At 64.6% G+C, this 55,516-nt stretch carries 50 protein-coding genes (1 of these 50 cut by a window edge); 25 read left to right on the top strand and 25 right to left on the bottom strand.

What is annotated here, in order from left to right; translation table 11 throughout:
* The 3 genes in view from pabB to AC2CQI_RS13925 are tightly spaced (at most 3 nt apart) and all read left to right on the top strand, a layout consistent with a single transcriptional unit that may run on beyond the window.
* On the top strand, positions 1-343 hold the final stretch of the coding sequence (gene pabB, locus AC2CQI_RS13935; RefSeq protein WP_484580473.1) for an aminodeoxychorismate synthase component I. It extends 1,667 nt beyond the left edge of the window; the window shows 343 of its 2,010 coding nt (coding positions 1,668-2,010); its start codon lies off the left edge, out of view; the stop codon is at positions 341-343.
* 3 nt (positions 344-346) lie between these two features.
* Positions 347-1,336, top strand: coding sequence for a prephenate dehydrogenase dimerization domain-containing protein (locus AC2CQI_RS13930; protein WP_484580472.1), 990 nt, complete (start codon positions 347-349; stop codon positions 1,334-1,336).
* Entirely contained in the window at positions 1,233-2,696 is a 1,464-nt protein-coding gene (locus tag AC2CQI_RS13925) for an MFS transporter (RefSeq protein WP_484580471.1), read from the top strand. Before AC2CQI_RS13930 ends, AC2CQI_RS13925 begins: the two co-directional genes overlap by 104 nt.
* Before the next feature lie 139 nt (positions 2,697-2,835).
* On the opposite strand, the gene AC2CQI_RS13920 is transcribed toward AC2CQI_RS13925, so the two are convergent.
* The 8 genes from AC2CQI_RS13920 to AC2CQI_RS13885 form a co-directional block, all read right to left on the bottom strand.
* Positions 2,836-4,488, bottom strand: a complete 1,653-nt coding sequence (locus AC2CQI_RS13920; RefSeq protein WP_484580470.1) for an ATP-dependent DNA ligase — start codon at positions 4,486-4,488, stop codon at positions 2,836-2,838.
* On the bottom strand, positions 4,485-5,501 hold the full coding sequence (locus tag AC2CQI_RS13915; RefSeq protein ID WP_075804520.1) for a ligase-associated DNA damage response exonuclease: 1,017 nt from the start codon (positions 5,499-5,501) through the stop codon (positions 4,485-4,487). Before AC2CQI_RS13915 ends, AC2CQI_RS13920 begins: the two co-directional genes overlap by 4 nt.
* Positions 5,502-5,671: 170 nt before the next feature.
* Positions 5,672-8,101: a penicillin acylase family protein gene (locus tag AC2CQI_RS13910; protein WP_484580469.1), complete on the bottom strand. Its 2,430-nt coding sequence runs from the start codon at positions 8,099-8,101 to the stop codon at positions 5,672-5,674.
* A gap of 116 nt (positions 8,102-8,217) precedes the next feature.
* Positions 8,218-8,859, bottom strand: a complete 642-nt coding sequence (locus tag AC2CQI_RS13905) for a glutathione binding-like protein (protein WP_075804518.1) — start codon at positions 8,857-8,859, stop codon at positions 8,218-8,220.
* 118 nt (positions 8,860-8,977) lie between these two features.
* Entirely contained in the window at positions 8,978-9,181 is a 204-nt protein-coding gene (locus AC2CQI_RS13900; RefSeq protein ID WP_075804517.1) for an SEC-C metal-binding domain-containing protein, read from the bottom strand.
* A 6-nt stretch (positions 9,182-9,187) separates the two neighbouring features.
* Positions 9,188-9,661, bottom strand: coding sequence for an LEA/WHy family protein (locus AC2CQI_RS13895; RefSeq protein ID WP_484580468.1), 474 nt, complete (start codon positions 9,659-9,661; stop codon positions 9,188-9,190).
* A gap of 2 nt (positions 9,662-9,663) precedes the next feature.
* Positions 9,664-10,140 carry a YchJ family protein gene (locus AC2CQI_RS13890; protein ID WP_075804516.1) on the bottom strand — a complete coding sequence of 159 codons (477 nt, stop codon included), beginning with the start codon at positions 10,138-10,140 and terminating at the stop codon, positions 9,664-9,666.
* 4 nt (positions 10,141-10,144) lie between these two features.
* The gene (locus AC2CQI_RS13885; RefSeq protein WP_484580467.1) at positions 10,145-10,639 is read right to left on the bottom strand and encodes a DUF6231 family protein; all 495 of its coding nucleotides are present in this window, start codon (positions 10,637-10,639) and stop codon (positions 10,145-10,147) included.
* A 140-nt stretch (positions 10,640-10,779) separates the two neighbouring features.
* Between AC2CQI_RS13885 and AC2CQI_RS13880 the strand changes: the two genes are divergently transcribed.
* The 4 genes from AC2CQI_RS13880 to AC2CQI_RS13865 all read left to right on the top strand — a co-directional run bounded on the left by AC2CQI_RS13880 (position 10,780) and on the right by AC2CQI_RS13865 (position 13,386).
* Complete coding sequence (locus tag AC2CQI_RS13880; protein ID WP_075804514.1) at positions 10,780-11,478, top strand: PA1041 family peptidoglycan-binding anchor lipoprotein; 699 nt, start codon at positions 10,780-10,782, stop codon at positions 11,476-11,478.
* Between the two features lie 102 nt (positions 11,479-11,580).
* A complete protein-coding gene (locus AC2CQI_RS13875; RefSeq protein ID WP_075804513.1) occupies positions 11,581-12,300 on the top strand; it encodes a PA1041 family peptidoglycan-binding anchor lipoprotein in 720 nt (239 codons plus the stop codon).
* A 59-nt stretch (positions 12,301-12,359) separates the two neighbouring features.
* Positions 12,360-12,635 carry a DUF1145 domain-containing protein gene (locus AC2CQI_RS13870; RefSeq protein ID WP_075804512.1) on the top strand — a complete coding sequence of 92 codons (276 nt, stop codon included), beginning with the start codon at positions 12,360-12,362 and terminating at the stop codon, positions 12,633-12,635.
* A complete protein-coding gene (locus AC2CQI_RS13865; RefSeq protein ID WP_484580466.1) occupies positions 12,628-13,386 on the top strand; it encodes a collagen-like triple helix repeat-containing protein in 759 nt (252 codons plus the stop codon). Before AC2CQI_RS13870 ends, AC2CQI_RS13865 begins: the two co-directional genes overlap by 8 nt.
* A 108-nt stretch (positions 13,387-13,494) precedes the next feature.
* Here the strand turns inward: AC2CQI_RS13865 and AC2CQI_RS13860 are convergent, their stop codons facing one another.
* A complete protein-coding gene (locus tag AC2CQI_RS13860; protein ID WP_484580465.1) occupies positions 13,495-13,959 on the bottom strand; it encodes a CopD family protein in 465 nt (154 codons plus the stop codon).
* Positions 13,960-14,058: 99 nt separating this feature from the next.
* Here AC2CQI_RS13860 and dinG point away from each other — a divergent pair, with 99 nt between their 5' ends.
* The 5 genes from dinG (at position 14,059) to pdxH (ending at position 21,752) form a co-directional block, all read left to right on the top strand.
* Positions 14,059-16,203, top strand: a complete 2,145-nt coding sequence (gene dinG / locus AC2CQI_RS13855) for an ATP-dependent DNA helicase DinG (RefSeq protein WP_484580464.1) — start codon at positions 14,059-14,061, stop codon at positions 16,201-16,203.
* 181 nt (positions 16,204-16,384) lie between these two features.
* The gene (locus tag AC2CQI_RS13850) at positions 16,385-18,628 is read left to right on the top strand and encodes a beta-galactosidase (RefSeq protein ID WP_484580463.1); all 2,244 of its coding nucleotides are present in this window, start codon (positions 16,385-16,387) and stop codon (positions 18,626-18,628) included.
* Positions 18,629-18,844: 216 nt separating this feature from the next.
* Positions 18,845-19,990, top strand: coding sequence for a serine hydrolase domain-containing protein (locus AC2CQI_RS13845; protein ID WP_484580462.1), 1,146 nt, complete (start codon positions 18,845-18,847; stop codon positions 19,988-19,990).
* A gap of 87 nt (positions 19,991-20,077) precedes the next feature.
* On the top strand, positions 20,078-21,085 hold the full coding sequence (locus AC2CQI_RS13840) for an OmpA family protein (protein ID WP_484580461.1): 1,008 nt from the start codon (positions 20,078-20,080) through the stop codon (positions 21,083-21,085).
* A 19-nt stretch (positions 21,086-21,104) separates the two neighbouring features.
* Positions 21,105-21,752 (top strand): pyridoxamine 5'-phosphate oxidase, encoded by a 648-nt coding sequence (gene pdxH / locus AC2CQI_RS13835; RefSeq protein WP_075804505.1) that lies wholly within the window; start codon positions 21,105-21,107, stop codon positions 21,750-21,752.
* Here pdxH and AC2CQI_RS13830 read toward each other — a convergent pair.
* On the bottom strand, positions 21,749-21,982 hold the full coding sequence (locus tag AC2CQI_RS13830; protein ID WP_075804504.1) for a hypothetical protein: 234 nt from the start codon (positions 21,980-21,982) through the stop codon (positions 21,749-21,751). The two genes, pdxH and AC2CQI_RS13830, sit on opposite strands and share 4 nt — an antisense overlap.
* Before the next feature lie 148 nt (positions 21,983-22,130).
* Here AC2CQI_RS13830 and AC2CQI_RS13825 point away from each other — a divergent pair, with 148 nt between their 5' ends.
* Positions 22,131-22,595, top strand: coding sequence for an outer membrane lipoprotein (locus AC2CQI_RS13825; protein ID WP_075804503.1), 465 nt, complete (start codon positions 22,131-22,133; stop codon positions 22,593-22,595).
* Positions 22,596-22,661: 66 nt separating this feature from the next.
* On the opposite strand, the gene nhaA is transcribed toward AC2CQI_RS13825, so the two are convergent.
* A complete protein-coding gene (gene nhaA, locus AC2CQI_RS13820) occupies positions 22,662-23,843 on the bottom strand; it encodes a Na+/H+ antiporter NhaA (protein WP_075804502.1) in 1,182 nt (393 codons plus the stop codon).
* Between the two features lie 204 nt (positions 23,844-24,047).
* Here nhaA and AC2CQI_RS13815 point away from each other — a divergent pair, with 204 nt between their 5' ends.
* The gene (locus AC2CQI_RS13815; protein WP_075804501.1) at positions 24,048-25,142 is read left to right on the top strand and encodes a PLP-dependent cysteine synthase family protein; all 1,095 of its coding nucleotides are present in this window, start codon (positions 24,048-24,050) and stop codon (positions 25,140-25,142) included.
* Positions 25,143-25,271: 129 nt separating this feature from the next.
* On the opposite strand, the gene AC2CQI_RS13810 is transcribed toward AC2CQI_RS13815, so the two are convergent.
* The 7 genes from AC2CQI_RS13810 to AC2CQI_RS13780 form a co-directional block, all read right to left on the bottom strand.
* Positions 25,272-26,888 carry an NAD(P)/FAD-dependent oxidoreductase gene (locus AC2CQI_RS13810; RefSeq protein WP_075804500.1) on the bottom strand — a complete coding sequence of 539 codons (1,617 nt, stop codon included), beginning with the start codon at positions 26,886-26,888 and terminating at the stop codon, positions 25,272-25,274.
* Between the two features lie 105 nt (positions 26,889-26,993).
* Positions 26,994-27,671, bottom strand: coding sequence for a COG3650 family protein (locus AC2CQI_RS13805; RefSeq protein WP_484580460.1), 678 nt, complete (start codon positions 27,669-27,671; stop codon positions 26,994-26,996).
* A 178-nt stretch (positions 27,672-27,849) separates the two neighbouring features.
* On the bottom strand, positions 27,850-28,551 hold the full coding sequence (locus AC2CQI_RS13800) for an ABC transporter ATP-binding protein (RefSeq protein WP_075804498.1): 702 nt from the start codon (positions 28,549-28,551) through the stop codon (positions 27,850-27,852).
* Entirely contained in the window at positions 28,552-29,319 is a 768-nt protein-coding gene (gene livG, locus AC2CQI_RS13795; protein WP_075804497.1) for a high-affinity branched-chain amino acid ABC transporter ATP-binding protein LivG, read from the bottom strand.
* Positions 29,316-30,572: a high-affinity branched-chain amino acid ABC transporter permease LivM gene (locus AC2CQI_RS13790; protein WP_075804496.1), complete on the bottom strand. Its 1,257-nt coding sequence runs from the start codon at positions 30,570-30,572 to the stop codon at positions 29,316-29,318. Before AC2CQI_RS13790 ends, livG begins: the two co-directional genes overlap by 4 nt.
* Positions 30,569-31,492: a high-affinity branched-chain amino acid ABC transporter permease LivH gene (gene livH, locus AC2CQI_RS13785; RefSeq protein ID WP_075804495.1), complete on the bottom strand. Its 924-nt coding sequence runs from the start codon at positions 31,490-31,492 to the stop codon at positions 30,569-30,571. Before livH ends, AC2CQI_RS13790 begins: the two co-directional genes overlap by 4 nt.
* A 228-nt stretch (positions 31,493-31,720) precedes the next feature.
* Positions 31,721-32,836 (bottom strand): branched-chain amino acid ABC transporter substrate-binding protein, encoded by a 1,116-nt coding sequence (locus AC2CQI_RS13780; protein WP_075804494.1) that lies wholly within the window; start codon positions 32,834-32,836, stop codon positions 31,721-31,723.
* Between the two features lie 364 nt (positions 32,837-33,200).
* On the opposite strand from AC2CQI_RS13780, the gene AC2CQI_RS13775 reads away from it, so the two are divergent.
* Positions 33,201-33,506, top strand: coding sequence for a DUF2288 domain-containing protein (locus AC2CQI_RS13775; RefSeq protein WP_484580618.1), 306 nt, complete (start codon positions 33,201-33,203; stop codon positions 33,504-33,506).
* A gap of 253 nt (positions 33,507-33,759) precedes the next feature.
* Here the strand turns inward: AC2CQI_RS13775 and AC2CQI_RS13770 are convergent, their stop codons facing one another.
* Complete coding sequence (locus tag AC2CQI_RS13770; RefSeq protein WP_075804492.1) at positions 33,760-35,943, bottom strand: hypothetical protein; 2,184 nt, start codon at positions 35,941-35,943, stop codon at positions 33,760-33,762.
* Positions 35,944-36,139: 196 nt separating this feature from the next.
* On the opposite strand from AC2CQI_RS13770, the gene AC2CQI_RS13765 reads away from it, so the two are divergent.
* Entirely contained in the window at positions 36,140-37,030 is an 891-nt protein-coding gene (locus AC2CQI_RS13765) for an NAD(P)-dependent oxidoreductase (protein ID WP_484580459.1), read from the top strand.
* On the opposite strand, the gene AC2CQI_RS13760 is transcribed toward AC2CQI_RS13765, so the two are convergent.
* The gene (locus AC2CQI_RS13760; protein ID WP_484580458.1) at positions 36,930-39,188 is read right to left on the bottom strand and encodes a putative bifunctional diguanylate cyclase/phosphodiesterase; all 2,259 of its coding nucleotides are present in this window, start codon (positions 39,186-39,188) and stop codon (positions 36,930-36,932) included. The genes AC2CQI_RS13765 and AC2CQI_RS13760 overlap by 101 nt on opposite strands.
* 271 nt (positions 39,189-39,459) lie before the next feature.
* On the opposite strand from AC2CQI_RS13760, the gene AC2CQI_RS13755 reads away from it, so the two are divergent.
* Positions 39,460-40,815: a spinster family MFS transporter gene (locus AC2CQI_RS13755; RefSeq protein ID WP_484580457.1), complete on the top strand. Its 1,356-nt coding sequence runs from the start codon at positions 39,460-39,462 to the stop codon at positions 40,813-40,815.
* Between the two features lie 126 nt (positions 40,816-40,941).
* Here the strand turns inward: AC2CQI_RS13755 and rapA are convergent, their stop codons facing one another.
* Entirely contained in the window at positions 40,942-43,791 is a 2,850-nt protein-coding gene (gene rapA / locus AC2CQI_RS13750) for an RNA polymerase-associated protein RapA (RefSeq protein ID WP_075804489.1), read from the bottom strand.
* A gap of 198 nt (positions 43,792-43,989) precedes the next feature.
* Between rapA and AC2CQI_RS13745 the strand changes: the two genes are divergently transcribed.
* From AC2CQI_RS13745 to AC2CQI_RS13720, 6 genes are all read left to right on the top strand, one after another.
* Positions 43,990-44,334 carry an aspartate-semialdehyde dehydrogenase gene (locus tag AC2CQI_RS13745; RefSeq protein WP_075804488.1) on the top strand — a complete coding sequence of 115 codons (345 nt, stop codon included), beginning with the start codon at positions 43,990-43,992 and terminating at the stop codon, positions 44,332-44,334.
* Between the two features lie 70 nt (positions 44,335-44,404).
* Entirely contained in the window at positions 44,405-44,575 is a 171-nt protein-coding gene (locus AC2CQI_RS13740; RefSeq protein WP_086937243.1) for a hypothetical protein, read from the top strand.
* Positions 44,576-44,709: 134 nt separating this feature from the next.
* On the top strand, positions 44,710-44,826 hold the full coding sequence (gene ccoM / locus AC2CQI_RS13735; protein WP_042122864.1) for a cytochrome c oxidase subunit CcoM: 117 nt from the start codon (positions 44,710-44,712) through the stop codon (positions 44,824-44,826).
* Between the two features lie 313 nt (positions 44,827-45,139).
* Entirely contained in the window at positions 45,140-47,128 is a 1,989-nt protein-coding gene (locus AC2CQI_RS13730) for an FUSC family protein (RefSeq protein WP_484580456.1), read from the top strand.
* The gene (locus AC2CQI_RS13725; RefSeq protein WP_075804486.1) at positions 47,115-47,312 is read left to right on the top strand and encodes a DUF1656 domain-containing protein; all 198 of its coding nucleotides are present in this window, start codon (positions 47,115-47,117) and stop codon (positions 47,310-47,312) included. The genes AC2CQI_RS13730 and AC2CQI_RS13725 overlap by 14 nt, the downstream gene beginning before the upstream one ends.
* Positions 47,313-47,323: 11 nt before the next feature.
* Entirely contained in the window at positions 47,324-48,181 is an 858-nt protein-coding gene (locus tag AC2CQI_RS13720) for an efflux RND transporter periplasmic adaptor subunit (RefSeq protein ID WP_484580455.1), read from the top strand.
* A 122-nt stretch (positions 48,182-48,303) separates the two neighbouring features.
* Here the strand turns inward: AC2CQI_RS13720 and AC2CQI_RS13715 are convergent, their stop codons facing one another.
* Positions 48,304-49,062 carry an SDR family NAD(P)-dependent oxidoreductase gene (locus tag AC2CQI_RS13715; RefSeq protein ID WP_484580454.1) on the bottom strand — a complete coding sequence of 253 codons (759 nt, stop codon included), beginning with the start codon at positions 49,060-49,062 and terminating at the stop codon, positions 48,304-48,306.
* Between the two features lie 123 nt (positions 49,063-49,185).
* Between AC2CQI_RS13715 and AC2CQI_RS13710 the strand changes: the two genes are divergently transcribed.
* Positions 49,186-50,103 (top strand): LysR family transcriptional regulator, encoded by a 918-nt coding sequence (locus tag AC2CQI_RS13710; RefSeq protein ID WP_075804483.1) that lies wholly within the window; start codon positions 49,186-49,188, stop codon positions 50,101-50,103.
* Here the strand turns inward: AC2CQI_RS13710 and AC2CQI_RS13705 are convergent.
* Complete coding sequence (locus AC2CQI_RS13705) at positions 50,042-51,256, bottom strand: GAF domain-containing sensor histidine kinase (RefSeq protein ID WP_484580453.1); 1,215 nt, start codon at positions 51,254-51,256, stop codon at positions 50,042-50,044. The genes AC2CQI_RS13710 and AC2CQI_RS13705 overlap by 62 nt on opposite strands.
* Positions 51,257-51,456: 200 nt before the next feature.
* On the opposite strand from AC2CQI_RS13705, the gene AC2CQI_RS13700 reads away from it, so the two are divergent.
* Positions 51,457-51,780 (top strand): DUF2025 family protein, encoded by a 324-nt coding sequence (locus tag AC2CQI_RS13700; protein ID WP_075804481.1) that lies wholly within the window; start codon positions 51,457-51,459, stop codon positions 51,778-51,780.
* 3 nt (positions 51,781-51,783) lie between these two features.
* On the opposite strand, the gene AC2CQI_RS13695 is transcribed toward AC2CQI_RS13700, so the two are convergent.
* Positions 51,784-54,357 (bottom strand): bifunctional diguanylate cyclase/phosphodiesterase, encoded by a 2,574-nt coding sequence (locus AC2CQI_RS13695; protein WP_484580452.1) that lies wholly within the window; start codon positions 54,355-54,357, stop codon positions 51,784-51,786.
* A gap of 54 nt (positions 54,358-54,411) precedes the next feature.
* Positions 54,412-55,485, bottom strand: a complete 1,074-nt coding sequence (locus AC2CQI_RS13690; RefSeq protein ID WP_484580451.1) for a diguanylate cyclase — start codon at positions 55,483-55,485, stop codon at positions 54,412-54,414.
* Positions 55,486-55,516: the final 31 nt, after the last annotated feature.

Raw genomic sequence — 55,516 nt, 5'->3', positions numbered from 1 at the left:
GGTCTCCACCGTGGAGGGCCAGTTGCGCGCCGATGTCGCGCCCTTCGCGGCGATCCGCGCATGCTTCCCCGGCGGCTCCATGACCGGCGCGCCGAAGCGCCGCACCATGGAGATCATCGACCGTCTCGAATCCTCGGCCCGGGGTGTCTATTCTGGCGCCCTGGGCTGGGTCGGCGTGGATGGCTACACCGACCTGAGCATCGTCATCCGTACCGCCGTGCTCAAGGATGGCACCGCCAGCTTTGGCATCGGCGGCGCCATCGTCGCGGCGTCGGACCCGGCGGAGGAAATGCGCGAAACGCTGGTCAAGGCCAGCGTGCCCTTCCACAGCATCAGGAGGTGAGCCTTGGACAAGTATCTGGTTGTCGGCGGTGCCGGCATTGTCGGGCGCTTTATCGCCGGCCTGCTGGCCGATGCCGGTCATGCGCCGATCATCATCGACCGCGAGCCCGCCGGGCGCGCCTTCGACCAGCGGGTGATGGATGCCCTGGCGTTGCCGGAGCAGGCGCCGGAATTGCTGGAAGCCACCACCACCCTGGTCCTGGCCTTGCCCGAGGAGGTCGCCTTGCAGGTGCTGGAGCGTTATGCCCGGGCGATGCCTTCCCTGCGCCTGCTGGTCAACACCTGTTCGGTGCAGCAGCCGTTCCAGGAGCTGGCTGCGAAGCTCCTGCCGGGGATCCCGTCGCTGGGGATCAACCCGATGTTCTCGCCGACCCTGGATTGCCGCGGTCGCCCGGTGGTGCTGTGCGAGCGGACCCCGGGCGCCGCCGGTGCGCGTTTCGCCACCTTGCTCGCCGGGCATGGCATGCGCGTGCGGCACCTGGGGCCGGAAGCCCATGACCGCACCATGGCGGTGTGCCAGACCCTGCCCCATGCCGCGATCATGGCGTTCGCCTCTGCCTTGCAACGCAGCGAATGCGACCCCGGGCTGCTCGCCGAACTGGCGCCGCCGCCGATGCAGACCCTGCTGGCCCTGGCTGCGCGGATCCTGCACAACCCGCCGCAGACCTACTGGGATATCCAGCGGCACAACCGCCATGGCGCACGCCAGCGCGAATACCTCGCCGGCGGCCTCGATCAGTTGCACCAGTTTTGCCGCCAGGACTCGACGGAGGCCTTCGCCGCCGAGCTCGATGCGCTGCGCCACTGGTTCGGCCCCGGTGTGGCCGGACACAGCCGCACCTGCACGCGGCTTTTCAATCTGTTGAACACGTCTCAAGGAGAGATTCACGATGCACGAAGCGGCAAGCCCTCTGTTCTCGATGATCCGGGATCGCGCCAAGGGGGCGGCGTTGTTGGTGATCATGCTGCCGGTCCTGCTGGTGACCATCGATAACACCATCCTCAACTTCGCCCTGCCGCGCATTGCCGCGGCGCTGAACCCCACCGCCGCTGCGCAACTGTGGATGATCGATGCCTACTCGCTGGTGCTGGCCGGATTGCTGGTGACCATGGGCAGCAGCGGCGATCGCTTTGGCCATCGGCGGCTACTGTTCATCGGTTGCGGCGGTTTCGCGGTGATCTCGCTGTTGCTGGCGCTGTCCCAGCAGGCCTGGCACCTGATTGCCGGGCGGGCGCTGCTAGGGGTGTTCGGCGCGATGATCCTGCCGGCGACCCTGGCCCTGATCAGCAGCGCTTTCCAGGACCGTGACGAGCGGCGTATCGCCGTGGCGGTCTGGGCTACCTGCCTGACCCTGGGTTCGGCATTGGGGCCTTTGCTCGGCGGGGTGCTGTTGCAGTTCTTCGACTGGCCGTCGGTGTTCCTGGTGGCCTTGCCGTTCCTGTTGCCGGTATTGCTGCTGGCGCCTTCGATCACGGAAACCGAGCGCCACGGTGAAGGCCGCACCGACTTCGCCAGCATCCTCCTCAGCCTGGCGGCGATGACCGGGGTGATGCTCGGCCTCAAGCATGCCGCTACCACCGGCCTCGATGCCCAGGCGGTGCTATGTCTGCTGGCGGGGGGCGCCTGGGGGATGCTGTTCGTGCGCCGGCAACTGCAACTGGACCAGCCGCTGCTGGACCTGCGCCTGTTTCGGCGGCCGGCGTTCAGCGTGTCGATCCTGGTCAACCTGGTCAGCCTGGGCTTGCTGATCGGCTTCATCTTCTTTGCCACCCAGTTGCTGCAACTGGTGTTCGGCCTGTCGCCGCTGGCGGCCTGCCTGGTCCTGGTGCCGGGGCAGGCGCTGGCGATCATCGCCGGGATGGCCGTGGTGCCGGTAGCGCAGCGGGTCACACCGAACCGGCTGATCGCCTTCTGCCTGCTGGGGGCGGCGGCGGCCTTTGCGCTGATGGCGCTGGTGGAGGCCACGGTGCTGAGCCTGGGCATCGCCTTCCTGCTGCTGAATGTCAGCGTGGCGGCGATCACCAGCGTGTCCAATGACCTGGTGCTGGGCAGCGTGCCGGCGGACCGGGTCGGCAGTGCCTCGTCGGTGAGCGAAACGGCGTACGAGGTGGGGGTGGTGCTGGGGACGACCCTGATTGGCGGGGCGGTGGCGGCGGTGTATCGGTTGTCGCTGGTGGTGCCTGAGGGTGTTTCCACGACAACGCTGGCTGCGGCCTATTCAGTGGAGGGGCTGGGGCTGGCGCCGGCGGCGGGGCTGGCGTTCCGGGAAGGGGTGACGGTGACCAGCGGGGTGGTGGCGGTGGTGGTCGTGGCGTTTGCGCTGGTGGTGATGCGGGGGTTGCGGGTCAGGTAGGGACTGTTGTCGATGCTGATGGCCCTATCGCTGGCAAGCCAGCTCCCACAAGGTCCTGCACCGCTCTGGAGGGCAGCGGTGAACCTGTGGGAGCTGGCTTGCCAGCGATGAGGCCATCAGTAGCACCACAACTTTTGGATCAGCTGAGCAGCCCCTGCAACGTCGCCAGATCATCCGCTTCCTCCACGGGCTTGTCCTGTCGCCAGCGCAGCATGCGGGGAAAACGCACGGCAATCCCGCTCTTGTGCCGCTTGGACAGGGCAATCCCCTCGAACGCCAGCTCGAACACCATGCTCGGCGTCACGCTGCGCACCGGCCCGAACGTCTCCAGGGTGGTCTTGCGGATCACCCCGTCGACACTGCGCATCTCGGCATCGCTCAACCCGGAATAGGCCTTGGCGAAGGGCACCAGGCTGCGCTCCGCCGACCCGGCCGGGGCATCCCAGACCGCGAAGGTGTAGTCGCTGTACAGGCTGGCCCGCCGCCCATGCCCGCGCTGGGCATAGATCAGCACTGCATCCACGGTGAAGGGATCGATCTTCCACTTCCACCACACCCCCATGTCCTTGGTCCGCCCCACGCCATACAGCGCATCCCGGGCCTTGAGCATCAGGCCTTCGACACCCAGGCTGCGCGACGCCTCCCGTTGCCGGGCAAGGTCCGCCCAGTCGTCAGCCTCCAGCACGGGCGACAGTTGCAACACCGCAGCCGGGTAGTCGCTTACCACCTGTTCCAGTTGCTGGCGCCGCTCCCGTTGCGGCCGGCTGCGCCAGTCCTCGCCCTGCCATTCGAGCAGGTCATAGGCCAGCAAGACCACCGGAGCATCGGCCAGTAGCTTCTTGCCTAGGGTCTTGCGCCCGATGCGCTGTTGCAACACGGCGAAGGGTTGCACGGCGATGCCCTCGGTATCGGGCTTCCACACCACGATCTCGCCATCCAGTACCGTGCCGTCCGGCAGGCCGGCGGCCAAGGCATGTAGCTCGGGAAAACGCTCGGTGACCAATTCCTCACCCCGCGACCAGATCCACAACTGTCCATCACGCTTGACCAGTTGTGCGCGAATCCCGTCCCACTTCCATTCCGCCTGCCAGTCGCTGACCGGGCCCAGCAGGGCGTCGAACTGTTCCGGCGGCTGTTGCAGGGCATGGGCGAGAAAGAACGGGTAGGGCTGGCCGCCACGCTGGGCATGTTCCTCGGCGCTGGGCGGGGCGATCAGCGCCAGGTAGCCGCCGGGCGTGGGGCGGTGACGCAGATCGGTGTAGCCGACCAGACGCTGCGCCACCTGCTTGGCATCCAGGTCAGCCAGTTGCGCCAGGGCCCGGGTCACCAGGAGCTTCGACACGCCGACACGGAAGCTGCCGGTGATCAGCTTCATGCACACCAGCAGGCTGTTGCGGTCCAGTTGCGCCCACAGCGGCGGCAACTGCTCGGCCAGGACTTCAGGGGCAAGGCCGCGCAGGGGCAGCAGTTGCTCTTCGACCCAGTACGCCAGACCGGCATCGCTGCTGTGCTCGCTTTCCGGCAAGAGCAGGGAAAAGGTCTCGGCCAGATCGCCCACGGCCTGGTAACTCTCCTCGAACAGCCACTCCGGCAAGCCTGACAGGCGCACCGCCAGTTCCCGCAGCAGGCGGGTGGGCACCAGTTGCCGGGGGCGCCCGCCGGAGAGGAAATACACCGCCCAGGCAGCGTCCTCGGCGGGAGCCTGGCTGAAGTAGTCCTGCAGCGCCTGCAGCTTGGCGTTGCTGGACGTGGTGGCGTCGAGACGCAGGTAGAGCTCGGCGAAGGCTTTCATGCGTTGCCCTCGCTGCTGGGGGTGTCATCTTCCTCGCCGTATTCGGTAACGAAGCCGCGCGCGTCCAGACCCAGCTCCTTGAGATAGCGCACCAGCACCTGGACCGAGCCGTGGGTGACCATCACCCGCTCGGCGCCGGTCTGCTCGATGGCCCAGAGCAGGCCGGGCCAGTCGGCGTGGTCGGAGAGCACGAAGCCCCGGTCCACACCCCGACGCCGCCGCGTACCGCGCAAGCGCATCCAGCCGCTGGCGAAGGCATCGCTGTAGTCGCCGAAGCGGCGCATCCAGCTGCTGCCGCCAGCGGAGGGCGGGGCGATGATCAGGGCCTGGCGCAGGAGTGGGTCGTTGCGCGGGATATCGCCGGCGTAGCGGGTTTCCGGAATACGCACGCCGGCTTCGCGGTAGACCCGGTTCAGCGGTTCCACCGAGCCATGGGCGAGGATCGGGCCGAGGCTGGCATCGATACCGTGGAGGATGCGCTGGGCTTTGCCGAAGGCGTAGGAGAACAGCACGCTGGCCTTGCCATTGGCCTGGTTGTCGCGCCACCAGGCGTTGATCTGCTGGAAGATCTCGGCCTGGGGTTGCCAGCGATAGATCGGCAGGCCAAAGGTGGATTCGGTGATGAAGGTGTGGCAGCGCACCGGCTCGAACGGAGCGCAGGTGCCGTCGGGTTCGACCTTGTAGTCACCGGAGGCGACCCAGACTTCGCCCTGGTATTCGAGGCGGACCTGGGCCGAGCCGAGGACATGGCCGGCGGGGTGGAAGCTGAGGGTGACGCCGTGGTGCTGCAGTGGCTGGCCGTAGGGCAGGGTCTGCAGGTTGATGTCCGCGCCGAGGCGGCTGCGCAGGATGCCGGCACCGGGTTCGGCGCAGAGGTAATGCTGGTTGCCGGGGCGGGAATGGTCACCGTGGCCGTGGGTGATGACGGCACGGTCCACCGGGCGCCAGGGGTCGATGTAGAAGTCGCCGGGTGGGCAGTAGAGGCCTTCGGGGCGGGCGATGACAAGGTCCATGGGCGAGGGCCGGGGTGGAGGGCTTGTATCGGTAGAGCGGTGGCCGGCTTGGGAAGTTCTTTGTTTTTGAGGGCCTCATCGCTGGCAAGCCAGCTCCCACAGGTTCAGCGGCGCCGCGGACACTGTGGGAGCTGGCTTGCCAGCGATAGGGCTCTCAAGAGCACATCAGATCATTTGCCAGGCACGAGGGTCAGCCGCTTGCTGCCATACACCCGCTCATAATTCTGCCCCTGCAACGGTACGCTCTGGTATTGCCCGCGGAACCAGCCGTCCAGCCCGTTGAACTGCGGGCTCGCCGGGTTCCCCGATTGCCCGCTGCTGGTCAGCAACTGCAACGGCTCGACCTGGCCGAAGTCCACCACCATGCGCACCGACGACGGCAGCGAGGCCTTGAAGTCCTGGCCCCAGGCGTAGCCCGACGGGTTCAGGGTGCTGTGGTCGCCGCCCGTGGCCTGGGCCCGGCGCTCGATGCTGTCGCCAATGCCGAACAGGTTCGCCACCGGCCACTGGTACTGATGCAACCGCCCCCACTGCCAACTGCGGCGGTCCGCGCCCATCTGCCGTTCACCCTCGGTGATGGCGGCTGCAAGGCTGCGGGCGAGGATCGCCGGCTTGTCTTCCTTCGCCGGCGTATTGCGGTCATCCCAGAACGGGCTGTCATCACGCCCCAGCAGGTGATCGGCCTGGGCCGAATACGAGAACCGCGCATTGGCAACGAACGCCTGCCAGGCTGCATCTGATTCCGGACCCAGCTCGTCGAGGAAGGTGGCCTTGGTGCTTTCCTGCAGGAACAGCTCGTAGATCGCCGCGTCGGTGGAGGTCTGGCTGAGACGCCCGTCGAACGCCATCAGCCGGGTGTAGGCCTCGCGGGCCTTGGCCTTCTGCTCCGCTGGCAGCGCCTCGATGGCCTGCTTCAGCGGCTGGGCCATGCCCGGCGCTTCGAACATGGCCTTGAGCCTGGTGGCGAACAGGGTGGTCTGGTCGTTCTGCATGGCGATCAGGCTGCGCCCGTCATGCTTGCCGTTGCCAGCCAGTTGCGCCAGGCGTTCGGCGCGCTCGGGGTAGGACCAACTGCTGGACAGCTGCATGCCATAGCCCTTGGGCGCGCTGCGCTGGTTGGCGGTACCGAGCCAGCCCTGCATCGGGTCCTGGTCGTAGGGGTGCAGCATCGGGTCGGCGTAAGCGTCCCAGTCGTAGCGGCTTTCCCAGCCCGGCGACGGCACCAGGCCCAGGCCTTCACGGCGGTTCGGGTAACGCCCGGTGACCTGCCAGCCAATGTTGCTGGCATCGGCGAAGACCATGTTCAGCGCCGCCGCGCCGATTTCCCGGCTGGCTTCGGAAGCCCGCTCGACATTGCGCGCACGGGTCAGGTCGAACAGCGCGTCGAGGCTTTTGTCGCCCTTGAGATCCGGCAGCTTCAGGGCCAGGCCGAGACCGCCCTGGGCGCCGGTGAGCAAGGCACCGTGGCCGGTTTCGTAGACGACTTCGCGCAGCGGGCTGCGGCCCTTGATGATGTAGGTTTCGTTGCGTGCCCGCGCCGGCTGCCAGCGACCGTCCACTTCATAGCTGAGCTGGCTGCCCTGGCGACGCAGCTTTTCCAGGTACAGGTCCTGGTTGTCACCCATCACCGCGCTGCTGCTCCAGGCCAGCGCACCGTTGAAGCCGGACAGTACGAACGGCAGGCCCGGCAGGGTGAAGCCGGCCGCCTGGTACTTGCTGGTGCGGATCTGCACCGGGCTCAGCACCCAGGCGCCCTGGCTGTCGGCCGCCAGCAGGCTCTTGCCGCTGCGGCTGCGCTGCGGGGCGATGGCCCAGTTGGCCGAGTTGCCGCCGCCAAGCACATTGAAGGCCGCCAGTTGCGCGCTGACCGCCGTCACCGAGGCCAGGCCCGGCAACTGGCTGGCGAGGTTGAGGCCCTTGAGCTTGTCGGCCTCGGCTGCGGCCAGTGGCTCGTCCGGGTAGACCGGCAGCAGCCAGGCGAGTTTGTCGGCACCGGCTTTCTGCGCCAGGGTCAGGGCCGCCAGTTCTTCCTGCAGGTTCACCGACTGGCTGAAGCTGTACAGGGCAAAGACCAGCGCCGAATCCTCGGCCTTCCAGTATTCCGGGCGATAGCCGGCGATCGGCGCCGGCAGTTTCTCGCGGTAGCGGAACAGGTAGGCGTTGACGCCCCGGGCATACACCTCGAAGAAGCGCTTCACCCGCGGCGAGGCATCGGCGTAGAGCTGGTTGGCGCTCTGGCGCAGGTTGGCCGCACGCATGAAGCGGTCAGCGTCCAGGGCATCGGCGCCGGCCATTTCCGCCAGGCGTCCCTGGGCCAGCAGGCGCATGGCTAGCATCTGCCCGATGCGGTCCGAGGCGTGCACGTAGCCGAGGGTGAACAGGGCGTCATGGAAGGAGCTGCTTTCGATCAGCGGCAGGCCCTGGGCGCTGCGCCGCACCGACACGTTGTTCGCCAGGCCCTTGAGCGGCTGCACGCCGACGGTGGGCGGCACGCTGTCGCGGACATTGCCCATCTGGCAACCGCCGAGGCTCAGCAGGCCGAGCGCGGCCGCAGCGACGCCGAAGCGCAGACGTGAAAGGGGAAAGGCTGGCGAGGCCATGGCGAAGCTCCTGCAGGGGATGGCAACTGGAAAGGCGCTACGTTAGTGAGCGCGCCAGCGCCGTGCAAGGAGGGGCGCGGGCTTTATTTTCAAAGCCGCGCGCCGGCCGCGGGGGCTTATTTCTGTGGCGGGTTGATCTTCTCGACCAGGGCGTAGGCGCGCTGGGTCGCCGGACGCGCCTGAATACGCTCGAACCAGGCCTTCAGGTGCGGGAAATCGTCAAGATTCTGCTCCTGCCACTTGTGCGAAACGATCCACGGATAGATCGCCATATCGGCAATGCTGTAGGCCTCCCCGGCGACGAACGGTCGGTCGCCCAGGCGCTTGTTCAGCACGCCATAGAGGCGCGCGGTCTCGTCGACGTAGCGCTTGATCGCGTAGGGGATCTTTTCCGGGGCGAAGCGGTTGAAATGGTGGTTCTGCCCGGCCATCGGGCCAAGGCCGCCCATCTGCCAGAACAGCCATTGCAGGACTTCCTGGCGGCCGCGCAGGTCTTGCGGGATGAACTGGCCGGTCTTTTCGGCGAGGTACAGCAGGATGGCCCCGGATTCGAACAGCGACAGCGGCTGGCCGTCCGCCGTGTCGTTGTCGACGATGGCCGGAATGCGGTTGTTGGGGGCGATCTTCAGGAAGTCGGCGGCGAACTGTTCGCCCTTGCCGATATTGATGGGGTGGATCCGGTAGGGAAGGCCGGTCTCCTCAAGGAACAGGCTGATCTTGTGGCCGTTGGGGGTGGTCCAGTAATACAGATCGATCATGAGGCGCTCCGTCAGGAAACGGCGGCATTGAGCATGTCGCCGTCGGTCTGCCGCGCTCTAGCGCAGCGGTCGGCGTCATGGATACCACAAGCCAGACCGCTGTTACAGATTCAGAAACTCAGGCGCCGTGGCACTTCTTGAATTTCTTGTCGCTGCCGCACGGGCAAGGGTCGTTGCGGCCGACGTCCTTCAGGGCGTTGCGCACCGGCTCCTGGTGGCCGTGGTTGCAGTGCGGGCCGTGCACGTGGCCATGGTCGTGGTGATGGTCATGGTCGTGATCATGGTTGCAGTCAGGACCGTGAACGTGGGGTTGCTGGCTCATTGCGGGTTACTCCGGAAAAAAATCGCCGGGGATTATCTCACCACTGCGGCGCAAGTGCAGGTCGCGGGCGAAGAATAATCCGGTGCGCAAGGTGCCCTCGAGGCGATAGTGCAGGGGCGTGTGCTGGCGCAGCATCTTCGCCACCGGCTTGGCGTGCTTCCACAGGTTGGTGCGCACCTCGACCTGGACCACCCGGCTGCCGTTGGCATCGACCCGCAGCCACTGGCCGTCGTCGCCCTCGGCCAGCAGCAGGTCGTTGAGGCGCACTACATAGCTCAGGCCGCGAACCTGCAAGGTGCTGTCGTTGGGGTTGTCGATGCGCAGGTGGAGGATGAAGTGCTGTTGCAGCAGGCGCGCGCGCACGGTTTCCACCTGCACCAGGTGTACCTCGGGCTCGCGGAAATCGCTATCGAACCCGCTGGCGCAGCCACCCAGGTTCAGCAACAGGCCGAACAGGAGCAGGCGCGCCAGCGTCGCCACGGTCAGCTACCGACGTAGCTGGAGCAGCATTTCTTGAATTTCTGCCCGCTGGCGCAGGGGCAGGCGTCATTGCGCCCGGCCTTGAGGCCCACGGTCGGGTCGATGAAGTACCAGCGCCCCTGGTTCTGCACGAAGGCCGAACGCTCGCGGTGGCTGTGTTCGCCGTCGAGATCATGCCAGCGTGCGGTGAAGGTGACGAAGGCGTGTTCGGGCTGGCCGCCGAAGACTTCCGCCGCTTCCACCTCCAGGCCCAGCCAGGTGCTTTGCGCGCTCCACGCGGCGATGGCGGCGCGATCGAGTCCGGCCTGCTGCACCGGCAGGGTGGTGGTCACCAGGTAGTCGACCAGGCCCAGCACATAGGCGCTGTAGCGCGAGCGCATCAGGGCCTGGGCGTCGGGGGCCGGATGGCCGGCGTGATAATGCCCGCAGCAGGCGTCCAGCAGGTTGCCGCTGCCGCAGGGACAAACCGAAACGCTCATCGTGTCACCACCAGTACTTGCCGAAGTTTTGCGGGTTGGCCCAGAACTTGGCGTTCAGCCAGTCCGGGACCTGCTTGTAGTCGCGCACGTCGTAGGTGAACAGGTCGAGCACCTGCTCGTCACGCTGGAAGCGCTCGGTGGCCTGTAGCGCCAGGGAATAGAAATCCCGATCCCCCCAGTCGCTGGCCTTCTTGTCCGCCAGCACGGCGATGCGACTGGCGTTGAGATTGCGGATGCCACCCAGCAGTTGCAGGCCGTCACGTTTTTCCAGGTGTTCCAGGCAGTCCACCAACAGGGCCAGGTCGTAGCGCTTGGCGGCCAGGTCAGCGGGCAGCGGGCCGGGTGGGGCGACGTCGATGCTGGCCTGGGGATGTGCTGCGGCAAAGGCGTCCAGCGCAGGGAAACGCGCGCCGACCAGCAGCAGGCTGTGCGGTGCGTAATGTTCCAGCAGCGCCGCCAGGGCCTGTTGCGGTGTGCGCGAAGAAAAGCTCTCGGTCATCGAAGATCCTCGTTTGATCCGCCAAGCCTAGCGGGCAAAGGCCTTCGCGTCATGGCTTATTGCTGGCGGAGATGGTTTCGGCGGTCTTTACTCCGAGAGCAGCGGTACCCCAATGCATTTTCCCTATGGAGAAGCAATAGATGAGCATAGTTCGCACAGCTTTACCTCTGGTTCTGCTAACCAGCGTATTGACTGGTTGTGCAGGTCTGCAAAAGACCGACTGGCCGAAATGCGCGGCTGTCGGTGGTGTTGGCGGTGCCGCCCTGGGCGCTATCGAGAGCAGCAGTTGGGCCGGCTGGGGCGCCCTGGTGGGTGGCTCGATGGCGGCGGCCTACTGCTGGGCGCATGGCGACGGCGATGAAGACGGCGATGGCGTGCCGGACAGCCGCGACAAGTGCCCGGGCACGCCGCGCGGCACCCCGGTCGATGCCACGGGCTGCCCGCTGGCACCGCCTGCGCCACCTGTGGTCGAGGAAGTGGTGGTGGTGAAAGAGGAAACCATCGTGATCCGCGATGTCCACTTCGCCTTCGACTCCGACAAGCTGACCGCCGCCGACAAGTCGCGCCTCAATACCATCGCCGAGCGCCTGCGCGCGGAAAAAGAAGGCGTGCGCCTGACCGTGACCGGGCATACCGACAGCGTCGGCTCCGATGCCTACAACCAGAAACTCTCGGACAAGCGTGCGCGCTCGGTAGTCGCCTATCTGGTGGAAAGCGGCGTGCCGCAGGGGTACTTCATCAGCGTCAGCGGTGCGGGTGAAAGCCAGCCGGTCGCCGACAACAAGACAGCGGACGGCCGCGCCATGAACCGTCGTACCGAAATCAAGATCCAGCGTTGATGCCTCGCGGCCCGTGGCTTGAGCCTTCGCTTGAGAAGTGCCACGGGCCGGTCTTTACTCCTGTGTGCTGGTAATAGCCGGTAACACAGGAGGCATTTCCCCATGACCGCACTTACCAAGGCCGCGCTCCCGCTGTTGCTGGCAGCCGGCCTGCTCTCAGGATGTGCAACCCACAGCGACGGCAGTTCGCCGCTCAACCAACGCACCTGGCCGATCTGCAGCCTGCTCGGCGGGCTGGTCGGTGGCGGCCTTGGCGCCATCGAAAGCTCGGCCTGGGCCGGTGGTGGCGCGGCGGCCGGTGCCATCGCTGGCGGGTTGATCTGCTTTGCCCAGGATGGCGACCAGGACGGTGATGGGGTCTTCGACCGCCGCGACCGCTGCCCGGACACGCCGGCCAACACGCCGGTGGGCAACAACGGTTGCCCGCTGCCGCAGTATCCGCCTTCGCAGAAAGCCGCCGAGCCGGAGCCGGTCGCCGAGGTCATCACCCTCAGCGACCAAGGCAATGTGCTGTTCGCCTTCGACTCCGCCGAGCTGACCCCGGCGGCCCAGCAGCAGTTGCAAGGGTTGGTGGACAAGCTGAGCAGTCCGCAGGTGTTGACGATCCGCGTCGTCGGGCACACCGACAGCAAGGGTACCGATGCCTATAACCAGGGGCTGTCCGAGCGGCGTGCTGGCAGCGTGGCCACGTATCTGATCAACAAGGGTATTTCGCCGCAGAAGCTCAGCAGCATGGGCCGTGGCGAAAGCGAACCGGTGGCCGACAACGAAACCGACGAAGGGCGGGCGCAGAATCGCCGGGTCGAGTTGCATCTGAACTGATCCGGCAACCCTGGCGGCCTGCCCGCGGCCGGGCCGCCCCGGCTTGAGGAGACTGACGGATGAAAAAACTGCTGGGCCTGTTCAAGGTCCTGACCGTGCTGTTCTGGTGGGTGGTACTGGCCAATCTGCTGATGCCGGCGGAGAAACCTTTCCATCAACTGATCAACCTGGCGGGCGTGGCCTTGCTGGGCTTGCACCTGCTGGAAGTGCTGTTCTATAACGGTCGCCTGCGCGAGCGCAGCCACCGCTGGTTCGACCGGTTGCAGATCCTGCTGGTGGGCATCTTCCATATCCTTTCCATTCCTGCCCCACCCAAGGATGTACCGCATGCGTAAGCTGTTGCTGTTGACCGTGATGTTCAGCCCGTTGGCCCTGGCCGATTCCCTGAGCGTGGAGCCGCATACGGTGTTGCGTCTGGCAGGCAAGGCCAGCAGCGTCCACCTGGAGCGTGTCGAGGTGGCTGATTCGGCGACATTGATTCTTCCGCCCAGCCTGGTGGAACTGAAGATCAATCAACTGCAACTGGGGCGGGATGCGCGGATTTCCGTGGTACCGGCCGAGGATGGTCTGCGTATCGACGTGGCCCGGGCCGATTTGGCCGAAGGCAGCCTGATTACCGCGACCGGCATGGCCGGCACCTACGAGCGGGCCGCCAAACCGGGGCGCAACCTGGACCTGCGTTTGCAGCAGTTGCAGGCACCGCAGCTGTCCATCGACGCCCGGGGTGGCACCGGGGCGCCGGGCTATGCCGGCCTCGACGGCGGCAATGGCCAGGCCGGAGGCTGCACCTGGGGTTCGGCCAGCCGTGGGGCGAACGGTGACAACGGTGGCGATGGCCACAACGGTTCGGCCGGTGGCCGGGTGCGCCTGGCGCTGCCTGCGGATTATCCGGCGGAGCAGATCAAGGTCCGGCTTGAAGGTGGTGCGCCAGGCAAGGCGGGTGCACCGGGCAAGGCCGGGCAGGGCGGGGCGAGCAAGGGCTGCCTGGTGTATCGCACCGAAGCCGGGGCCGATGGCCGGCCGGGGCTGGAAGGGCAGCCGGGGATGGCGGGGGCGGCTGGCGAGTTGAGTGTTCAGCGCCTCTGAATCTTCTTTGTTCTTCAGGGCCTCATCGCTGGCAAGCCAGCTCCCACAGGTCTAGCGGTGCACGCGGACCCTGTGGGAGCTGGCTTGCCAGCGATGAGGCCCTCAAAGTCAGAACGAAAGCCGGGTCGCTGCCACCAGAACCACAGCAATCCCCAACAGCAGATTGATCCCCACCATCTTGCGGATCCGCCCCAATACGCCGGCCCCCGCCGCCCAGTCCCCCGCTTCCACAGCCTTGCGCATCTCCGGCAGCAACAGGCTCTGGATGCGCATGAACAGCGCGAACATGGCGATCCCGCCACCGATCATCACCTGCACATGCCGCGGCGCGGTGTCGAGGGTGCCGAAGTGCATATGCAACATCCCGACACCACTTACCACCAGGAACAGGATCGCGATCCACACCCAGTGGAAGAACCGGGAAAACACTTCCAGCCACAATTGCAGGCGGGCCGGGCCTTCGAGCACCGTGGCAGCCGCCGGGCGCAGGACCATCCAGGCGAAGAACATGCCGCCGACCCAGACCAGGGCGGCCAGGACATGCAGGCTATAAGGCAGGGCGAAGGCGGTCATCGGGCACTCCATTCAGCGCAAAGGGAAATTGGCGGGTATGATAGCCGCCTCATTCGAAACACTGAAAATATATCCAGCCTTTTGCTGGCGCCCGAGACCATGATCAGCAACGAACTCAAGTCCCAGATTCAGGGCGCCTACTCGCGTTTTCTCGAAGCCAAAAGCCTCAAGCCGCGCTATGGCCAGCGCCTGATGATCGCCGAAGTGGCCAAGGTCCTTGGCGATATCGAATGCGATGAAGAAGGCCGGCGCAGCGGCGACCCGGCCGTGGTCGCGGTGGAAGCCGGTACCGGTACTGGCAAGACCGTGGCCTACAGCCTCGCCTCGATTCCCGCGGCCAAGGCCGCCGGCAAGCGCCTGGTGATCGCCACTGCCACCGTCGCCCTGCAGGAGCAGATCGTCTTCAAGGACCTGCCCGACCTGATGCGCAACAGCGGCCTGAACTTCAGCTTCGCCCTGGCCAAGGGGCGCGGGCGCTACCTGTGCCTGTCCAAGCTCGACCTGCTGCTCCAGGAAGGCCACGCGCAGAGCGCCACGGCCCAGCTGTTCGAGGAGGAGGGCTTCAAGATCGAGGTCGATGAAGCCAGCCAGAAGCTGTTCAACAGCATGATCGAGAAGCTCGCCGGCAACCGCTGGGATGGCGACCGCGACAGTTGGCCCACCGCCCTGGAAGACCAGGACTGGGCACGGGTGACCACCGACCACAGCCAGTGCACCGGTCGCCACTGCCCGAACTTCGGCCAGTGCACCTTCTACAAGGCCCGTGAAGGCATGGGCAAGGTCGACGTGATCGTCACCAACCACGACATGGTCCTGGCCGACCTGGCCCTGGGCGGCGGTGCGGTGCTGCCGGATCCGCGCGACACCATGTATGTGTTCGACGAAGGCCATCACCTGCCGGACAAGGCCATCGGCCACTTCGCTCACTACAGCCGCCTGCGTTCCACCGCCGACTGGCTGGAGCAGACCGCGAAGAACCTGACCAAGCTGCTGGCGCAGAACCCGTTGCCGGGTGACCTGGGCAAGTACATCGAGCAGGTCCCGGAGCTGGCCCGGGAGATCAAGAACCACCAGCAATTCATGTTCGCCGCCTGTGAGCAGGTTGCCGACTTCCGCCCCGGCGAAGACGCCGAGGGCCGCGAACGCCCGCGCTATCGCTTTATCGGCGGCGTGGTCCCGGAGCATATCCGCGAGATCGGCATCGAGCTGAAGAAGGGCTTCGCCCGGCTCAACGACCTGTTCACCCGCCTGGCCGACCTGCTCAAGGAAGGCATGGACGGCGAGGTCAATATCGGCATTCCGAGCCACCAGGCCGAGGAGTGGTACCCGCTGTTCGGCACCCTGGTGACCCGCGCCGGCAGCAACTGGGAGCTGTGGACCGCGTTCACTGCCGAAGATCCGGAAGACAGCCCGCCCATGGCGCGCTGGCTGACCCTGGCGGAAAGTGGTGCGCTGTTCGACATCGAGGTCAATGCCAGCCCGATCCTTGCGGCCGAGATGCTGCGACGCAACCTGTGGAACGTGGCCCATGGCGCGCTGGTGACCTCCGCGACCCTGACCGCGCTGGGCACCTTCGACCGCTTCCGCATGCGCTCCGGCCTGCCCAAGGCGGCAGTTACCGCAGTGGTGCCGAGTCCGTTCCACCATACCGACGCTGGCGTGCTGCGGGTTCCCGACCTGCGTGCCGACCCGCGGGATGCGGCCGCCCATACCGCCGCGATCATTCGCGACCTGCCGGAACTGGTGGAAGGTTCGCGGGGTTCGCTGGTGCTGTTCTCCTCGCGCAAGCAGATGCAGGACGTGTTCGACGGCCTGGATCGTGACTGGCGCCGGCAGGTGTTCATCCAGGGCAACCTGTCCAAGCAGGAGACCTTGAACAAGCACAAGGCGCGGGTCGATGACGGCGAGTCCAGCGTGCTGTTCGGCCTGGCCAGTTTCGCCGAGGGCGTGGACTTGCCCGGGGCGTACTGCGAGCACGTGGTGATCGCCAAGATCCCCTTCGCCGTGCCGGATGATCCGGTGGAGGCGGCGCTGGCCGAGTGGATCGAGGCGCGGGGTGGCAATCCGTTCATGGAAATCTCCGTGCCGGATGCGTCCTTGAAGCTGATCCAGGCCTGCGGGCGTCTGCTGCGTACCGAGCAGGATCGCGGGACCATCACCCTGCTCGATCGTCGGGTGGTCACCCAGCGCTACGGGAAGGCTATCCTCAATGCGCTGCCGCCGTTCCGTCGGGAAATTTCGTAGTTCTTGAGGGCCTCATCGCTGGCAAGCCAGCTCCCACAGGGATCGCGTGCACCGCAAAACCTGTGGGAGCTGGCTTGCCAGCGATGAGGCCATCAGCCTTCATACAAATCTTTTGCACTTGCCGCTGTCTATCACCGGAACCAAGGCCCCTGAAAAGGCCCTCAAGGAGAACTCCAGCCCCATGTTGCGCCGTACCCTGCCCACCGCCCTCCTGCTGTTGCTCAGCCAGCCCCTGCTGGCCGCGCAACAGACGCTGTTCAACTTCGTGCGCCCGACCTCGGTGGTCACCGTGGCGACCGAGGATGCCAGCCTGCCGCAATACAACGCGGAGCAGACGGCCGAAGGCGAGGTGCTGCGGCGGGTGGTGTTCAACCCGGTACAGCGTCCCAACCTGCGCATGAGTCCGCAGACCGGCGTCTGGGACTGGTCCGCGCAGAAGACCCTGACCCTGCGCCTGCAAAGCGGCATGGACTGGGCCCTGACCCTCAACGTGACGATCCAGAGCGCCGACGGCAAGACCCTCACCAGCCGCATCGATCTGCCCGCCGGCCCGGCGCAGACCGTGGTCATCCCGTTGACCGCCAGCTCGCCACTGAGCCAGGGCATGCGCGCCGGCCCGCCGATGCCCTGGACCTTCGAAGGCCAGCGCCTGGTGGTCGCGAGCAGCAGCGGCGAGCTGGACCTGAGCCAGGTCACTGCCATCAGCCTGTCGATGAACCAGCCCAATGTCGCCCAGAGCGTGCTGATCGAGCGGATCAACGTGCAGGACGAAGAACGCCTGCAACAGGCGGCGTACAGCCAGCTGATCGACGGCTACGGCCAGTACAGCCGTGGCCGCTGGCCGGAGAAGGTCGGCAGCGATGAGCAACTCAAGGCCTCGGCCGGCAAAGAACAGCAACAGCTCAAGACCTGGCTCGCCGAGCGCCAGAAGCAGCCGCTGGACCGCTTTGGCGGCTGGACCGGCGGGCAGACCTTCGATGCCAAAGGCTTCTTCCGTACAGTGAAGCGCGATGGCCGCTGGTATCTGGTGACCCCGGAAGGCCATCCGTTCTATTCCCTTGGCGTCAACGCGGTCAATGACGAACCGGGACGTACCTACGTCGCCGGCCGCGAAGCCATGTTCAGCGACCTGCCGAAAGCCGACTCGCCACTGGCGGCCTTCTACGGTGAAGGCAACAACAACGACGGCAATGCCTCGTCGAAAGGCCGCAACTTCAACCAGGGCCGCTGGTTCGACTTCTACGCTGCCAACCTCGAGCGGGCCTACGGCAAGCCCTGCCCGGCACCGACCGAGGAAGCCAGGCCCTGCCCGCCGGCCGTTCTCGACAGCGCCCGCTGGCAGACCCACACCCTCGACCGCCTGCAAGCCTGGGGTTTCAACACCCTCGGCAACTGGAGCGAACCGAGCCTGGAGCAGGCCGAACGCGTGCCTTATACCTTGCCGCTGGCGATCGTCGGCGACTACGCCAGTATCAGCACCGGCATGGATTGGTGGGGCTCGATGCCCGACCCGTTCGACCCGCGTTTCGCCATGGCCACCGAGCGTGCCGTGGCCATCGCCGCCCGGGATCACCATGACGATCCGTTCCTGATCGGCTACTTCGCCGACAACGAACTGGCCTGGGCCGCACCTGGCGACGATCCGAAAGCCCGCTACGGCCTGGCCTACGGCACCCTGCGCCTGACCACCGACGTCCCGGCGAAGCGCGCCTTCCTCAAGCAACTGCGCGACAAATACCGTAACCAGGAAGGCCTGTCCAAGGCCTGGGGCATCCAGCTGACCGCCTGGGAGCTGATGGAAGACCCGGGCTTCGAGCCGCCGTTGCCGAGCCCTGAGCACCCGGAGATCGAGGAAGACTTCAAGCACTTCCAGCGCTCGTTTGCCGATGCCTACTTCAAGACCATCTCCGACGCGCTGAAATGGCATGCGCCGAACCACCTGCTGCTCGGTGGCCGGTTTGCCGTGACCACCCCGGAAGCGGTGGCGGCCTGTGCCCAGTACTGCGATGTGCTGAGCTTCAACTTCTACACGCCCAAGCCGCAGGATGGCTACGATTTCGCCCGTTTGCGCGAGCTGGACAAGCCGGTGCTGGTGTCCGAGTTCCACTTTGGCTCCCGCGACCGTGGGCCGTTCTGGCCGGGGCCGATGGAAGTGGCGCGGGAGGAGGACCGTGGTCCGGCCTACGCGGCGTTCCTCAAGGCGGCGCTGGACGAACCGTCGATCGTCGGCGTGCACTGGTTCCAGTTCTTCGACCAGCCGGCCAGCGGGCGTTTGCTGGATGGGGAGAATGGCCACTTCGGGTTGGTGGGTATTACCGATGTGCCGTACCAGGGCTTTATCGAGCAGGCGCGCAAGGCCAATCTGCAGGTCGAGAAGCTGATCGTGGGTGTGGCGCACAAGCCTGAGGCCGAGCCCGCCAAGTAGCACACAACCCCTGTGGGAGCTGGCTTGCCAGCGATGAGGCCGGCAATGACAAAGATGTTGTCAGGCCTGGCCCTATCGCTGGCAAGCCAGCTCCCACAGGGTTCAGCGTTGCCTACATGAATAGTGGTCATTGTCCGACCCACGTCTGTTCCAAAATCCTTCGCGGGCTGAAACAATGCACGCCACTTTTCAGACAGGCCGCAGGGGAGTCACCGGGTGCAGATCCAGGGTCATTTCGAACTCAAGTTCGAGGCAGTACGCGAGGCCTTTGCGGCACTTTTCGATGATTCCCAGGAACGCGGCGCCGCCCTGTGCATCCAGGTCGGCGGCGAGACGGTGGTCGACCTCTGGGCCGGCACGGCGGACAAGGACGGCCAGGAGATCTGGCACAGCGATACCATCGCCAACCTGTTCTCCTGCACCAAGACCTTCGCCGCCGTCACCGCCCTGCAACTGGTCGGCGAGGGCAAGCTGCAACTGGATGCCCCGGTAGCCCGCTACTGGCCCGAGTTCGCCCAGGCCGGCAAGGAGTCGGTGACCCTGCGCCAGCTCCTCAGCCACCGCGCCGGCCTGCCGGCGATCCGCGAACTGCTCCCCGCCGAAGCCCTGTACGACTGGCAAACCATGGTCGATACCCTGGCCGCCGACGCACCCTGGTGGGAGCCGGGCACGGCCCACGGCTACGCGGCGATCACCTACGGCTGGCTGGTCGGCGAACTGATCCGTCGCGCCGATGGCCGTGGCCCGGGCGAGTCCATCGTTGCCCGCACCGCCAAGCCACTGGGCCTGGATTTCCATATCGGCCTGGATGATGCCGAATTCCATCGCGTCGCCCACATCGCCCGCGGCAAGGGCAACCTCGGTGACGCTGCGGCGCAGCGCCTGCTCAAGGTCACCATGACCGAGCCTCAGGCTCTGTCGACCCGCGCCTTCACCAACCCACCAGCGATTCTCACCAGCACCAACAAGCCCGAGTGGCGGCGCATGCAGCAGCCGGCGGCCAATGGCCACGGCAATGCCCGCAGCCTGGCCGGTTTCTACGCCGGCCTGCTGGACGGCAGCCTGCTGGAATCGGAACTGCTCGACGAACTGACCCGTGAGCACAGCCTTGGCGACGATAGAACCCTGCTGACCCAGACCCGCTTCGGCCTGGGCTGCATGCTCGACCAGCCCACGGTGGCCAACGCCACCTTCGGCCTCGGCGCCCGTGCCTTCGGGCATCCGGGGGCCGGCGGCTCGGTGGGCTTTGCCGACCCGGAACATGATGTGGCCTTCGGCTTCGTCACCAACACCCTTGGCCCTTACATCCTGATGGACCCCCGTGCCCAGAAACTGGTGCGGGTGCTCGCCGACTGCCTTTGATCGGGTGCCTCTGTACGCGGAGGCTCCGTTGGCTATTCTGTGACCAGCTGTTTTCTATTTTTCCTTCATTTTCATGGTGTATCGCTGATGTCTTCACACAAAACTTTAGCTCTCGCCCTGTGCCTGGCCATCACCGGTTGCGCCCAGAACCCCCAGAAAGACACCGCGGACAGTGGCCACGGCTGGTGGCCATTCGGTTCGGACAAGGTGGCTGACCAGGAAGTGAAGGAAGCGGTACAGGAGAAGGTCGCCAAGTCCGAGGCCAAGGCCGAAGCCAAGTCCGAGGGCGGCAGTTGGTGGTGGCCGTTCGGCGGCAGCGACGACAAGGCTGCCGACAAGGTCGCCGCTGTGCCGAAGGTCGACGTCAAGGCCACCCAGGCCTGGCTGGACAGCTATGAGCCGCGGGTGCGTGACGCCATCAAGGACAGCAAGCTGGAGCTGGAGCGCCGTGAAGACGTGCTGGTGGTGACCCTGCCGGTGGACAGCGGCTACAACCCGGACCGTCCTGCCATGCTCCTGCCGATCAGTCTTGGCCCGATCACCAAGGTCGCCAAGCTGATCGAAACCGATCCGAAAACCGCCGTGCTGATCCTCGGCCACGCCGACAGCAGCGGTGCCGCCGCCATCAACCAGAAGCTCAGCCTGGAACGCGCTGCCTCGGTCTCGGCGATCTTCCGCCTCAGCGGCCTGCAGCGTGACCGCCTGACCCTGCGCGGCATGGGCTCCGTCGCTCCGCGTGCGGCCAACGACAGCCTCCAGGGCCGGTCGCTGAACCGTCGTGTGGAAATGATCCTGACCCCGCAAGCGACCCTGGTCGCCCTGGTTGCCAAGTACCAGCAGCCGACCCCGAGCCCGGCCGAACTGGTCGCGGTGCAGGACGTCAAGCCAGCCGCCGCAGCCGCCAAGCCAGCAGCAAAACCGGCGGCCAAGGCTGCCGCGAAAGCCCCGGCCAAGGCCACCACGGCGAAGAAAGCCGCCCCGGCGAAAGCCGCCGCAGCCACCAAAAAAGCGGCTCCAGCCAAACCGGCTGCGAAAAAAGCCGAGCCTGCCGCCAAGAAGGTGGCAGCCAACAACAGCCCTGCGAAGACCAACTGATCCTCAAGGAACGCTGTAGATGACCCAGACACTGGCAGATATGCGCCGTGACTACACCCGTGACGGCCTGGCCGAGGCGCAAGCCCCGGCCGAGCCGTTCGCCCTGTTTCACCAGTGGTTCGCCGATGCGGTGAAAACCGAGCAGGCGCCGGTGGAAGCCAACGCCATGACCCTGGCCACCGTCGATGCCGACGGCCGGCCGCATTGCCGCGTCCTGCTGCTCAAGGGCCTGGACGAGCAGGGTTTCACCTTCTTCACCAACTACGAGAGCGCCAAGGGTCAGCATTTACTGGCCAATCCGTTCGCTGCGATGACCTTCTTCTGGCCGGCGCTGGAGCGTCAGGTGCGGATCGAAGGGCGGGTGGTGAAGGTCTCGGCGCAGGAGTCCGACGCGTATTTCCAGGTCCGCCCGCTGGGCAGCCGCCTGGGCGCCTGGGCCTCGCCGCAGAGCCGGGTGATCGCTGATCGTGGCGAACTGGAAGGTCTGCTCAAGGCCACCGAACAACGCTTCAGCGACACCCAGCCGCACTGCCCGGAGCATTGGGGCGGTTACCGCCTGCTGCCGGAGCGCATCGAGTTCTGGCAGGGCCGCGCCAGCCGCCTGCATGACCGCCTGAACTACCGCCTGGAACAGGGCGACTGGACGCGCGAGCGCCTGGCCCCTTAATTCGCGTAAGTGGCGGCCTCGCGTTCCAGCCAGGCCGCCAGTTCCTTCCTTTTGACCTTTTGCGTGCGTGCGGCGTCCAACCTTTGCAGCATGAACGCGCGCTTGCCTTCGTCCTTGCCGGCGAAGGACAGCGCGAGGTCACGGTCCGTCCAGCGTCTGATCCGAACGTACAGCCAGCCGTGGAAATACAGGCCGGCCAGGGTGGTGATGGCGATGATGAAGTAATCCATGTCTATTCTTTCCTGCAAGTCGTCTGACGGTTCAGCGTGAGTGCCGCCTGTACTGAAGCTGAATGGAAGCAATTTTATCTGTTGCATGTCGTGACAGTCGTCAATCCGCGCAGGTCTAATGGGCACCTGTCTTAAGGAGATGATTCCTATGCGTAAATCTATGTTGCTGGTCGCATCGTTCACCACGATGTCGCTGCTGCTGGGCGGTTGTGCCTCGAACCTGTCCGGTGATTCCTACTCCCGTGACGAGGCGCGGCGCGTGCAGACCGTGCGCATGGGTACCATCGAATCCCTGCGTCCGGTCAAGATCGAAGGCACCAAGACGCCAATCGGCGGTGGCGCCGGTGCGGTGGTCGGCGGGGTGGCCGGTAGCGCCATCGGTGGCGGTCGCGGCAGCATCGTCGCGGCGGTGATCGGTGCGGTTGCCGGTGGTCTGGCGGGTTCTGCGGCCGAGGAAGGCCTGACCCGTACCCAGGGCGTGGAAATCACTGTGCGCGAAGACGACGGCAGCATGCGTGCCTACGTGCAGCAGGTTCAGGAAAACGAGATTTTCCGGGTCGGCGAGCGCGTGCGCATCATGACCGTCGATGGCACCAGCCGCGTCAGCCATTAAGGCTTGCGGCAATAAAAAACCCCGACCGGCTTGCGCCGCTCGGGGTTTTTTATTGCCTGCCGATTATCAGCTGGCGGGCTGTTTCGGACTGGAAAGGGCGGTGATGGTGTAGCCAATGATTGCCGCCAGGATCGAGCCGGTGAGGATGCCCATGCGGTCCATGCCCACATACTCGCTGGTGCCGGGCACGAAGGCCAGGGAGCCGACGAACAGGCTCATGGTAAAGCCGATGCCGCAGAGGATCGCCACGCCGAGGACCTGCCCCCAGTTGGCGCCAGCCGGCAGCGCCGCCAGGCCGAGCTTGATGGCGATCCAGGTCAGGCCGAACACGCCGATGGTCTTGCCCGCCAGCAGGCCCACGGCGATGCCCATGGGCACGGCGTGGGTGAAGCTTTCCATGGTCACGCCGGCCAGGGACACGCCAGCGTTGGCGAAGGCGAACAGCGGCAGGATGCCGTAGGCCACCCAGGGGTGCAGGGCGTGTTCCAGGGTGAGCAACGGCGAGGTTTCGGCATTGCGCGTGCGCAGCGGAATGCACAGGGCCAGGGTGACGCCGGCCAGCGTGGCGTGCACGCCGCTCTTCAACACGCAGACCCAGAGGATCAGGCCGATCACCATATAAGGGCCAAGTCTGACCACGCCCATCCGGTTCATCGCGATCAGCGCGGCGATACAGGCGGCGGCCAGCATCAGCGAGAGGGTCGACAGGGCGCCGGAGTAGAACAGGGCGATGATGATGATCGCGCCGAGGTCGTCGATGATCGCCAGGGTCATCAGGAACAGCTTGAGCGACACCGGCACGCGCTTGCCGAGCAGGGCCAGCACGCCGAGGGCGAAGGCAATGTCGGTGGCGGTGGGGATGGCCCAGCCGGCGATGGCCGCGGGGTTGTCGCGGTTCATGAACCAGTAGATCAGCGCCGGCACCAGCATGCCGCCGAGGGCTGCCGCGCCGGGCAGGACCACCTGGGACGGTTTCGACAGGTGTCCCTCGACCAGCTCGCGCTTGACCTCCAGGCCGATGAGCAGGAAGAACAGGGCCATCAGGCCGTCGTTGATCCACAGCAGCAGCGGCTTGGCGATGCTCAGGGCGCCGATCTGCACGGCGACGGGGACTTCCAGCAGGCCGTTGTAGAGCCAGGACAGTGGCGAGTTGTTGACGATCAGCGCCAGCACCGCAGCGGCGATCAGCAGCAGGCCGCTGGCGGCTTCGAGCTGGAAGAACCGGGTGAATGTGCTACGTAGAGGCAAGGTCGCTCCTCCATCGAATGAAAAAGGTCGAACACCCTAACCCGTTGTGTTATTCATTAAAATAAAAACTATATTCTTTTTTGTTATAAGCTGTTTCAGTGTTTTCATGGCTATCGGGCTTTTCTGGCAAGGATGTAGGAAGTTGCCTAACTGGACGGTAGTCGTTCCTACAGCCTTTCGCTCCTGACGCATGAGAACCGCCCTATGAACCATCACCGCACCTGGGTCCGTGAAGCCATCCGCATCATCGAGGCCGATTTCCAGCGCAGCGCCGATACCCACCTGATTCCGCTGCCGATGCCGGGCTTTCCGGATATCGACCTGTACTTCAAGGATGAATCCAGCCATCCCACCGGCAGCCTCAAGCACCGGCTGGCCCGCTCGCTGTTTCTCTATGCCCTGTGCAATGGCTGGTTGCGCCCTGGTGCGCCGGTGATCGAGGCGTCCAGTGGTTCGACGGCGATCTCCGAGGCGTACTTCGCCCGCTTGCTGGGCTTGCCGTTCATCGCGGTGATGCCGGCGACCACCTCGCGGGAAAAGATCGCACAGATCGAGTTCTATGGCGGCACGCCGCACCTGGTGCAGGACCCGACGCAGATCTACGCCGAATCCGAGCGCCTGGCCCGGGAAAGCGGCGGGCACTTCATGGACCAGTTCACCTACGCCGAGCGCGCTACCGACTGGCGCGCCAACAACAATATCGCCGAGTCGATCTTCAGCCAGATGCACTTCGAACGGCATGCCGAGCCGGCGTGGTTGATTTCCAGCCCGGGTACCGGCGGGACTACTGCGACGCTGGGCCGCTATGTGCGTTATCGCCGGCATGCGACTCGCGTGCTGTGTGCCGATGCCGAGCGTTCGGTGTTCTTCGATTGCTACCGCAGTGGGGACCGCTCGTTGCGCCTGGATTGTGGCTCGCGGATCGAAGGGATCGGGCGGCCACGGGTCGAGGCGTCGTTCCTGCCGGCGGTGATCGATGCGATGGTCAAGGTGCCGGATGCGCTGTCCCTGGCGGCCATGCACTATCTGGCGCAGCGGTTGGGGCGGCGGGTTGGCGGGTCGAGCGGAACCAACCTGGTCGGAGCCTTGCAGGCGGCGCTGCATATGCAGTCGGCGGGGGAGTCGGGGTCGATCGTGGCGATTCTGTGTGACAGCGGGGAGCGTTATGCGACGACTTATTACGACGAGGAATGGCTGGGGCAGCAGGGGTATGCGCTGGAACCGTTGATTGCGGCGGTGGCGGGGTGTGTGGAGCGGGGGGAGGGGTTGCCGGAGACGGTACTGCGCGAAGGGATCTGAGTTTCTTTGCTGAAGCTGAAGGCCCTATCGCTGGCAAGCCAGCTCCCACAGTGACCGCGTCGGCCACAGGTCTTGTGATCAACACAAAACCTGTGGGAGCTGGCTTGCCAGCGATGAGGCCCGAGAGCCTTACTCGGTCAGCCCGAGCATGCTACGGGCCACGGCCTCGGCAATGCGGATGCCATCCACACCCGCCGACAGAATCCCCCCGGCATAACCCGCCCCTTCACCCGCCGGGAACAGGCCCTTCAGGTTCAGGCTCTGCAAGGTCTCGTCCCGGGTGATCCGCAGTGGCGACGAGGTGCGGGTCTCGATCCCGGTCAGGATCGCATCCGCCAGGCTGTAGCCCTTGATCTGCCGGTCGAAGGCCGGGATCGCTTCACGCAGGGCTTCGATGGCGAAGTCCGGCAGGCTCGGAGCCAGGTCGCCGAGGTTGATGCCCGGCTTGTACGACGGTTCTACGCTGCCCAGGGCGGTGGACGGACGCCCGGCCACGAAATCACCGACCAGCTGCGCCGGCGCGTGGTAGTTGCTGCCGCCCAGTTCATAGGCGAGCTCTTCCAGCCGCTCCTGCAACTCGATCCCGGCCAGCGGGCCACCCGGATAATCCTGCTCCGGGGTGATACCGACGACGATACCCGAGTTGGCATTGCGCTCGTTGCGCGAGTACTGGCTCATGCCGTTGGTAACCACCCGGCCCGGCTCGCTGGTGGCGGCAACCACGGTGCCACCCGGGCACATGCAGAAGCTGTACACCGAGCGACCGTTCTTGGCGTGGTGCACAAGTTTGTAGTCGGCGGCCCCGAGTTTCGGGTGGCCGGCGTACTTGCCCAGGCGCGCCTTGTCGATCAGCGACTGCGGGTGCTCGATGCGGAAACCGATGGAGAACGGCTTGGCTTCCATGAACACGCCACGGCCGTGGAGCATGCGGAAGGTGTCGCGGGCACTGTGGCCGAGGGCCAGGACCACATGGCGCGAACACAGCTCTTCGCCCGTGTGCAGGACCACGCCGTTGAGCTGGCCGTCTTCCATCAGCAGGTCGGTGACCTTGTGCTCGAAGCGCACTTCACCGCCCAGGGCGATGATTTCCTCGCGGATGTTCTCGACCATGCCGGTCAGGCGGAAGGTACCGATGTGCGGCTTGCTGACGTAGAGGATCTCGTCCGGCGCGCCGGCCTTGACGAACTCGTGCAGGACCTTGCGGCCGTAGTGCTTCGGGTCCTTGATCTGGCTGTACAGCTTGCCGTCGGAGAAGGTCCCGGCGCCGCCTTCGCCGAACTGTACGTTGGACTCGGGGTTGAGCACGCTTTTGCGCCACAGGCCCCAGGTGTCCTTGGTGCGCTGGCGTACTTCCTTGCCGCGCTCCAGGACGATCGGGCGCAGGCCCGCCTGGGCCAGGATCAGGCCGGCGAAGATGCCGCACGGGCCGAAGCCGACCACGATCGGCCGCTCGGCCAGGCCGCCTTCCGGCGCCACGCCCACCGGCTTGTAGTTCACGTCCGGGGCGATGCCGACGTTATGGTCGTCGGCGAACCTGGCCAGCACCGCGGCTTCGTCACGGACATCGAGATCGATGGCGTAGATGAACAGCAGTTCGGTGTTCTTCTTCCGCGCGTCGTAGCTGCGCTTGAAGATGGAGAAGTCGAGCAGCTCGGCGTCGTCGATGCCCAGGCGTTGCACGATGGCCTCGCGCAGGGCCTCGTCGGGATGATCCAGCGGCAGCTTCAGTTCGGTGATTCGTAGCATGACAGGGTCCAGTATCCCGGCCATGGGAGGGCCGGCGGCTTTACACAAACCGCCAAGTATAAAGCTTTCGCCGGCCGGGCAGGCAGATTGAATGTGTGCCGGTGGTCAGTCGTTGCGCGAACCGCCGAAATAGCCGCAGCCCTGCATCGTCTGGGCATCCAGGCGCAGTTGTGCGGTCAGGTGGCTGACGGCGCCGGTAGCGCTGTCGACGCAGCGTTGCGGGGCGAGCCACAGTTCGACTTTCTGTCCGTTGGCCTCGCTGCTGACGCTGATACCGCCGCCGGGCATCTGTTCTTCCAGGTAGGGCAGGGCCAGGGGTGGCTGGTCCGGGCGGTTCAGGACCATGCCCTGGCCGCTGACATTGAGGTTCCAGTCCGGCTCATGGCCGAAGGCGCGCAGGGTCAGGCGCTTGAAGTTGGGGTCGCTGCAGGCGCCGGCCGAGTGCTCGACGCGGTACAGCTGGTGCACGTTGAACTGGCCGTCGGCGCCGTTGCTCTTGGTGGCGGAGAGGGTGCCGCGAACGTCGGCGAAGATCACCCCCGGGGTGGCGGCGAGGGTCGCGGCTTCCTGGAGCAGGCCGGTATTGCCTGCGTCCTGGACCACGAAACGGCGGCTTTCGGTGCAGGGTTTGAACAGCAACTGGCCGTTGGCGGCGCTGAGCTCGCCTTGCAGGCGGGTCATGCCGGCGGTGGAGACGCTGGTTTCCGGCTGGTCGGCGAGCAACTGGCAGCCGGCGAACAGCGGCAGCAGGGCGGCGACGAACAGGGAGGGGGCGATACGCATCGAGGAAAACTCCGGGATCTCGGCCTGAAAAGTTTTCAACGGTATGCAGGGTGAGGGGGGATTACAAGTGAAGTTGTGTCAGGAAAATGTGTATTGCAGGTGAGGGCCCTATCGCTGGCAAGCCAGCTCCCACAGGGATCGTGTGGGAGCTGGCTTGCCAGCGATGAGGCCCGGGAGATCAACCCCCCAGGTAAGCGTCGCGCACTTTAGGATCGGTCAGCAGTGCCTCACCGGTCCCCTGCATCACCACATGCCCGTTCTCCAGCACATAGGCCCGGTCAGCGACCTTCAACGCCTGGTTGGCGTTCTGCTCCACCAGGAACACAGTCACGCCATCGCGGCGCAGCTGTTCGATGATGTCGAAGATCTGCTGGATGATGATCGGCGCCAGGCCCAGCGACGGCTCGTCGAGCAGCAGCAGCTTGGGTTTGCTCATCAGCGCCCGGCCGATGGCGAGCATCTGCTGCTCGCCGCCGGACATGGTGCCGCCGCGCTGGTTGTAGCGCTCCTTCAGGCGCGGGAACAGCTGCAGGACCTTGTCCAGTTGCTCCTGGTAGTCGCCCTTCTCGGTGAAGAAGCCGCCCATGGCCAGGTTTTCCTCGACGGTCAGGCGCGAGAACACGCGGCGGCCCTCCGGGACCACGGCGATGCTCTTGCGCATGATGTGCGAGGACGGCTGGCCGACCAGCTCTTCGCCCAGGTAGCGGATGCTGCCGCTGTGGGCTTGCGGCGAACCGCAGAGGGTCATCAGCAGGGTCGACTTGCCGGCACCGTTGGCGCCGATCAGGGTGACGATCTCGCCCTGGTTGATTTCCACGTTGACCGAGTGCAGCGCCTGGATCTTGCCGTAGAAGGTGGAAACGTTTTCGAACTGCAGCATTTACGCTTCCCCCAGGTAGGCTTTGATCACATCAGGGTTGTCGCGGATCTGCTCCGGCGTGCCGTCGGCCAGGGGCGTGCCCTGGTTGATCACCACGATATGGTCGGAAATGCTCATGACCAGTTTCATGTCGTGCTCGATCAGCAGCACGGTGACGTTATGCGATTCGCGCAGGTACGCAATCAGCGCCTTGAGGTCCTCGGTTTCCTTGGGGTTGAGGCCGGCCGCCGGCTCGTCGAGCATGATGATCCGCGGTTGGGTCATCATGCAGCGGGCGATTTCCAGGCGGCGTTGCTGGCCGTAGGCCAGGGTCCCGGCGGTACGGTTGGCGAACTCGGTCAGGTTGACCTTCTCCAGCCAGTACTGCGCACGCTCCATGGCTTCCTTCTCGCTGCGGCGGAAAGCCGGGGTCTTGAACAGACCGGCGAAGAAGTTGGTGTTGAGGTGGCGGTGCTGGGCGATCAGCAGGTTTTCCAGCGCGGTCATTTCCTTGAACAGGCGCACGTTCTGGAAGGTCCGCACCACGCCCTTGCGGGCGATCTGGTGCCCGGCCAGGCCCTGGATCGGCTGGCCATCGAGGAGGATGGTGCCGCCGCTGGGCTTGTAGAAGCCGGTCAGGCAGTTGAACACCGTGGTCTTGCCGGCGCCGTTCGGGCCGATCAGGGCGACCACCTGTTTTTCCTTGACGGTCAGGCCGACGCCGTTGACCGCCAACAAGCCGCCGAAGCGCATGCTCAGGCCGCTGACTTGCAGAATTTCGCGGCTCATCGACGCAGCTCCATATGTGGACGTTGCATAGGCAGCAGGCCCTGCGGACGCCAGATCATCATCAATACCATCAGGGCGCCGAACATCAGCATGCGGTACTCGCTGAAGTCACGCATCAGCTCCGGCAACAGGATCATCACGATGGCCGCGAGGATCACGCCCAACTGCGAGCCCATGCCGCCGAGCACGACGATGGCGAGGATGATCGCCGATTCGATGAAGGTGAAGGATTCCGGGGTCACCAGGCCTTGGCGCGCAGCGAAGAAGCTGCCAGCGAAACCGGCGAAGCAGGCACCCAGGGTGAACGCCGAGAGCTTGATCACGGTCGGGTTCAGGCCCAGCGCACGGCAGGCGATCTCGTCTTCACGCAGCGCTTCCCAGGCACGCCCGATCGGCATGCGCAGCAGGCGGTTGATGACGAACAGCGCCAGCAGGGCGAGGAGCAGGGCCACCAGGTAGAGGAAGATCACCTTGTTGATCGAGTTGTATTCCAGACCGAAGAACTCGTGGAAGGTCTGCATGCCTTCGGCGGCCTTGCGTTCGAAGGTCAGGCCGAAGAAGGTCGGCTTCTCGATGTTGCTGATGCCGTTCGGGCCACCGGTGATGTCGGTCAGGTTGCGCAGGAACAGGCGGATGATCTCACCGAAACCGAGGGTCACGATCGCCAGGTAGTCACCGCGCAGGCGCAGCACCGGGAAGCCCAGCAGGAAGCCGAAGGTGGCCGCCATCAGGCCGGCGATCGGCAGGCAGATCCAGAAGCTCAGGCCGAAGTAGTGCGAGAGCAGCGCGTAGCTGTACGCACCGACGGCGTAGAAGCCGACGTAACCCAGGTCGAGCAGGCCCGCCAGGCCGACCACGATGTTCAGGCCGAGGCCTAGCAGGACGTAGATCAGGATCAGGGTGGCGATGTCGACCGCGCCGCGCGAGCCGAAGAACGGCCAGACCAGGGCGACCACGATCAGGCCGAGGATGATGTAGCGCTGGGTCTTGGGCAGGGTCAGCCAGTTGCTGACCTTGGGTGGCACCAGCGGGCCGTCCCGACGCGAGCGCATCATTGCGCTCCATTGCTTGTCCAGCAGCACGCGCAGGAACATCAGCACCGAACACAGGGCGATCACGCCGAGGGTGAAGGGACCCTGGCCGTGCACTTCCAGGTTGATGCCGACGATGCTGAGTTTCAGGCCAAGTACCGGGAAGGCCACGGCCCAGACCAGCAGGGCGCTGAAGAACGCCGATTTGAGATGTCTGTTCATACTTTCTCAACCTCCGGACGGCCGAGGATGCCGGTCGGACGGAACAACAGGACGAGTACCAGCAGGCCGAACGCCACGACGTCCTTGTACTGGTCGCCGAAGATGTCAGCACCGAAGGCTTCGGCCACACCCAGCACCAGGCCGCCGAGCATGGCGCCCGGAATGCTGCCGATGCCGCCGAGGACTGCCGCGGTGAAGGCCTTCAGGCCCACCAGGAAGCCGGCGTTGGGGTTGATCACGCCGTACTGCATGCTCAGCAGCACGGCCGCCACGGCCGCCAGGGCGGCGCCGATGACGAAGGTCAGGGCGATGATGTTGTTGGTGTTGATCCCCAGCAGGTTGGCCATCTTGATGTCTTCGGCGCAGGCCCGGCAGGCCCGGCCCAGACGCGAGCGGGAGATGAACAGGGTAAGGCCGGTCATGGCGATCAGGGTGACCACGAAGACCAGGATCTGCATGTAGGAGATCAGGACCTCTTCCGCGCCACCCGGGCCGAAGGAGATGCTCCCCGGGATCAGGTTGGGAATGGACTTGTCCTTGGAATCCTGGGAAAGCAGTACGGTGTTCTGCAGGAAAATCGACATGCCGATGGCGGAAATCAGCGGGATCAGGCGGTTGCTGTTACGCAACGGCCGGTAGGCGACCCGTTCGATACTGTAGCCGTAGGCACTGGTAACGACGATCGTCGCGATGAACGCGGCGGTCATCAGCAGCGGTAGCGAATGGATACCCATCATGGCCAGTCCGGCAAGGACGATGAAGGCCACGTAGGAACCAATCATGTACACCTCGCCGTGGGCGAAGTTGATCATTCCAATGATGCCGTAAACCATTGTGTAGCCAATGGCTATCAAGGCATAGGTGCTGCCAATGGTCAGGCCATTAACCAGCTGTTGGAAGAAGTGATAGATCTCAGGCATTACAGCGCTCCTAAAAACCTGAATATGCATTTCGCTGGCGGGCTTTCACCCGGCATGGCCTTGCGGTCTGGGGCCACTTTGGCGCATGCGTTGCCAGGGAACCGCTGGTGACGGTTTTAAGATTTTCAGGTGAAGCCGATCCCGGATCGCGGGAAACGGCTCCATGAACCTCGTAAAACAAAGCCCACTGCTCGCACAGTGGGCTTTTCGGTCATGTATCAGACGGTGTTACTGAGGGGAAACTTCGGTTTTCGGTTTGCCGAAATGCCATTCGTAGACCACGAACTTGAAGTCCTTCAGGTCGCCTTTTTCGTCGTAGGACAGCTCGCCGGTCGGAGTCTTGAAGGTGCCGGCGTGGATGGCCGCGGCCACCTTGTCGGTGTCTTCGCTGCCGGCTTTCTTGATGCCCTGGGCGATCAGTTCTACAGCCGAGTAGGCCGGGAACACGAACGGACCGCTTGGGTCCTTGCCGTCGGCCTTGATGGCTTCGACGATCTTCTTGTTCTCAGGATCGGCGTCGAACGACTTCGGCAGGGTAACCAGCAGGCCTTCGGAAGCGTTCTGGGCGATCTGCGAGATGGAGTCGTTGCCGACGCCTTCCGGACCCATGAACTTGGCGTTCAGGCCTTTCTCTTTGGCCTGGCGCAGGATCAGGCCCAGCTCCGGGTGGTAGCCGCCGTAGTAGACGAAGTCGACGTTGTTCTGCTTGAGTTTCTGGATGATGGACGAGAAGTCCTTGTCACCGGCGTTCAGGCCTTCGAAGACGGCAACCTTGGTGCCTTTGCCTTCCAGGGTCGACTTGACTGCGGTGGCGATGCCTTCACCGTATTGCTGCTTGTCGTGCAGGACCGCGACGACCTTCGGCTTGACGTGGTCGGCGATGTAGTTGCCGGCCGCCGGGCCCTGGGCGCTGTCCAGGCCGATGGTGCGGAAGATCAGCTTGTAGCCGCGGGAGGTGATTTCCGGGCTGGTGGCTGCCGGGGTGATCATGATCACGCCTTCGTCTTCGTAGATGTCGGACGCTGGCTGGGTGGAGCTGGAGCAGAGGTGGCCGATGACGAACTTGACGCCGTCGTTGACCACTTTGTTGGCGACTGCCACGGCCTGTTTAGGGTCGCAGGCGTCGTCGTATTCCTTGGCTTCGAGCATCTTGCCATCGACACCGCCAGCGGCGTTGATGTCCTTGATGGCTTGCTTGGCACCGATGAACTGCATGTCACCATATTGGGTCACCGGGCCGGTCTTCGGGCCGGCGATGCCGATCTTGATGGTATCGGCGGCGAAGGAATGGCTGGCGACGCCGGCCAGGACCATCGCGGCGAACAGCTTGGAAACTTTACTCATAGTGCTCCACTCATTCTGTTGTAATTTTTATCGTCCTTGCGCCAGGGCAGAGGACCCGACAGACCCGGTACGGCTACGCCGTATCGCGGCCCGCTTTCCGGTTTCATCCCCGGTGAATGCCTGGCAACTGTACCGGTACAGTGTAGAGCGCTGCTTGATCGCTTGAAAAGCAGGCCCGCCGAGGCAAAAACAGAGGGTGTCGCCTGTTCGACATAAAGTTACAAAAAAGCGTCTTATTTGACTCCGGAAGTTCCCGGAAACGTTTGGCTTTGCTGAACCTGTCGACCAATTACTTATTTGAAACTGGGTTTTTCTGCAAAAATAGCGGCCTTTCAAAGTGGCCTGATTATTTTTGGTGAAACCCATGATTGATGAACCAAGCACCCTCTATGCCAAATTGCTCGGCGAGACTGCGGTAATCGAGTGGAAAGCCCTGGAGCGTTTTTGGGCAAAGGGTGACCTGATTTGGGTCGACCCTTCCCTGGACCTGATCGAAGTCGCACAGGCAATGGCAGAAAACCGCAGTGAAACCTTCGCACAGTGGCGTGATGCTGGCACTGTCGGGCCGGTCAGCGCCGAACAGGCCCTCGACCTGCAGAGCCGCGAGCCAGAGATCTGGGCGGTGGTGGTGCAGCCGTTTATCGTGATTCAGGTTCGGCCATCGGCCTGAGGTTGCTCGGATTTGGTGCGCGAAAACGCACAGCGAGTCCATCTTGGTGCGCGAGGCCGATCAGGCAGGGTGACGGTTGGTAACAGTGCCCGTTGCACCAGTCGGGAGCGGTAACAGTTCCCGGGCGGGATGCCTGAAAGATAAAAGCGCGACGCGGACCCTGTGGGAGCTGGCTTGCCAGCGATTGCGATGGTGAATTCACCATAGTCATCGCTGGCAAGCCAGCTCCCACAGGGTCCGCGTCGCGCTTTTTTTAGTAGTCGACCTTGCCGGTATGACTATTGAGGGAAATAACCCGGGTCTTGCCAATCCGGTGCCGGTAAATCTCGCGCAAGTATTTAACGGCCTTCTTCACACATTCCCGCGACAGCCGAATATCGTTGATCGACACGAACTTGCTCTTGTCGTTGATCAGCTCGCGATATTTCTTCTCGTACATCGGCTTGATCGCATACCAGTTGGTATCGAGGATCTTCGCCGGGTTCTCGAATTCGCTGAGCAGCTCGTCGATGCGTTCTTCCTCGAATTCCTCCTGCATGATGAATTCCAGGATCGCGTTGTCCAGGGTCTCGTCGAAGCGGTACGGCGCCTTGGCGAAGCAGCGTTTGATAAAGGCCACGATCAAGGTCAGGAAGTCATCCGACAGGCACGGGCTCTTGGCGATCAGGGTGGTCAGCGACAGGTTGGCCGAGGCGCCGATCACCAGGGCATAACGCTTCAGGGTGGTGTTGGGGAACAGGCTGTTGAGGTGGGTCTTGAGCCGGTTCAGGTCCATGTAGGACAGCTTGTAGTCCTTGGGCAACGAGACGATCGATACCACCGACGAGCAGTTCTTGAAGAAATGCAGGTCATGCAACGCCGCCGCGTCGCAGCCGGAACTGCGGTATTGCTCCAGGGCTGCGCGATAGCGCTTGGATTCGATCGGCAACAGGCTGATGCCTTCGATGGCCTGGGTGTCCTTGTTGAAGTGCGGCAGGTCGATGGAGCGGAAGAACAGGTCGTCGATATCCAGCCGCGGCGGCTCCTTCTCGAACACCTTGAAGCCTTTCTCCGAGCTGCTGCCCGGGGTTTCCGGCACCACCGACTCGGCGTAGGCGATCGCCACCGGGCCGGCCAGGCTCATGAACAGGTCGTTGGCGTCAAGGCGGATGGTCTCGCCGATATCGATGCCGGCACGCCGGAAGTAGTTCTGGTCGTAGTCGGTGGTCACCGCCTGGGCGGTGAGGATGTTGAAGATCTGCTGGGAGATGTACTGGTTGGCGTGCTTCTCCATGGCGTTGACGTCGATGTTCTGGATATTGCCGTCATCGCTGGCTTCGGCGTAGCGCATGATGTCGTTGGAGATCAGCATCATCGCGTTCCACGGACGGATGCGGCCCATCACGCTGGCTTCGCTGCTGTCTTCGCTGTCGAAGTTGTACGAGAAGTCCCACTCTTCCGACAGGTACTTGCACAGCAGGCGCCCGGCGTTGATGTGCAGGGCCTCGGACATTTCGCTGCGGTGATCGGAGATGTTCGGCAGCACGCAGATGCCGCTGGTGAAGATCGGTTCGAAGACGAACGAATGCCCGGCCTCGCCGTCCTGCTCGTCGGCCGGCTTGGTGTCGAAGGTCTTGTTCATGTACGAGTACTGCTGGGCCAGGCCGAACTCCGAGGCCATGCCCGAGCCTGTACCGCCGCCGGCGCTGAAGATATAGAAGTACAGCCGCGACTGGTTGGCCTTGATCCCGCAGGAGTCGATCAGGTACGAGTGGATCAGCTTCCAGTCGGCACTGGAGAAGCGGTGGGTTTCCTTGTTGAGGATGATCTTCGCCAGGTACTGGCCAAGGATCGGCGCGTTACCGGCGCCACCGGCATGCACCTCGGAGAGGTCCATGATCTTCATCTTGCTGTAGTCGCGCAAAAAGCCGCTTTTTTCGCCTTTGCGCGAGAAACGGATGCGCCCGGCGATGTCCTTGTCCAGGTCGCCGAGCATCACCAGCGGTTCCACCAGGAACACCGGCTTGGCGCTTTTGGCCTGGACCAGACGCAGGTTGTTGCGGATCCAGCGCGCCGGGTTGTAGGACGGATCGTTGCCGACCCGGTCCTCGCTCTTGAATTCGTTGAGGTAGAAGGTCCGTGCGTTGTAGACCAGTTCGGCGACATCCAGGGCGATGTTCGAGCCGCAGCGCCCCAGCCCGATCAGGCACACCGAAGGGAACTGCTGGTCGAGGCGCAACTGGGCGTCGTCCTCGACATGCTGGCTCGGCGGGAACACCAGGTCGCGCAGGCCGTCGAGGTTGTCGAGGATGCGCTGGGTGTCCGGTTCGGTGAAGTACAGGTATTGCTGCGGGCTCAGGGTTGGCTGGCTGTAATAGCTGCGGGCCCCGTAGGAAGTGGGCGTCGTGGCTGAAAGCAGCTCGGAAATCACGTCGGCAGGAGTATTCTTGGAGGTCATTTTGCGCCATGTGCCTGGGGGGAAGGCTGTTCAACAGTCGATATCATTGAGCCATCCCTGGAAAGTTTCGCGACTGTATCAGTGCGTCTCCGGCGTAAGCGATCAGGGTTTACCTTATAAAAACTAGGGGTTTTCCTGTCGCGCCGCCTTCTGAATCGTCCGATCCGTCAACTTCTTTAACTGTCTGGAGCTGTAGATGAGCCATTCACTGCCTTTGTCCCTGGGGTTCGCCGGTATCGGCCTGATGGGCCTGCCCATGTGCCGGCGCCTGCTGGCGGCCGGGTATGACCTGACCGTGTGGAACCGTTCCCCGGATAAATGCGCGCCGCTGGTGGCTGCCGGCGCTCGCCAGGTGCAGACCCCGGGCGAGCTGTGCGAGGCCGCCGACGTGGTGATGCTGTGCCTGGCCGATACCGCGGTGGTGCGCGAGGTGGTGTTCGGCGTCGGCGGTATCGCCGGCAAGGCCCGGGCCGGGCAGTTGCTGGTGGATTTTTCCAGCCTCGAACCCACCGCCACCCGGGAAATGGCTGCGCAACTGAAGGCCGACACCGGCATGGGCTGGCTGGATACTCCGGTGTCCGGCGGCACCCCGGGGGCGGAGGCGGGTACCCTGGCAATCATGGTCGGTGGCGAGGCCGAGGATCTTGAGCGGGTCCGCCCGGCACTCCTCTCTCTCGGCCAGCGGGTCACCCATATGGGCGGCGTTGGTGCAGGTCAGGTGACCAAGGCCTGCAATCAGATGATCGTGGCCTGCAATGCCCTGGTGATCGCCGAAGTGGTGGCCCTGGCGGAGAAGTCAGGCGTGGATGCCAGCCTGGTCGCCGAAGCCCTGGCCGGCGGTTTCGCCGATTCGAAACCCTTGCAAATCCTCGCCCCGCAGATGGCCGCAAGCCGTTTCGAACCGGTGAAGTGGCATGTGCGAACTTTGCTCAAGGACCTCGATACCGCGGTGAAATTCTCCCGCGAGCAGGGCTCGGCGACTCCCGTCAGCGGCCTGGCCGCGCAGTTGATGCGCCTGCACGGCAGTCAGGGCTATCTGGAAAAAGATCCAGCGACGCTGATTGATCTGTATCGCAGCAAGCCATGAGGCGTTCTTCGCGGTGGTTGAGGTTGTCGAGCACCGCGCGCAGATCCTCCAGCGGTACCGGCCGGCTCAGCAGGTAGCCCTGGATGGCGTCGCAGTTCAGGCGCTGGAGGAAGCGGTATTGCTCTTCGGTCTCCACACCCTCGGTGATCACCTTCAGGTGCAGGGTGTGGGCCATGACCATGATCGCCTGGACGATATTGTTGTCGGCCCGTGAGTGCGGCACGTCCTGGATGAACGAGCGATCGATCTTCAGGGTGTCCAGGGGCAGGCGCTTGAGGTAGGCCAGGGATGAATAGCCGGTGCCGAAGTCGTCGATCGACAGCGACACGCCCTGGTCGCGAATACGCCGCAGCAACTCGATGGTGCTATGGATATTGGCCATCAGGGCGTTTTCCGTGACTTCCAGCTCCAGGCGCCAGGCCGGCAGCCCGGCGCTGTGCAAGGCATCCTCGACTTCCTTGGCCAGCTCGTCGCGGCCCAGGGTCAGGGCCGAACAGTTCACCGTCACCTTCAGTTCGCTGAAACCGTGCTGGCTCAACTGCGCCAGGTCGTGGCAGGCGCGGCGCATGACCCACAGGTCGAGGTCGGCGATCAGCCCGTTGGTTTCCGCGATGCCGATAAAGCGGTCGGGGCTGAGCAGGCCATGCTGCGGATGCTGCCAGCGGATCAGCGCCTCCAGCTTGCTGACCTTGCCGCTGGCCAGTTCGTAGATCGGCTGGTAGTGCAGGCGCAGGCCGCGGTCTTCGTGCAGGGCGATGCGCAGTTCCTCTTCCAGTTGCAGCTCCAGGGTGGCCCGGGTCTTGAGGTTGTCGCTGAAGAAGTTGGCCTTGTTGCGTCCGCCGCCCTTGGATTGATAGAGCGCGAGATCCGCGTGCTTGAGCAGTTCGTCGCAGGTATTGCCGTCGGTGGGGTAGAGGCTGATGCCGATGCTGGTGGTCATGACCATGCGCCGCCCGGCCAGGTCGATGGGTTCGCGCACCTTGTTGAGGATGCGCTGGGCCAGGCCGCGGGCTTCGTCGGCGCTGTTGAGGTTGAAGAGGATGCAGAATTCGTCGCCGCCGAGGCGAGCGACCACGTCCTGGGTGCGGGTGGCGGCGCTGATCAGGTGGGCGATGGCCTTCAGCAACTGGTCGCCGGCATCGTGCCCGAGGCTGTCGTTGATCCGCTTGAAGTGGTCGATATCGAGGAACATCACCCCGAGCATGCCACCCAGTTGGGTACGCTCGGCCAGGCGCTCGGCGAAAATCTGGTTGAAGCCGCGGCGGTTGATCAGGTTGGTCAGGGCATCGTAGTGCGCCGCCTGTTGCAGCGAGACCCGGGCCTGGTCGAGCTGGCTGAGCAGGGTGTTGACCCGGCGCAGGTCCTGTTCCTTGCTTTGCAGCTTCTTGTCCGACAGCGCCGCGCTGATGCAACTGCCGCTGATCAGCAGGGTGATCACGGCGATGGTCAGGCTCAGTTGCAGGCTGTTGTCGGTGACCAGAATCTGCGGCGAGCCGCCGCCAGGCAGAATCAGGGTCAGCGCGTGCATGCCGGCGTAGTGGGTGGCGATGATGCCCAGCGCCATGAGCAGCGCGGCGCTGTACTTGAACAGCTGCGGGCGGGCGACGTGGCCCTGGCGCAGATGACGGGCCATCAGCATCGGCAACAAGGCGGCGAGCAGTGCTACCACCACCGATGCCAGGACCAGGGTCGGGCTGTAATGCTGTTGCGCATTGGAGCGCATGGCGGCCATGCCGGTGTAGTGCATGATCCCGACGCCTGCGGCGATGCACAGGGCGGCCAGGGTGTAGTGGCGCAGGCTTGGCTGGCTCTGGCCGAGAAAGCTCATGGCGCCGAGGGCGGCGAACAGCATGATCAGCAGCGACACGCCGGTGAGGAACATGTCGTAGTGGACTTCCAGCGCGGTCTCGAAGGCCAGCATGCCGATGTAGTGCATGGCCCACACGCTGCAGGCCAGGCAACAGGCACCGAGCAGTTTCCAGCGGCGCCGGGCGCTGGCCTGTTCGGCATCGCCGATGCGTTCGATGATATCGAGGGTGGCGAAGCTACCGGCGCACATCACCAGGTAGGCAAGGAGGATCAGCCACGGGTTGTGCCGCGCCGCCAGGGCAAAATGACCCACGGGGTGCTCGGCAAGCATCATGTGCAGCCATTCCATAGCGCGCCTCTCAGTTCAGCCGAGCTTTGCACTCGTCCCCAAACTGCCTGGAGACTCTTTTGGCTTTGAGTATGGTGTGCTCTACCCGTTGATGGCAGATTGATTTCAGCGGTGTGGCGGGGGTTTTTATCGCTACGGGGCATAACGCTGCAAATGGTTACAATTACCCGCCATCAATCTCATGGATGATCGCAGACAGACGGGGCCCGGCCTTCTAGATTTTGTCCGGCATGCGCGATGCGCCGACCACGATAAAAAGAGGGATCTTCCGATGCACAGCCCCACTCAAGCGGCCAATGCCTGGCGCGTTCTGTTCCTGTTGTTCCTCGCCAACCTGTTCAATTTCTTCGACCGCACCATTCCTGCCATCGTGATCGAGCCGATCCGCCTGGAATGGCACCTGAGCGATATGCAGATCGGCCTGATCGGTACCGCCTTCACCCTGGTCTATGCGATTGCCGGCCTGCCGCTGGGGCGCCTGGCCGATACCGGGTCGCGCAGCAAGGTGATGGGCTGGGGCCTGACCGTGTGGAGCGGGCTGACGGCGGTCAACGGCATGGTTGGCAGTTTCTGGACGTTCCTGCTGGTGCGCATGGGCGTGGGCATCGGCGAGGCCAGTTATGCGCCGGCGGCCAACTCGCTGATCGGTGACCTGTTCCCCGCCGAGCGCCGGGCCCGGGCCATGGGCATCTTCATGCTCGGTCTGCCGCTGGGGCTGCTGCTGGCGTTCTTCACCATCGGTGCGATGGTCCAGTATTTCGGCAGTTGGCGTGCGCCGTTCTTCATTGCGGCGGTGCCCGGGCTGTTGCTGGCGATCTTCATGTTCATGATCCGCGAGCCGGCACGGGGTGCGGCGGAGGCGGTGGCCTCGTCCCAGGTACCGTTGGACCGGCCGCTGCGCCGGGTCCTGAGCATTCCGACCTTCGGCTGGCTGGTGCTGGCCGGGCTGGCGTACAACTTCGCTACCTATGCCTGCAACTCGTTCATGGTGCCGATGCTGCAGCGCTATTTCTCCCTGTCGTTGCAGAATGCGGCGGTGGCTACCGGGGTGATCGTTGGGGTGACCGGTTTGATCGGCCTGACCCTGGGCGGCTGGGTGGCGGACAAGATCCACCAGCGCATGCCGGGCGGGCGCCTGCTGTTCGGCGCGTTCAGCATGCTGGTGGCGACGGTCGGGACGGGCACCGCGCTGTATCTGGGGCGGGTGGAGATCGGCGTGTTCATCGCCCTGTTCGGCATCGGCTGGCTGTTTGCCTACAACTTCTACACCTGCGTCTACACCGCGATCCAGGACGTGGTGCAGCCGCGCCTGCGGGCGACGGCGATGGCGCTGTTCTTTGCCGGGCTGTATCTGCTGGGCGGCGGCCTGGGGCCGGTGGTGGTCGGGACCCTGTCGGATCATTACGCCCAGGTGGCGATGCTGGAGGCGGGCACGGTCGAGATGACCGAGGCGTTCAAGGCGGTGGGGTTGCACAACGCCATGGGGCTCATCCCGGTGGCCCTGGCGGCGACCCTGGTGTTTCTGCTGTTCGCAGCGCGGACCTTTGCCCGGGATGCGCAGAAGATGAAGGACGGGATGGTGGAGGAGGGGGCTGCTCAGGTCGGCAAGACAGCCGAAGCATCCTAGAGCGGACGCGGACCCTGTGGGAGCTGGCTTGTCGGACCGCCGAACCGCAGCGATAGCGGTAGTGAATTCACCATCGTAATCGCTGGCAAGCCAGCTCCCACAGGGTTTTGTGTTGGCCGTCGGCGATCAGCCAGCTACAAGGACCCGGATCGCCTCAAGCCGCAGCGCCGCTTTTTCAAGCATCGCCAAGCCATCCTCACGCAGCTTGCGCAGCGCCACGATCTCGCTGTCACGCACCGTCGGGTTCACCGCCTGCAGCGCAGTCAACCGCGCCAGCTCTTCATCGGTTTCCGCCGCCAGACGCCGTTGCGCCTCGGCCACACGCTCTTCGTGACGCGGCATGACCTTGGCCTCACCGGCGTTGATCTTCGGCGCCAGCACATCGCGCTGGGCCTGGATAAACTTGTTGGCGCTGGCCTTGGGCACGCTTTCCAACTGGTCGGTGATGGTCTCGAAGGACACCCGCGGCGCCAGGTCGTTGCCATTGCCATCCAGCAGGCAACGCAGTGCCGCCGGTGGCAGGTAGCGGCCCAGTTGCAGCGAACGCGGGGCGACCACTTCGCTGACGTACAGCAGCTCCAGCAGCACGGTGCCCGGCTTGAGCGCTTTGTTCTTGATCAGCGCGACGGCGGTGTTGCCCATCGAGCCACTCAGCACCAGGTCCATGCCGCCCTGTACCATCGGGTGTTCCCAGGTCAGGAACTGCATGTCCTCGCGGGACAGCGCCTGGTCGCGGTCGTAGGTGATGGTCACGCCTTCGTCGTCGCCCAGCGGGAAGCTGGCGTCGAGCATCTTCTCGCTCGGCTTGAGGATCAGGGCGTTGTCCGAGTGGTCCTCGCTGTCGATGCCGAAGGCGTCGAACAGGGTTTCCATGTAGATCGGCAGGGCGAACTGGTCATCCTGCTCGAGGATCGCTTCCACCAGCGCCTGGCCTTCGCCGGCACCGCCGGAGTTGAGCTCCAGCAGGCGGTCACGGCCGCTGTGCAGCTCGGACTCGAGACGCTCGCGCTCGGCACGGGCCTCGGCGATCAGCGCGTTCCACTGGCCGTCATCGGTATCTTCCAGCAGCGGCAGCAGGCGCGGGCCGAACTGGTGCTGCAATGCGTTGCCGGTCGGGCAGGTGGCGAGGAAGGCGTTGAGGGCCTGGTCGTACCACTGGAACAGGCGTTCCTGCGGGCTGTTCTGCAGGTGCGGTACGTGCAGTTCGATGGTGTGCTTCTGACCGATCCGGTCGAGACGGCCGATGCGCTGTTCCAGCAGGTCCGGGTGGGCCGGCAGGTCGAACAGCACCAGGTGATGGGCGAACTGGAAGTTGCGGCCTTCACTGCCGATTTCCGAACAGATCAGCACCTGGGCGCCGAACTCTTCGTCGGCGAAGTAGGCGGCGGCGCGGTCGCGCTCGAGGATGCTCATGCCCTCGTGGAACACCGTGGCCGGGATGCCGGAACGCACGCGCAGGGCGTCTTCCAGGTCCATCGCGGTTTCGGCGTGGGCGCAGATCACCAGGACCTTGACCCGCTTGAGCATCTTCAGGGTATCGATCAGCCAGTCGACCCGCGGGTCGAAACGCCACCAGCGGTTTTCGTCGTCGACGTCGCCCTGGGCCTGGAAGCTGACTTCCGGGTAGAGGTCGGCGTGCTCGCCCACCGGCAGTTCCATGTACTGGTCCGGGCAGGGCAGGGGATAGGCGTGCAGTTGACGCTGCGGGAAGCCCTGCACGGCGGCGCGGGTGTTGCGGAACAGCACGCGGCCGGTGCCGTGGCGGTCCAGCAGTTCGCGGATCAGGCGCGCGCTGGCCTGGCTGTCGCCATCGTTGACGGCGGCCAGCAGGGCTTCGCCCTCGGCACCGAGGAAGCCCTGGATGGTGGCGTGGGCTTTCGGCGACAGGCGGCCGTTGTCGAGCAGTTCCTGCACGGCTTCGGCCACCGGGCGATAGTGCTCGCTCTCGGCGCGGAAGGCGGCCAGGTCGTGGAAGCGGTTCGGGTCGAGCAGGCGCAGGCGGGCGAAGTGGCTGTCCTGGCCCAGTTGTTCCGGGGTGGCGGTGAGCAGCAGGACGCCAGGAATGACTTCGGCAAGCTGTTCGACCAGTGCATATTCAGGGCTGGCCTGTTCTTCGTGCCAGACCAGGTGATGTGCTTCGTCGACTACCAGCAGGTCCCAGCCGGCGGCGAACAGTGCGTCCTGGGCCTTCTCGTCGTCCACCAGCCATTCCAGCGCGACCAAGGCAAGCTGGGCGTCTTCGAACGGGTTGCTGGCATCGCTTTCGATGAAGCGGTCGGCATCGAACAGGGCCACCTGCAGGTTGAAGCGCCGGCGCATTTCCACCAGCCACTGATGCTGGAGGTTTTCCGGAACCAGGATCAGCACGCGGCTGGCGCGGCCGGAGAGCAGTTGGCGATGGATCACCAGGCCGGCTTCGATGGTCTTGCCCAGGCCCACTTCGTCCGCCAGGAGAACCCGTGGCGCGATGCGGTCGGCCACTTCGCGGGCGATATGCAGCTGGTGCGCGATCGGTTGGGCGCGCACGCCACCCAGGCCCCACAGCGACGACTGCAACTGGCGGCTGGTGTGCTCCAGGGTGTTGTAGCGCAGGGAGAACCACGGCAGCGGGTCGATCTGCCCGGCGAACAGACGGTCGCTGGCCAGGCGGAACTGGATGAAGTTGGAGAGCTGGGTTTCCGGCAGGGTGCGCGCCTGGTTCTGCGCGTCGAGGCCGTGATAGACCAGCAGGCCGCCGTCGACCATCTCGACTTCGCGGACGGTCAGTTTCCAGCCCTCGAAATGGGTGATCTGGTCACCCGGAGAGAAACGCACCCGGGTCAGCGGGGCGTTGCGCAGGGAGTACTGGCGGGTCTCGCCAGTCGCCGGGTAGAGCACGGTCAACAAGCGGCCATCCTGTGCCAGAACGGTACCCAGACCCAGCTCGGCTTCGCTGTCGCTGATCCAGCGTTGTCCCGGTTGATACTGCTGCGCCATACTGCCTGACTCCCGCCATGAAAAAGCTGGCTATCTTAACGGATAGCGGCCTTTCAGACCAAAGATTCCGGCCATGCGGGCATCCCGCCCCGTCCGTCGATTGCTTCACGGGCCCTGCAACATCGCCCGGAGAGGCCGGTCCAACGCTCAAGCATAGAGATATCGAGCCGATAGAGCGGTGACAGGAGACTGAACCCCATGCTGCCACCACTGATCCCGCTAAGCGCTGCCCCCATCACGCAGCAAATGGACCCGGTCAAGCCGACCCCGGACATCAAGCCCGTGGTCCCGACCCAGCCGGCCTCCAGCGAGGGCGCGATCGACCTCAAGCACCGCGATCCGGAACAGGCCGCGCTGCTGTTGCGCGAAGAGCAACGCCGGCGCCAGGGCCAGCATGGCGGGCAACCGGCTTATGAGGAGGAGGGCGACGATCCCTACCTGCCGACGCCGGGTGACGACCTCAATGCCGACAACACCGTGCCGGTCGCCCCGCTGATGGGCGGCGAGAACCGCCAGGGGTTGCTGGTGGATATCGAAGTCTGACGCGAGACTTTGCAGTTGCGGCGCGAGCCTTCATGATGAGCGCTTCGCTGTCCGCCTTCCGAGCCCGACCATGAGCCAAGACGACAACCTGATCGATTTCGGCGCCGAGCGCGCCCGCCGCATTCATGACCTCAATGACAAACGCCTGAACGAAGTGCGCAAGGCCTTCGAGCAGGCCATGCCGATCGGCGCTGCCAAGAAGTCGAAGAAAAAGCCCAAGGGCAAACCCTCCAAGCGCTGAAAATCTTGATGCAGGTCAAGCCTGCACCCGCCTCCGGCGCCCGCTCCGGGCGCCATTGACCTCGGTCAATTTTCCCTCCCGGCACATTCGCTACTGTTCACTCATCGGACAGGCACAGGCAAATGGAGGCCGACATGTTCTTCGATAATGTGGTTGTCGCTGGCGTCGTCACGGTCGGATTGATGTTTGTTTTCTTCGCCGGTTTCGGACTTTTCATCTGGAAGGACTCGCAAAAGCGCAAAGACCGCTGACCCTTCCCGATACAACGAGCACGCAAGGCATTTAGGGCGACTTCGGTCGCCCCTTTTTTTTGCCTGTTGTTTTCAGCAATACGTTTTTACCTGGACAACACAAGAGCCTGTGGGAGCTGGCTTGCCAGCGATGAGGCCGGCCTGAGCAATGATGTTGTCAGGTCTGGCCAAATCGCTGGCAAGCCAGCTCCCACAGGGTTTTTTGTTGTCCTTGGAAAAGGTGCTGGACTAATGATAGTTAGCTAGCTAATAATCTGGGCTCTTTTCCCATCCACTGACTATCGTTAACCCCACCACCCTCAGGCCCACCCCCGTGCCCATCACCCTCCAGGCGTTGTTCGCCCCCAACAAAGCAGCTGTGCAGTTCGCCATCAAGACCTTGCTCGGTGGCGGACTGGCGTTGTGGCTGGCGCTGCGCTGGGGCCTGGAGCAACCGGCCTGGGCCCTGATGACTGCGTTCATCGTCGCCCAGCCACTCTCCGGCATGGTCCTGCAGAAGGGCCTGGCGCGCCTGCTCGGGACCCTGGTCGGCACCATCATGTCGGTGGTGTTCATGGCGGTCTTCGCCCAGACCCCCTGGCTGTTCCTGATCTGCCTGGCGCTGTGGCTCGGCCTGTGCACCGCCTGCTCGACCCTGTTGCGCAGCGCCTGGTCCTACTCCTTCGTGCTGGCCGGCTACACCGTGGCGATCATCGCCCTGCCGGCCATCGCCCATCCCTTGCAGATCTTCGACCAGGCCGTGGCGCGCTGCACCGAGATCAGCCTGGGCATCATCTGCGCCACCCTGAGCAGCGCCTTGCTTTGGCCTTTACGGGTAGAACAGCAACTGGCCGTGCAGGCACGTCAGGCCTGGCAGAGCGGTTTGCAGGCGGCCAGCGCGACCCTCGGTGGCGACGAAGAAGGGCGCAAGAGCCTGGTGGAAATCCTCGGCCGCATCGTCGCCGTGGATTCCCAGCGCGAACACGCCTGGTTCGAAGGCAGCCTCGGTCGCCAGCGCGCCCGGGCGATTCGTGGGTTGAGCCAGAAGCTCCTGGTCCTGCTGCGTATCGCCCGTTCGGTCCGGCGGCAGTGGCGACAACTGGACGACCGCGAGGCTGAACACCTGCAACCCTGGCTGGACGAAGTCCGTGCGGCACTGGCCAATCCCGACCGCGAACACTTGCAAGCGCTGCGTGAGCGCCTCTGGCAAGCCGCCCTCCACCTGCGCGACAGCGCCGCCGAACACTACTGCCTGGCGCGCATGACCTTGCTGCTGGACAACGCTGCCGCCGCGACCGAGGCCCTGGGTGCGGTAGAGGAGGGCAAAGCGCCGCCGGACCTGCCCGACAGCCTCGCCGCGCACCGCGATATCCCTCTGGGCCTGCTGTTCGGCGCGCGCAGCGCCCTGGCCTTTCTGGCCATGGCGGCGTTCTGGATGGCCACCGCCTGGGGCGCCGCGCCGGGCGGGCTGGTGCTGACCTGCGTGGTCTGCAGCCTGTTCGCCAGCCGCGAGAACGGCGCGCAGATCGGCATGAGTTTCCTGCGCGGGATCCTCCTGGCGTTGCCGGTGGCCTTCCTGGTCGGGCAGATCCTGTTGCCGCAGTGGAGCAGTTTCGCCCTGCTGTGCCTGGGCATGGGCGTGCCGCTGTTCTTCGGCGCCCTGGGCATGGCCAATCCGCGAATCGGCGCCACGGCGACGTCCTATTGCCTGCACTTCATCGTCCTGGTTTCGCCGCTGAACAGCATGACCTTCAGTGTCGAAAGCTTCCTCAACAATGGTCAGGCCATGCTCATGGGCGTCGGCGCGGCGGTGCTGGCGTTCAAGCTGCTGGTGCTGCGCAACCCCGCCTGGCATGGCCGCCGCCTGCGCGCCGCGACCCAGAGCGACCTGGTGCGCCTGACCCGGCGCGACCTGCGCGGTGCGGAAACCTGGTTCGGCGGGCGCATGGCCGACCGCCTGCTGCAACTGGCCCGCCACTACACCGCGCTGCCGGAACACGAGCGCGGCCGTTGGGACGACGGCCTGCACGGCCTCGACATGGGCGACGAACTGCTGCACCTGCGCATGTGCCTGGCCATCGCCCGGGCACCGCTGGAACCGGCCGAACGCGAGTACCTGCAACAACTGCAGGACGTACTGGCGAGAGGCCCCGGCCCGGGTCGCGAGCAGCGCCTGGACGCGGCCAGCGCAACCTTCATCGCCGCCCTGCGCGAGCAACCGGCCAGCGATGCGCTGCGCCTGGCGGTGGGCGCCGTTCTGCAACTGCAAAAGAGCTGGGGCCGCTGGTGCCGCCGCCTGGAGGATCTGCATGGGCTTGCGTGAGTGGGCACTGGGCGGGGTGCTGCTCAGTCCGTTTCTGATCTATGTGTTGCTGGCGCTGCTGCTTACCGGGCTGCTGCGCTTCGTCCTGCGCCTGACCCCGTTGGGCCGCTGGATCTGGCATGAGGCGCTGTTCGACTGCGCCCTGTTCGTTTGCGTGCTGACCCTGGTCACGCTGTACCTTTGAGGAGTTCGTCCATGCGTAGCACCGTGCGTATCGCCCTGACCCTGTGCCTGGTGGCCGTGGCCATCTTCGCCGGCACCCGCCTGTGGCAGTACTACATGCTCACCCCCTGGACCCGCGACGCGAAGATCCGCGCCGATGTGGTCATCGTCGCGCCGGACGTGTCCGGCTGGGTGCGCGAGTTGAAGGTGAAGGACAACCAGGAGGTGAAGGCCGGCGAGTTGCTGATGTCGATCGACAGCGATCGCTTCGAAGCGGCGCTGGACAAAGCCAATGCTGTCGCCGACACCCGTCAGCAGCAATTGCGCCTGCGTGAGCACGAAGCGTCCCGCCGCGCCGCCCTCGGGCCGCAGGCGATCAGCGCCGAATTGCGCGAGAACGCCCAGATCGGCGCTGCCGTCGCCCGTGGTGAACTGCGCCAGGCCCAGGCGGATGCCAAGGTCGCGCAGATCAATCTGGAGCGCAGCAAGGTCAAGGCGCCGCGCGACGGGCATATCACCAACCTGCGCCTCGCCGAAGGCAACTACGTCAATGCCGGGCAACCGGTGATGGCCCTGGTGGACGACTCGACCTTCTATGTCCAGGCCTACTTCGAGGAAACCAAACTGCCGCGGATCAAGGTCGGTGCGCCGGTGAAGATCTGGCTGATGAGCGCCGGCGAGCCGATGCAGGGCCATGTACAGAGCATCAGCCGCGGCATCACCGACCGTAATGCCAACCCCGACAGCCAGTTGCTCGCCGAAGTCGAGCCGACCTTCAACTGGGTGCGCCTGGCCCAGCGCATCCCGGTGCGGATCAGCCTCGACAAGGTGCCGGAAGGGGTCAACCTGAGCGCCGGCATGACCGCCAGCGTGCAGGTTGGAGAACAATAGCTCTGGCAAACACCGCAGAACCCTGTGGGAGCTGGCTTGCCAGCGATTTGGCCAGACCTGACAACATCATTGCTCAGGCCGACCTCATCGCTGGCAAGCCCACACAGGGGACGCGGCGACTCTTAAAGGAACATCCCGCCCGAGACCTCCAGACGCTGACCATTGACCCAGCCAGCCCCATCGCTGGCCAGTACCGCAATGGCCGCGCCGATATCATCCGGCAGCCCGACCCGGCCCAGTGCGGTATTACCGGCGATCACCGCATTCACATCCCGGTTGTCGCGCACCACGCCGCCGCCGAAATCGGTCTCGATGGCGCCGGGGGCCAAAATATTCACGCGGATTCCCCGTTGTCCAAGCTCCTTGGCCTGGTAGCGGGTCAGCACCTCCATCGCCCCTTTCATCGCCGCGTAGGCGGCATAGCCGGGCAACGAGAACCGCGTCAGACCGCTGGAAATATTGATGATCCGGCCCTGGTCGGCGATCAGTGGCAGCAGGCGCTGGGTCAGGAAGAACGGGCCCTTGAGCTGGATGTTCAGCAACTGGTCGAACTGCGCCTCGCTGGTTTCGGCGAAGGGTACGTTGATGCCGATCCCGGCGTTGTTCACCAGCACATCCAGGTGCTCGCGGCCGAAGTGATTCTTCAAAGTGTCTTTCAGTGCGCTGGCAAAGGCCTCGAAGCTGGCGCTATTGCCTACATCCAGTTGCAGCATGGCGGCGCGGGCCCCGGCGTTCTGCAGGGTGGAGACCAGGGTTTGCGCCTCGCCGGCCTTGCTGTGGTAGGTGCCGATGATATCGAAGCCCTGGGCGGCCAGATGCTCCGCGGCGTTCTTGCCCAGGCCACGGCTGGCGCCGGTAATCAGTGCGATCTTGCGGGTCATGTGCGCTACCTCGATGGGGGAGGGTGATGGGTTGAAGAGAGTCTATTGGTCGCTGTTGTGCTGATAAATCCGCTGGATTCGGAAATACTGTTCGCACGATTCGAACAATGGATGCGCCCCGACATGCTCAAGCCGGAACTGTTGCGAACCTTTATCCGGGTCAATGAACTGGCCAGCTTCACCCTGGCCGCCGAGCAACTGGGCTTGCCGCGTTCGACCGTGTCGGAGCAGGTCCGCGCCCTGGAAAACCAGCTGGGCGCGCGCCTGTTCAACCGTTCGACGCGGCGGGTGCAGGCGACCCAGGACGGCCTGCAACTGTACGAGCGTAGTAAAGAGCTGCTGTCGCGCCTGGAGGAACTGGAGGGGATGTTTCGTGCCGATCCGGCCGATGTCACTGGCTGCCTGCGGGTCGATCTGCCGACTCGCATGGCCCGGCGCATCATCCTTCCGCGTTTGCCGGAGTTCATGGACCGCCATCCCGGGCTGACCCTGGAGGTCAGTTGCACCGATCGCCAGGTGGACCTGCTGCGCGAGGGCTTCGATTGCGTGCTGCGCATCGGCGGATTGGGCGACCTGGCCGTGGTGGCGCGGCCACTGGGTCGGCTGGCGGTGGTCAACTGCGCCAGCCCGGCCTATCTCGAACGTTATGGCACTCCGACTTCACTGGCGGATCTGCAAGACCATCGACTGGTGCACTACGTGCAGAACCTCGGCACCCGCAGCACCGGCTTCGAGTATGAGGACGGAGAGGTGACGCGCTTCGTGGAAATGCCGGGGGCGATCACCGCGAACAATACCGATGCCTATGAAAGCGCCGGGCTGGCAGGGCTGGGCATCATCCAGGCGCCCTGGATCGGCGTACGCGACTACCTGGCGGCCGGGCGCTTGCGTGCATTTCTGCCGGAACATGTTCCGGAGGCGATGCCGGTCTCGCTGCTCTACGCCCGCCAGCGCTACCTGCCGCCGCGGGTGCGCCTGTTCATGGACTGGCTGGCCGGCTTGCTGGCGCAGCAGCTTGATCCAGGGGCAGATGCAGGCTGAACAGGGTGCCGGCCGTCACCGATGACTGCACATCCATGTAACCGCCATGAGCCAGGGCGATCTGCTTGGCGATGTACAGGCCGAGGCCGAGGCCGGCTTGTGGTGCATCGGTGGAGGGATGGGAGAATGGCTCGAACATCTGCGTCATGATCGCCGGGGCGATGGGCGAGCCACCGTTGTGCACGCCGAGAATGAACTGGTCGTCGGCGATTTTCGCCGAAATCCGGATCGCCCCCTGTTCGTCACCATGCTGCAAGGCGTTGGCGATCAGGTTGGAAAGCACCTGGCATATCCGCTCGCGATCGCAGTTCATATCCGACAGATCGCCGATCTCCAACTCGATCTGCCGGGCCGGGTGGACCCGTTGCAGCTCCTCGGCCACATGCCGCAGGGCCTGATCGAGGTCGGGGCAGGGCTGGATGTTCAAGGGAATGCCATCGCCGAGGCGACCGCGGGCGAAGTCCAGCACATCACGCACCAGGTGGGTGGCGCGGTGGCCTGAGGTGAGGATGTGCTCGGCGATGGTCCGCGAACGCGGGTCGGTCAGGCGCTTGCTGAGCAGCTCGGCGCCGGCGGTAATGGCGAACAGCGGGTTGCGCAGGTCGTGACCGAGCACGGCGATGAATTTTTCGCGCAGGCCGGCAATCTCGCGTTCCTTTTCCAGCGCGAGTTCGGTGCGCTGCACGCTTTCTTCGCTTTCGATCTGGATCGACAGCAGCCGGGCGAAGGCCTCCATCATCGGCTGGATGGCGCTGCCCTTGAGCTGGCGTGGGAGAGGGTCGAGCGCGCAGATGGTGCCGAAGAAACTGCCGTCGCTGCGAAACACCGGCACGGCGATGTAGCTTTCGAACCTGTACAGGCGTGGCGTGGGGTGGTCGCGGTAAGCCTCGTCCTGGCTGGCCTGGTCGATCACGATGGTTTGCTGCGCGGCGCGGATCTCGTTGCACAGCGTGGTGGTGGCATCCAGTTCGCCCCCTACCGGCACGCCGAAACCGAAGGTATCGAGCACTGCCAATGCGGTCCAGCGCGCTTCGGTCACCCGCGCTACTGCGGCAAAACGCAGCCCCGTGGTCTCGCTGATGACCTGGAGGATGGCCGGGATCACGCTGATCCGGCCGATGGTAGCGCTATCTGAAAGTGCTGCTTTAGTCATCGGAAAAACAGGTACCGAAACGCCAACAAGGATTCCTAGTGTAGCGAGCATCCGCGACGCCAAAGAAATTTCCGCCCCAGCGGTAGGCAATTTCCAGTAATCTTTCGGAATTCGAGCATTCCCGCCAGAGGTCTGCCCATCCGCTTGCGTGCCAATCCCTTTTGACCGACATCCACCCGGGTGTTTCAGCGAGGTTTGACATGCACATCACTTCCCAGGACATCTGCGCCGCCGCCGACCAGCTCAAGGGCTTCGTCGGGTTCCACCGCAAGCTCGGCAAACACATCGTGCGCTTCAGCGAAGACTCGTTCGGCATGGACGTGGCCGACGACAGCATCACCCCCAGCAGCGAATTCGTCTGGCAGGACGGCGAGGGCGAGGTCATGACCCTGAGCCGCGAGCTGATCGATGTGCTGCTGGAGCAGAATGTCGATGACCGCCTGAACATCAGCGAGCCCTTGCGGGTCTACCAGCGCCGTCGCGACCTGCCGGAAATCATGGCGCAGCGCCGGCGCCTTGGTTGACCTTCAGCCGGTCTGGTCATCCCTGCTTCGATGAGTACGCAACAGGGCTTCGAAATCGTCGCGCTCCAGGGGCCGACTCAGGTAGAAGCCCTGGACCTCATGGCACTGTTCCATGCCCAGGGCGCGCAACTGTTGCTCGGTCTCGACACCTTCGGCGGTCACCGTCAGGCCCATGGCCTTGCCGAGGTTGATGATCGCCTGCACCACGGCGCGGTCGTTGCTGTCGCTGCTCAGGCCGGCGACGAAGCGCTTGTCGATCTTGATGCTGTCGAAGGGGTAGGTGCGCAGGTAGCCGAGAGATGAATAGCCGGTGCCGAAATCGTCCATGTTCAGGCGCACGCCAAGCTCCTTGAGGGCATTCATGGTGCCCAGCGCGCCTTCTATATCGTTGAGCATGACGTTCTCGGTGATCTCCAGCTCCAGGCGTTGCGCCGGGAAACCGGTGTCCATGAGGATCTGGCGGACATCGGCGACCACGTCGCTGCGGGAAAACTGTGCCGGTGACAGGTTGACCGACACCAGCAACGGCGCGGGCCAGTCGCGGGCGATCTCGCAGGCATTGCGCAGCACCCAGCGCCCCAGGGGGACGATCAGGTCGGTCTGTTCGGCGAGGGGGATGAAGGTGTCCGGGCCGAGCAGCCCTTCGACCGGATGCTGCCAGCGTACCAGGGTTTCCACCGAGACGATTTCCAGGCTTTGCAGGCGGTAGCGGGGCTGGAAGTGCAGGACGAATTCCTGGTTCTTCACTGCCCGCCGCAGGTCGTTTTCCAGTTGCCGGCGATACTGGATTTGCTGGTTCATTTCCGCCGAGAAGTAGCGCCAGGTGTTCTTGCCCTCGGCCTTGGCCTGGTAGAGCGCGATATCGGCACAGCGGATCAGCTCGCCAGCATCGTAGCCCTGTAGCCGGGTCTGGGAGATACCAAGGCTGGCGCCGACATGCAGGCTGTGCTCTTCGTAAGCGATCGGCTGATGCAGGCTGTCGATCAGGCGCACGCAGAACCGGTCGATCTCCTTGCGGTTGTCCATATTGGCGATGGCCAGGACGAACTCGTCGCCGCCGAGCCGGGCCACCAGGTCGCCGTCGCGGGTGGTTTCGCGCAGGCGTGCGGCCACCTCCAGCAGAACCGCGTCGCCTGCGGCATGGCCAAGGGAGTCGTTGATCGGCTTGAAACTGTCCAGGTCGAGCAGGATCAGGGTCAGGGGCGCGGCCTGCTCGCCCTTGAGCAAGGCCTGTTCGAGGAATCGCGACAACTTGTTGCGGTTGGCCAGGCCAGTCAAGGCATCGTGCATCGACAAATGCTGGATATGGGCATGGGCGGCGACTTCGTCGGTGATATCGCTGGCGGTACCACGAAAGCCGACGCGCCGGCCCTTGGCCTGAATGGGGCGCGCCGACAGTCGACAGAAACGCAACAGGTTGTGCTGGTCGTGGTAAGCGCAGCGCAGGTGCGCCGCTTGCTGGCCGCTGCTTGGGTCGAGATCGTCGAGCCAGGCGCCGAGCGGCGTGGTGTCGCAACTGAGCAGCAGGTTCAGCGGCTGGCCGAGCCAGTCGTGGATCTTGTAGCCGGTGACATCGACGAAGCGCTGGGAAAGATAGGTCAGGTGAAGCTGTCGGTCGGTTTCCCAGATCCAGTCGGACGCGGCTTCCGCTACCGCGCGAAAACGCTGCTCGCTGGCTTCCAGAGCCAGGTTGCTGGCGTGCAGGTCGCTGAGGTTGTCGTCGATTTCCCGCGAGGTGCGCAGGGCATGGCGGAAGAACCAGGCCATCAGCAACGCCAGGAGCAGGATGGCGCCGAGCAAGGGCGGCAAGACACCCCAGAGCAGTTGGTCGCCGGGGCGAGGCGGGGTCCATTGCAGGCTGTAGCCGAGGTTGTCGAGGGAGAGCTGGACGGCGCTGCCTCCGGCCTTGGCGATGTGCAGGCCTTCGAGTCCGGCGTCATCGGCCAGCTTGTCCAGTTTGGGCTGGGTCAACTGCTCGATGAACAGCATCACCGAGGTGGTCTGCGGGTCGATTCCGAGCACCTCGTCATCCGGACGGATCGCGGCGGCGGTGAGCAGCGCGGGCCAGCCATTGAACAGCACGTAGCGGCTCAGTTGCCCGCGCTGGACGGCGAGGGTGTGGGCCTGGTCGATGATGGGTTGCACGGGGGCATCGATATAGGCGGCGATAGGTGCGTCGCTGGGTTGCCCCTTGAACAGCCCGTATTTGGTGCGCCGGTCATCGACGACGAACACCCCCTCATAACCGCTGGCGGTATACAACGACTCGCCGACGTTCTTCTCTATATAGGCCCAGTGCTTGTCGGCCTCGCCATCGAGGTGCTCGTAGGCGGCGTTCCATACTGCGTAGCTGGAGAGGAATTGGCGCGAGGACTCAAGGTGCTGCTGCAGGGCCTTGTCGGCATAGAAGGCACTTTTCTCCCTGGCGCCGTCGTTCAGTTGCACGGCGATGTTGAACAGGGCGCCGAGGGCGATCAGGCAGGCAAGGCTGAACAGCAGGACGACGCCGGTGATCAGCCTGCGGGCGTGCAATCGCGGGCGGGACCTCGGCGATTGGGTGCTGGCGGTGCTATCCATAAGCGTGCCGGTCCTGTTGCTTGGCGCCCGGCGAGCCTGCCCCGCGGGCGAACTTCACTCAGGATAGGCGACTCTCGCGCTGGCGCTGCCGTCGTCGGCGAAATTGACCTGGTCGCGGCCATTGTTCTTGGCGCTGTACAAGGCCCGGTCGGCTTCGTTGAGCCAGGCAACCGGGTCGTCGAAATCGCTGCGGCACAAGGCCAGGCCGATGCTCAGGCTGATGCGCAGCTCCGGCAGAGACTCGTCGCGGTAGGCGGCGACCCGCTCGCGCAGGCGCTCCATGATGCGTCCGGCCTGGGCCAGGCTGGTGTCGGGGAGGATCACGCAGAATTCGTCGCCGCCGTAGCGTCCGGCCAGGTCGTCTTCGCGCAGGTTGATCTTCAGCTCCTTGCTCAGGTGACGCAGTACGGCGTCGCCGACCACGTGGCCGTAGCTGTCGTTGATGCGCTTGAAGTGGTCGATGTCGATGATCGCAATCACCGCGTTGCGCCGTTGTTGCTGACAGGTCTGGAACTTGAGTTGCAGCAGGTCCTTCCAGGAGCCGTGGTTGAGCAGGCCGGTCAGGCTATCGGTACGGCTCAGGGCGCTGAGGCTGCGCTTGTGTTCGGTGAGCTGGATCGCCAGGCGGTAGCAGACCCAGCCCAGGGCCAATGGATAGAGGGTGAGCATGGGCAGGCAGGCATAGACCTGCTGGGTGGTACTGACCAGTTGCAGCCCCGGGCCGAACAGCGCCATGCCCAGCAACATGCCGCAGACCTGGGCGAGCATGCCGCGCAGGAACAGACGCTGGCCGCCGGCGGCGACGTTGTTCATGGTCATCATCGACAGGGTGGTAATGCTCGGCAGCGGGTTGAATTGCATGGCCGCAGCCCAGAAGCCACCGGTCATGGAGTCGATCAGCAGGCTGCGTTGCTCGGTCTGGTAGGGCGTGCGCGAGCGCATCCCAATGAAATAGGCAATGTGCGGCCAGGCCAGTCCGTTGATGAACATGGCGATCCACACCCAGGTCGGCGGGTCCAGCGGCAGCATGCCCGCATAGACACCGAGCAGGCCGATGCCCATGCCTATGGTGCGCGGCGCATGGATCCTCCTGACGAATGAAAGTCCCTTGCCTCGTTTGTTATCCATCATGGTGTTCGTTTTTTCCGGGGGGCGCCGT

This window comes from Pseudomonas sp. P2S-1, assembly GCF_057197725.1.
This window is presented reverse-complemented; position numbering and strand designations above follow the sequence as displayed.

Excerpts from the sequence above, each read along its gene's own strand:
- AC2CQI_RS13745 (WP_075804488.1), top strand. The coding sequence starts at position 43,990 with ATGCTGCCACCACTGATCCCGCTAAGCGCTGCCCCCATCACGCAGCAA.
- AC2CQI_RS13875 (WP_075804513.1), top strand. The coding sequence starts at position 11,581 with ATGACCGCACTTACCAAGGCCGCGCTCCCGCTGTTGCTGGCAGCCGGC.
- ccoM (WP_042122864.1), top strand. The coding sequence starts at position 44,710 with ATGTTCTTCGATAATGTGGTTGTCGCTGGCGTCGTCACGGTCGGATTG.
- AC2CQI_RS13720 (WP_484580455.1), top strand. The coding sequence starts at position 47,324 with ATGCGTAGCACCGTGCGTATCGCCCTGACCCTGTGCCTGGTGGCCGTG.
- pdxH (WP_075804505.1), top strand. The coding sequence starts at position 21,105 with ATGACCCAGACACTGGCAGATATGCGCCGTGACTACACCCGTGACGGC.
- AC2CQI_RS13705 (WP_484580453.1), bottom strand. The coding sequence starts at position 51,256 with ATGACTAAAGCAGCACTTTCAGATAGCGCTACCATCGGCCGGATCAGC.
- AC2CQI_RS13695 (WP_484580452.1), bottom strand. The coding sequence starts at position 54,357 with ATGGATAGCACCGCCAGCACCCAATCGCCGAGGTCCCGCCCGCGATTG.
- AC2CQI_RS13880 (WP_075804514.1), top strand. The coding sequence starts at position 10,780 with ATGAGCATAGTTCGCACAGCTTTACCTCTGGTTCTGCTAACCAGCGTA.
- AC2CQI_RS13690 (WP_484580451.1), bottom strand. The coding sequence starts at position 55,485 with ATGGATAACAAACGAGGCAAGGGACTTTCATTCGTCAGGAGGATCCAT.
- AC2CQI_RS13890 (WP_075804516.1), bottom strand. The coding sequence starts at position 10,140 with ATGAGCGTTTCGGTTTGTCCCTGCGGCAGCGGCAACCTGCTGGACGCC.
- AC2CQI_RS13810 (WP_075804500.1), bottom strand. The coding sequence starts at position 26,888 with ATGCTACGAATCACCGAACTGAAGCTGCCGCTGGATCATCCCGACGAG.
- AC2CQI_RS13900 (WP_075804517.1), bottom strand. The coding sequence starts at position 9,181 with ATGAGCCAGCAACCCCACGTTCACGGTCCTGACTGCAACCATGATCAC.
- AC2CQI_RS13805 (WP_484580460.1), bottom strand. The coding sequence starts at position 27,671 with ATGCGTATCGCCCCCTCCCTGTTCGTCGCCGCCCTGCTGCCGCTGTTC.
- AC2CQI_RS13870 (WP_075804512.1), top strand. The coding sequence starts at position 12,360 with ATGAAAAAACTGCTGGGCCTGTTCAAGGTCCTGACCGTGCTGTTCTGG.
- AC2CQI_RS13770 (WP_075804492.1), bottom strand. The coding sequence starts at position 35,943 with ATGACCTCCAAGAATACTCCTGCCGACGTGATTTCCGAGCTGCTTTCA.
- dinG (WP_484580464.1), top strand. The coding sequence starts at position 14,059 with ATGATCAGCAACGAACTCAAGTCCCAGATTCAGGGCGCCTACTCGCGT.
- livG (WP_075804497.1), bottom strand. The coding sequence starts at position 29,319 with ATGAGCCGCGAAATTCTGCAAGTCAGCGGCCTGAGCATGCGCTTCGGC.
- AC2CQI_RS13825 (WP_075804503.1), top strand. The coding sequence starts at position 22,131 with ATGCGTAAATCTATGTTGCTGGTCGCATCGTTCACCACGATGTCGCTG.
- AC2CQI_RS13715 (WP_484580454.1), bottom strand. The coding sequence starts at position 49,062 with ATGACCCGCAAGATCGCACTGATTACCGGCGCCAGCCGTGGCCTGGGC.
- AC2CQI_RS13850 (WP_484580463.1), top strand. The coding sequence starts at position 16,385 with ATGTTGCGCCGTACCCTGCCCACCGCCCTCCTGCTGTTGCTCAGCCAG.
- AC2CQI_RS13925 (WP_484580471.1), top strand. The coding sequence starts at position 1,233 with ATGCACGAAGCGGCAAGCCCTCTGTTCTCGATGATCCGGGATCGCGCC.
- AC2CQI_RS13920 (WP_484580470.1), bottom strand. The coding sequence starts at position 4,488 with ATGAAAGCCTTCGCCGAGCTCTACCTGCGTCTCGACGCCACCACGTCC.
- AC2CQI_RS13775 (WP_484580618.1), top strand. The coding sequence starts at position 33,201 with ATGATTGATGAACCAAGCACCCTCTATGCCAAATTGCTCGGCGAGACT.
- AC2CQI_RS13830 (WP_075804504.1), bottom strand. The coding sequence starts at position 21,982 with ATGGATTACTTCATCATCGCCATCACCACCCTGGCCGGCCTGTATTTC.
- livH (WP_075804495.1), bottom strand. The coding sequence starts at position 31,492 with ATGCCTGAGATCTATCACTTCTTCCAACAGCTGGTTAATGGCCTGACC.
- AC2CQI_RS13800 (WP_075804498.1), bottom strand. The coding sequence starts at position 28,551 with ATGCTGCAGTTCGAAAACGTTTCCACCTTCTACGGCAAGATCCAGGCG.
- AC2CQI_RS13910 (WP_484580469.1), bottom strand. The coding sequence starts at position 8,101 with ATGGCCTCGCCAGCCTTTCCCCTTTCACGTCTGCGCTTCGGCGTCGCT.
- AC2CQI_RS13815 (WP_075804501.1), top strand. The coding sequence starts at position 24,048 with ATGAACCATCACCGCACCTGGGTCCGTGAAGCCATCCGCATCATCGAG.
- AC2CQI_RS13755 (WP_484580457.1), top strand. The coding sequence starts at position 39,460 with ATGCACAGCCCCACTCAAGCGGCCAATGCCTGGCGCGTTCTGTTCCTG.
- AC2CQI_RS13790 (WP_075804496.1), bottom strand. The coding sequence starts at position 30,572 with ATGAACAGACATCTCAAATCGGCGTTCTTCAGCGCCCTGCTGGTCTGG.
- AC2CQI_RS13885 (WP_484580467.1), bottom strand. The coding sequence starts at position 10,639 with ATGACCGAGAGCTTTTCTTCGCGCACACCGCAACAGGCCCTGGCGGCG.
- AC2CQI_RS13740 (WP_086937243.1), top strand. The coding sequence starts at position 44,405 with ATGAGCCAAGACGACAACCTGATCGATTTCGGCGCCGAGCGCGCCCGC.
- AC2CQI_RS13860 (WP_484580465.1), bottom strand. The coding sequence starts at position 13,959 with ATGACCGCCTTCGCCCTGCCTTATAGCCTGCATGTCCTGGCCGCCCTG.
- AC2CQI_RS13840 (WP_484580461.1), top strand. The coding sequence starts at position 20,078 with ATGTCTTCACACAAAACTTTAGCTCTCGCCCTGTGCCTGGCCATCACC.
- AC2CQI_RS13780 (WP_075804494.1), bottom strand. The coding sequence starts at position 32,836 with ATGAGTAAAGTTTCCAAGCTGTTCGCCGCGATGGTCCTGGCCGGCGTC.
- AC2CQI_RS13710 (WP_075804483.1), top strand. The coding sequence starts at position 49,186 with ATGCTCAAGCCGGAACTGTTGCGAACCTTTATCCGGGTCAATGAACTG.
- AC2CQI_RS13865 (WP_484580466.1), top strand. The coding sequence starts at position 12,628 with ATGCGTAAGCTGTTGCTGTTGACCGTGATGTTCAGCCCGTTGGCCCTG.
- AC2CQI_RS13915 (WP_075804520.1), bottom strand. The coding sequence starts at position 5,501 with ATGGACCTTGTCATCGCCCGCCCCGAAGGCCTCTACTGCCCACCCGGC.
- rapA (WP_075804489.1), bottom strand. The coding sequence starts at position 43,791 with ATGGCGCAGCAGTATCAACCGGGACAACGCTGGATCAGCGACAGCGAA.
- AC2CQI_RS13765 (WP_484580459.1), top strand. The coding sequence starts at position 36,140 with ATGAGCCATTCACTGCCTTTGTCCCTGGGGTTCGCCGGTATCGGCCTG.
- AC2CQI_RS13700 (WP_075804481.1), top strand. The coding sequence starts at position 51,457 with ATGCACATCACTTCCCAGGACATCTGCGCCGCCGCCGACCAGCTCAAG.
- AC2CQI_RS13905 (WP_075804518.1), bottom strand. The coding sequence starts at position 8,859 with ATGATCGATCTGTATTACTGGACCACCCCCAACGGCCACAAGATCAGC.
- AC2CQI_RS13760 (WP_484580458.1), bottom strand. The coding sequence starts at position 39,188 with ATGGAATGGCTGCACATGATGCTTGCCGAGCACCCCGTGGGTCATTTT.
- AC2CQI_RS13725 (WP_075804486.1), top strand. The coding sequence starts at position 47,115 with ATGGGCTTGCGTGAGTGGGCACTGGGCGGGGTGCTGCTCAGTCCGTTT.